Annotated in this window: 59 protein-coding genes (1 of these 59 only partly in view); 23 read left to right on the forward strand and 36 right to left on the reverse strand. The window is 64.9% G+C overall.

What is annotated here, in order from left to right; genetic code table 11:
- Window positions 1–241: 241 nt before the first annotated feature.
- The 14 genes from MB818_RS11475 to ruvC form a co-directional block, all read right to left on the reverse strand.
- A complete protein-coding gene (locus MB818_RS11475; protein ID WP_238905158.1) occupies window positions 242–817 on the reverse strand; it encodes an MOSC domain-containing protein in 576 nt (191 codons plus the stop codon).
- Between the two features lie 115 nt (window positions 818–932).
- Complete coding sequence (ftsH, locus tag MB818_RS11480; RefSeq protein WP_234139749.1) at window positions 933–2,846, reverse strand: ATP-dependent zinc metalloprotease FtsH; 1,914 nt, start codon at window positions 2,844–2,846, stop codon at window positions 933–935.
- A 78-nt stretch (window positions 2,847–2,924) separates the two neighbouring features.
- Window positions 2,925–4,184: a tRNA lysidine(34) synthetase TilS gene (gene tilS / locus MB818_RS11485; RefSeq protein WP_234162668.1), complete on the reverse strand. Its 1,260-nt coding sequence runs from the start codon at window positions 4,182–4,184 to the stop codon at window positions 2,925–2,927.
- Window positions 4,175–4,990, reverse strand: coding sequence for a tol-pal system protein YbgF (gene ybgF, locus MB818_RS11490; protein WP_234139751.1), 816 nt, complete (start codon window positions 4,988–4,990; stop codon window positions 4,175–4,177). Before ybgF ends, tilS begins: the two co-directional genes overlap by 10 nt.
- Window positions 4,991–4,994: 4 nt before the next feature.
- Complete coding sequence (gene pal / locus MB818_RS11495; protein ID WP_234139752.1) at window positions 4,995–5,507, reverse strand: peptidoglycan-associated lipoprotein Pal; 513 nt, start codon at window positions 5,505–5,507, stop codon at window positions 4,995–4,997.
- A gap of 90 nt (window positions 5,508–5,597) precedes the next feature.
- Window positions 5,598–6,917 carry a Tol-Pal system beta propeller repeat protein TolB gene (gene tolB, locus MB818_RS11500; protein WP_234237628.1) on the reverse strand — a complete coding sequence of 440 codons (1,320 nt, stop codon included), beginning with the start codon at window positions 6,915–6,917 and terminating at the stop codon, window positions 5,598–5,600.
- A complete protein-coding gene (gene tolA / locus MB818_RS11505; protein WP_234216898.1) occupies window positions 6,914–8,080 on the reverse strand; it encodes a cell envelope integrity protein TolA in 1,167 nt (388 codons plus the stop codon). The genes tolB and tolA overlap by 4 nt, the downstream gene beginning before the upstream one ends.
- A gap of 9 nt (window positions 8,081–8,089) precedes the next feature.
- A complete protein-coding gene (gene tolR / locus MB818_RS11510) occupies window positions 8,090–8,569 on the reverse strand; it encodes a protein TolR (RefSeq protein ID WP_234139755.1) in 480 nt (159 codons plus the stop codon).
- Window positions 8,570–8,572: 3 nt separating this feature from the next.
- On the reverse strand, window positions 8,573–9,268 hold the full coding sequence (gene tolQ, locus MB818_RS11515; protein WP_234139756.1) for a protein TolQ: 696 nt from the start codon (window positions 9,266–9,268) through the stop codon (window positions 8,573–8,575).
- Window positions 9,269–9,375: 107 nt separating this feature from the next.
- Window positions 9,376–9,759, reverse strand: coding sequence for a tol-pal system-associated acyl-CoA thioesterase (ybgC, locus tag MB818_RS11520; RefSeq protein WP_234139757.1), 384 nt, complete (start codon window positions 9,757–9,759; stop codon window positions 9,376–9,378).
- Window positions 9,756–10,382 carry a hypothetical protein gene (locus MB818_RS11525; protein ID WP_234139758.1) on the reverse strand — a complete coding sequence of 209 codons (627 nt, stop codon included), beginning with the start codon at window positions 10,380–10,382 and terminating at the stop codon, window positions 9,756–9,758. The genes ybgC and MB818_RS11525 overlap by 4 nt, the downstream gene beginning before the upstream one ends.
- Before the next feature lie 180 nt (window positions 10,383–10,562).
- Complete coding sequence (gene ruvB, locus MB818_RS11530; protein WP_234139759.1) at window positions 10,563–11,588, reverse strand: Holliday junction branch migration DNA helicase RuvB; 1,026 nt, start codon at window positions 11,586–11,588, stop codon at window positions 10,563–10,565.
- A 46-nt stretch (window positions 11,589–11,634) separates the two neighbouring features.
- Complete coding sequence (gene ruvA / locus MB818_RS11535; protein WP_234139760.1) at window positions 11,635–12,309, reverse strand: Holliday junction branch migration protein RuvA; 675 nt, start codon at window positions 12,307–12,309, stop codon at window positions 11,635–11,637.
- Window positions 12,306–12,803, reverse strand: a complete 498-nt coding sequence (gene ruvC / locus MB818_RS11540) for a crossover junction endodeoxyribonuclease RuvC (RefSeq protein ID WP_234139761.1) — start codon at window positions 12,801–12,803, stop codon at window positions 12,306–12,308. The genes ruvA and ruvC overlap by 4 nt, the downstream gene beginning before the upstream one ends.
- 331 nt (window positions 12,804–13,134) lie before the next feature.
- Between ruvC and MB818_RS11545 the strand changes: the two genes are divergently transcribed.
- Window positions 13,135–13,353, forward strand: a complete 219-nt coding sequence (locus MB818_RS11545; RefSeq protein ID WP_234139762.1) for a DUF1127 domain-containing protein — start codon at window positions 13,135–13,137, stop codon at window positions 13,351–13,353.
- 81 nt (window positions 13,354–13,434) lie between these two features.
- Here MB818_RS11545 and MB818_RS11550 read toward each other — a convergent pair whose 3' ends face one another.
- From MB818_RS11550 to MB818_RS11565, 4 genes are all read right to left on the reverse strand, one after another.
- The gene (locus MB818_RS11550; RefSeq protein WP_234162670.1) at window positions 13,435–13,779 is read right to left on the reverse strand and encodes a hypothetical protein; all 345 of its coding nucleotides are present in this window, start codon (window positions 13,777–13,779) and stop codon (window positions 13,435–13,437) included.
- A 99-nt stretch (window positions 13,780–13,878) separates the two neighbouring features.
- Window positions 13,879–14,757, reverse strand: coding sequence for a 50S ribosomal protein L11 methyltransferase (locus MB818_RS11555; protein ID WP_234176637.1), 879 nt, complete (start codon window positions 14,755–14,757; stop codon window positions 13,879–13,881).
- On the reverse strand, window positions 14,757–16,151 hold the full coding sequence (locus MB818_RS11560) for an MATE family efflux transporter (protein ID WP_234142997.1): 1,395 nt from the start codon (window positions 16,149–16,151) through the stop codon (window positions 14,757–14,759). Before MB818_RS11560 ends, MB818_RS11555 begins: the two co-directional genes overlap by 1 nt.
- A gap of 4 nt (window positions 16,152–16,155) precedes the next feature.
- Window positions 16,156–17,391: an MFS transporter gene (locus MB818_RS11565; protein ID WP_234139766.1), complete on the reverse strand. Its 1,236-nt coding sequence runs from the start codon at window positions 17,389–17,391 to the stop codon at window positions 16,156–16,158.
- Window positions 17,392–17,560: 169 nt separating this feature from the next.
- Between MB818_RS11565 and MB818_RS11570 the strand changes: the two genes are divergently transcribed.
- From MB818_RS11570 to MB818_RS11585, 4 genes are all read left to right on the forward strand, one after another.
- The gene (locus tag MB818_RS11570; RefSeq protein WP_234139767.1) at window positions 17,561–18,625 is read left to right on the forward strand and encodes a YeeE/YedE family protein; all 1,065 of its coding nucleotides are present in this window, start codon (window positions 17,561–17,563) and stop codon (window positions 18,623–18,625) included.
- 102 nt (window positions 18,626–18,727) lie between these two features.
- Window positions 18,728–19,108 carry a COG4315 family predicted lipoprotein gene (locus MB818_RS11575; protein ID WP_234216904.1) on the forward strand — a complete coding sequence of 127 codons (381 nt, stop codon included), beginning with the start codon at window positions 18,728–18,730 and terminating at the stop codon, window positions 19,106–19,108.
- A 15-nt stretch (window positions 19,109–19,123) separates the two neighbouring features.
- Window positions 19,124–19,642: a sigma-70 family RNA polymerase sigma factor gene (locus MB818_RS11580; protein WP_238905159.1), complete on the forward strand. Its 519-nt coding sequence runs from the start codon at window positions 19,124–19,126 to the stop codon at window positions 19,640–19,642.
- Window positions 19,639–20,394: an anti-sigma factor family protein gene (locus tag MB818_RS11585; protein WP_238905161.1), complete on the forward strand. Its 756-nt coding sequence runs from the start codon at window positions 19,639–19,641 to the stop codon at window positions 20,392–20,394. The genes MB818_RS11580 and MB818_RS11585 overlap by 4 nt, the downstream gene beginning before the upstream one ends.
- A gap of 150 nt (window positions 20,395–20,544) precedes the next feature.
- On the opposite strand, the gene MB818_RS11590 is transcribed toward MB818_RS11585, so the two are convergent.
- A complete protein-coding gene (locus tag MB818_RS11590) occupies window positions 20,545–22,755 on the reverse strand; it encodes a primosomal protein N' (RefSeq protein WP_439653286.1) in 2,211 nt (736 codons plus the stop codon).
- 118 nt (window positions 22,756–22,873) lie between these two features.
- On the opposite strand from MB818_RS11590, the gene fsa reads away from it, so the two are divergent.
- The 4 genes from fsa (at window position 22,874) to MB818_RS11610 (ending at window position 26,144) form a co-directional block, all read left to right on the forward strand.
- On the forward strand, window positions 22,874–23,527 hold the full coding sequence (gene fsa, locus MB818_RS11595; RefSeq protein ID WP_234139771.1) for a fructose-6-phosphate aldolase: 654 nt from the start codon (window positions 22,874–22,876) through the stop codon (window positions 23,525–23,527).
- A gap of 215 nt (window positions 23,528–23,742) precedes the next feature.
- Complete coding sequence (locus MB818_RS11600) at window positions 23,743–24,450, forward strand: DUF484 family protein (RefSeq protein WP_234139772.1); 708 nt, start codon at window positions 23,743–23,745, stop codon at window positions 24,448–24,450.
- Entirely contained in the window at window positions 24,447–25,367 is a 921-nt protein-coding gene (locus tag MB818_RS11605) for a tyrosine recombinase XerC (protein WP_234142991.1), read from the forward strand. Before MB818_RS11600 ends, MB818_RS11605 begins: the two co-directional genes overlap by 4 nt.
- Window positions 25,368–25,436: 69 nt before the next feature.
- Window positions 25,437–26,144, forward strand: a complete 708-nt coding sequence (locus MB818_RS11610) for a CDP-alcohol phosphatidyltransferase family protein (RefSeq protein WP_234139774.1) — start codon at window positions 25,437–25,439, stop codon at window positions 26,142–26,144.
- On the opposite strand, the gene MB818_RS11615 is transcribed toward MB818_RS11610, so the two are convergent.
- The 4 genes from MB818_RS11615 to ileS form a co-directional block, all read right to left on the reverse strand.
- The gene (locus MB818_RS11615) at window positions 26,110–26,733 is read right to left on the reverse strand and encodes a class I SAM-dependent methyltransferase (protein ID WP_234139775.1); all 624 of its coding nucleotides are present in this window, start codon (window positions 26,731–26,733) and stop codon (window positions 26,110–26,112) included. The genes MB818_RS11610 and MB818_RS11615 overlap by 35 nt on opposite strands.
- Window positions 26,730–27,188, reverse strand: coding sequence for a hypothetical protein (locus MB818_RS11620; RefSeq protein ID WP_234176631.1), 459 nt, complete (start codon window positions 27,186–27,188; stop codon window positions 26,730–26,732). The genes MB818_RS11615 and MB818_RS11620 overlap by 4 nt, the downstream gene beginning before the upstream one ends.
- A 67-nt stretch (window positions 27,189–27,255) precedes the next feature.
- Window positions 27,256–27,708, reverse strand: coding sequence for a methylated-DNA--[protein]-cysteine S-methyltransferase (locus MB818_RS11625; RefSeq protein ID WP_234142988.1), 453 nt, complete (start codon window positions 27,706–27,708; stop codon window positions 27,256–27,258).
- 135 nt (window positions 27,709–27,843) lie between these two features.
- Window positions 27,844–30,756, reverse strand: a complete 2,913-nt coding sequence (ileS, locus tag MB818_RS11630) for an isoleucine--tRNA ligase (protein WP_238905163.1) — start codon at window positions 30,754–30,756, stop codon at window positions 27,844–27,846.
- Window positions 30,757–31,044: 288 nt separating this feature from the next.
- Here ileS and MB818_RS11635 point away from each other — a divergent pair, with 288 nt between their 5' ends.
- Window positions 31,045–31,569 (forward strand): hypothetical protein, encoded by a 525-nt coding sequence (locus tag MB818_RS11635; protein ID WP_238905165.1) that lies wholly within the window; start codon window positions 31,045–31,047, stop codon window positions 31,567–31,569.
- A 17-nt stretch (window positions 31,570–31,586) separates the two neighbouring features.
- Here MB818_RS11635 and MB818_RS11640 read toward each other — a convergent pair whose 3' ends face one another.
- Complete coding sequence (locus MB818_RS11640) at window positions 31,587–32,297, reverse strand: VIT1/CCC1 transporter family protein (protein ID WP_234139780.1); 711 nt, start codon at window positions 32,295–32,297, stop codon at window positions 31,587–31,589.
- 125 nt (window positions 32,298–32,422) lie between these two features.
- On the opposite strand from MB818_RS11640, the gene MB818_RS11645 reads away from it, so the two are divergent.
- Complete coding sequence (locus MB818_RS11645; RefSeq protein WP_238905167.1) at window positions 32,423–32,830, forward strand: group III truncated hemoglobin; 408 nt, start codon at window positions 32,423–32,425, stop codon at window positions 32,828–32,830.
- Between the two features lie 92 nt (window positions 32,831–32,922).
- Here the strand turns inward: MB818_RS11645 and MB818_RS11650 are convergent, their stop codons facing one another.
- The 3 genes from MB818_RS11650 to MB818_RS11660 are packed head-to-tail and all read right to left on the reverse strand — an operon-like array spanning window position 32,923 to window position 35,770.
- Entirely contained in the window at window positions 32,923–33,921 is a 999-nt protein-coding gene (locus MB818_RS11650) for a YcjF family protein (RefSeq protein ID WP_238905169.1), read from the reverse strand.
- Window positions 33,918–34,358 (reverse strand): GNAT family N-acetyltransferase, encoded by a 441-nt coding sequence (locus MB818_RS11655; protein WP_238905170.1) that lies wholly within the window; start codon window positions 34,356–34,358, stop codon window positions 33,918–33,920. The genes MB818_RS11650 and MB818_RS11655 overlap by 4 nt, the downstream gene beginning before the upstream one ends.
- Window positions 34,355–35,770: a YcjX family GTP-binding protein gene (locus MB818_RS11660; RefSeq protein ID WP_238905172.1), complete on the reverse strand. Its 1,416-nt coding sequence runs from the start codon at window positions 35,768–35,770 to the stop codon at window positions 34,355–34,357. The genes MB818_RS11655 and MB818_RS11660 overlap by 4 nt, the downstream gene beginning before the upstream one ends.
- A gap of 233 nt (window positions 35,771–36,003) precedes the next feature.
- Here MB818_RS11660 and truA point away from each other — a divergent pair, with 233 nt between their 5' ends.
- Window positions 36,004–36,795 (forward strand): tRNA pseudouridine(38-40) synthase TruA, encoded by a 792-nt coding sequence (truA, locus tag MB818_RS11665; protein ID WP_238905174.1) that lies wholly within the window; start codon window positions 36,004–36,006, stop codon window positions 36,793–36,795.
- On the opposite strand, the gene MB818_RS11670 is transcribed toward truA, so the two are convergent.
- The gene (locus MB818_RS11670) at window positions 36,747–37,457 is read right to left on the reverse strand and encodes a DUF2161 domain-containing phosphodiesterase (protein ID WP_234162677.1); all 711 of its coding nucleotides are present in this window, start codon (window positions 37,455–37,457) and stop codon (window positions 36,747–36,749) included. The genes truA and MB818_RS11670 overlap by 49 nt on opposite strands.
- 115 nt (window positions 37,458–37,572) lie before the next feature.
- Between MB818_RS11670 and MB818_RS11675 the strand changes: the two genes are divergently transcribed.
- From MB818_RS11675 to MB818_RS11690, 4 genes are all read left to right on the forward strand, one after another.
- A complete protein-coding gene (locus tag MB818_RS11675) occupies window positions 37,573–38,556 on the forward strand; it encodes a TraB/GumN family protein (protein WP_234216916.1) in 984 nt (327 codons plus the stop codon).
- A gap of 18 nt (window positions 38,557–38,574) precedes the next feature.
- Window positions 38,575–39,555: a TraB/GumN family protein gene (locus MB818_RS11680; RefSeq protein WP_234176623.1), complete on the forward strand. Its 981-nt coding sequence runs from the start codon at window positions 38,575–38,577 to the stop codon at window positions 39,553–39,555.
- Between the two features lie 102 nt (window positions 39,556–39,657).
- Window positions 39,658–40,578 carry a manganese-dependent inorganic pyrophosphatase gene (locus tag MB818_RS11685; protein WP_238905175.1) on the forward strand — a complete coding sequence of 307 codons (921 nt, stop codon included), beginning with the start codon at window positions 39,658–39,660 and terminating at the stop codon, window positions 40,576–40,578.
- Window positions 40,579–40,770: 192 nt separating this feature from the next.
- On the forward strand, window positions 40,771–42,729 hold the full coding sequence (locus tag MB818_RS11690; RefSeq protein ID WP_234139790.1) for a bifunctional 2',3'-cyclic-nucleotide 2'-phosphodiesterase/3'-nucleotidase: 1,959 nt from the start codon (window positions 40,771–40,773) through the stop codon (window positions 42,727–42,729).
- A 25-nt stretch (window positions 42,730–42,754) separates the two neighbouring features.
- Here the strand turns inward: MB818_RS11690 and MB818_RS11695 are convergent, their stop codons facing one another.
- Window positions 42,755–43,162, reverse strand: coding sequence for a GFA family protein (locus tag MB818_RS11695; RefSeq protein WP_238905177.1), 408 nt, complete (start codon window positions 43,160–43,162; stop codon window positions 42,755–42,757).
- Between the two features lie 102 nt (window positions 43,163–43,264).
- Between MB818_RS11695 and MB818_RS11700 the strand changes: the two genes are divergently transcribed.
- The 3 genes from MB818_RS11700 (at window position 43,265) to MB818_RS11710 (ending at window position 45,683) form a co-directional block, all read left to right on the forward strand.
- Entirely contained in the window at window positions 43,265–44,182 is a 918-nt protein-coding gene (locus tag MB818_RS11700; RefSeq protein ID WP_234216919.1) for a GlxA family transcriptional regulator, read from the forward strand.
- 79 nt (window positions 44,183–44,261) lie between these two features.
- On the forward strand, window positions 44,262–45,137 hold the full coding sequence (locus MB818_RS11705) for a TIGR01459 family HAD-type hydrolase (protein WP_234216920.1): 876 nt from the start codon (window positions 44,262–44,264) through the stop codon (window positions 45,135–45,137).
- 102 nt (window positions 45,138–45,239) lie between these two features.
- Window positions 45,240–45,683, forward strand: coding sequence for a MaoC family dehydratase (locus MB818_RS11710; RefSeq protein ID WP_044028673.1), 444 nt, complete (start codon window positions 45,240–45,242; stop codon window positions 45,681–45,683).
- Between the two features lie 70 nt (window positions 45,684–45,753).
- Here the strand turns inward: MB818_RS11710 and MB818_RS11715 are convergent, their stop codons facing one another.
- Complete coding sequence (locus tag MB818_RS11715; protein WP_234172656.1) at window positions 45,754–46,536, reverse strand: bestrophin-like domain; 783 nt, start codon at window positions 46,534–46,536, stop codon at window positions 45,754–45,756.
- Between the two features lie 122 nt (window positions 46,537–46,658).
- Between MB818_RS11715 and MB818_RS11720 the strand changes: the two genes are divergently transcribed.
- Genes MB818_RS11720 through MB818_RS11730 form a run of 3 tightly spaced genes read left to right on the forward strand, consistent with a single transcriptional unit; the run spans window position 46,659 to window position 49,095 of the window.
- Window positions 46,659–47,591 (forward strand): bifunctional riboflavin kinase/FAD synthetase, encoded by a 933-nt coding sequence (locus MB818_RS11720; RefSeq protein WP_234142971.1) that lies wholly within the window; start codon window positions 46,659–46,661, stop codon window positions 47,589–47,591.
- Entirely contained in the window at window positions 47,588–48,058 is a 471-nt protein-coding gene (locus MB818_RS11725; protein ID WP_238905179.1) for a YcgN family cysteine cluster protein, read from the forward strand. Before MB818_RS11720 ends, MB818_RS11725 begins: the two co-directional genes overlap by 4 nt.
- Window positions 48,058–49,095 carry a threonine aldolase family protein gene (locus tag MB818_RS11730; RefSeq protein ID WP_238905181.1) on the forward strand — a complete coding sequence of 346 codons (1,038 nt, stop codon included), beginning with the start codon at window positions 48,058–48,060 and terminating at the stop codon, window positions 49,093–49,095. Before MB818_RS11725 ends, MB818_RS11730 begins: the two co-directional genes overlap by 1 nt.
- 90 nt (window positions 49,096–49,185) lie before the next feature.
- On the opposite strand, the gene MB818_RS11735 is transcribed toward MB818_RS11730, so the two are convergent.
- Entirely contained in the window at window positions 49,186–50,004 is an 819-nt protein-coding gene (locus tag MB818_RS11735) for an alpha/beta fold hydrolase (protein WP_234142969.1), read from the reverse strand.
- Entirely contained in the window at window positions 50,001–50,603 is a 603-nt protein-coding gene (locus MB818_RS11740) for a 2-hydroxychromene-2-carboxylate isomerase (RefSeq protein WP_234139799.1), read from the reverse strand. The genes MB818_RS11735 and MB818_RS11740 overlap by 4 nt, the downstream gene beginning before the upstream one ends.
- A gap of 107 nt (window positions 50,604–50,710) precedes the next feature.
- Here MB818_RS11740 and MB818_RS11745 point away from each other — a divergent pair, with 107 nt between their 5' ends.
- A complete protein-coding gene (locus tag MB818_RS11745) occupies window positions 50,711–51,730 on the forward strand; it encodes a ribose-phosphate pyrophosphokinase (RefSeq protein ID WP_234139800.1) in 1,020 nt (339 codons plus the stop codon).
- Window positions 51,731–51,812: 82 nt separating this feature from the next.
- On the opposite strand, the gene MB818_RS11750 is transcribed toward MB818_RS11745, so the two are convergent.
- From MB818_RS11750 to MB818_RS11765, 4 genes are all read right to left on the reverse strand, one after another.
- On the reverse strand, window positions 51,813–52,163 hold the full coding sequence (locus tag MB818_RS11750) for an H-type lectin domain-containing protein (RefSeq protein ID WP_234139801.1): 351 nt from the start codon (window positions 52,161–52,163) through the stop codon (window positions 51,813–51,815).
- Window positions 52,164–52,289: 126 nt separating this feature from the next.
- The gene (locus tag MB818_RS11755) at window positions 52,290–52,700 is read right to left on the reverse strand and encodes a F0F1 ATP synthase subunit epsilon (RefSeq protein ID WP_234139802.1); all 411 of its coding nucleotides are present in this window, start codon (window positions 52,698–52,700) and stop codon (window positions 52,290–52,292) included.
- Window positions 52,701–52,712: 12 nt separating this feature from the next.
- Window positions 52,713–54,137: a F0F1 ATP synthase subunit beta gene (gene atpD, locus MB818_RS11760; RefSeq protein WP_234139803.1), complete on the reverse strand. Its 1,425-nt coding sequence runs from the start codon at window positions 54,135–54,137 to the stop codon at window positions 52,713–52,715.
- 19 nt (window positions 54,138–54,156) lie between these two features.
- A protein-coding gene (locus MB818_RS11765; RefSeq protein WP_234139804.1) for a F0F1 ATP synthase subunit gamma crosses the window boundary here: on the reverse strand, window positions 54,157–54,876 show its 3' portion. 156 nt of this gene lie beyond the right edge of the window; the window shows 720 of its 876 coding nt (coding positions 157–876); its start codon lies off the right edge, out of view; its stop codon occupies window positions 54,157–54,159.

Below are 54,876 nucleotides of genomic sequence, written 5' to 3' on the forward strand. Positions count from 1 at the left end.
CCAGCTTCGCACCAATCTCCAAGATCGGCAACTTCCGCGCCTCGCGCGCTATCTCAATGTCACTCTTATACGCCATGGGTGCGATCCCCCGCTTGATGTCCTGGTATACCGGCGCACACGCGCCGGGCTGGTGACAGCAGTAACGTCGCATTTGCACCGGCAGGATGTGGATTCCGACATATTCGCGACGCGAAACGTCGCGGGCCGATTTCGCGGGTGACGTTTCGGAAACCTGTGCCGCTTATGGCATCCATGGACGCTGATCGGGGATGAACAGGGTCAGTTCATCGCCCAGCCGCAGAGTACCGGGGCGTTCGACCCAGGCGGTGACGCCGCGCCGATCCTGTGCCGCGGGCTTGAAGGCAGCGCCATGACCGGGCTTGTCGGCCTCGACTTCGCCTCCCGGCAAGACACAGGGGCGGTTTTCCATGTCGATGGTAAGCGTGGTTCCGTCCCCGTTCTGCAAGCGCGAGGAGGGCGGTACATGGGTGAAATCGGGAATGCCGCTGACCACGATCGAGGCGCCGAGCCAGGCCGGGTCGAGACGGTCCAACCCCATTTCAGTGGCGATGGCAGCCAGTTCCTCGGTCGACAGAATGGTCAGCTGGCGCACATTGCGGATCTCGGTATCGCGGTCATAGAGGTTGCGCACCCGTACACAGGAGGGACGCGTGGCGCCCTCGTGCCGCTCGCCTGTGACCCCGGAAAAGCTCAGCTCCAGCATATCGACTGGTTCTGCCCGCAGCACCCCGCCCGCAGGCACCCAGCCCAGCCATTCGACCCGGCCCACATAACCGCTTTTCTCAAGAACCGGCATTCGTACACTCTCCCATTGGTGACGGCCGCAACCTTAGCCGCCTCTCCGTCAGAGGCCAGCCAAAACAAAAAGGCCCGGGCGCATGCCGGGCCTTTTGATGTTGCTCTGTTCGAAATCAAGCGGTGGGTTCGGGCTCCATCCCGCCTGCCGGTGGCGCCTTGGGCTTGGTCTTGGGAATCGCGGTCACGCTGGCGGCGTTGCCCTGATCCTTGCCCGGATCCTCGTCATCGCTTTCATGCGGAGGTTCGCCGTTCATGACCCGCTTGATCTCGTCGCCGGTCAGGGTCTCGTACTCCAACAGACCCTGGGCCAGACGTTCCCAGTCGTCGCGGCGTTCGGTCAGGATGGCATGGGCCTGATCATAGCCTTGCTGGATGAAGCGTTTGACCTCTTCCTCGATCAGCTCCTTGGTATGGGCCGAGACCGAGAAACCGGCGGTATTGCCGGAATAGCCCTCATGCGCCTCGGCATAGTCGATATTGCCGACCTTGTCGGACATGCCCCAGCGCATCACCATCGCACGGGCCAGTTGGCTGGCCTGCTGGATGTCGCCCGCCGGACCGTTGGACACGTGATCCTCGCCGTATTTGAGAATCTCGGCAGCCTTGCCCGCCATGGTCATCGCCAGTTTCTGCTGGCATTCGTCACGATGCCAGTTCAGCCGGTCCATTTCCGGCAGGCTTACCACCATGCCCAGCGCGCCGCCGCGCGGGATGATCGTGGCCTTGTAGACCGGGTCGCACATCGGCAGGGCAAGCCCCACCACCGCGTGGCCCGCCTCGTGATAGGCAGTCTTTTCCTTCTGGTCCTGGGTCAGCACCATCGAGCGGCGCTCGGCCCCCATCATGACCTTGTCCTTGGCGTTCTCGAAATCCTCCATGGTCACGAAACGCCGGCCCACGCGGGCGGCCATCAGCGCCGCTTCGTTCACGAGGTTGGCCAGATCGGCCCCCGAGAAGCCGGGCGTGCCGCGCGCGATGATGCGCAAATCGACATCAGGGCCCAGCGGGGTCTTGCGCGCGTGTACGCCCAGGATTTTCTCGCGGCCCTTGATGTCGGGGTTGCCGACGGTGACCTGACGGTCGAACCGGCCCGGACGCAGCAGCGCGGGGTCCAGCACGTCCTTGCGGTTGGTGGCGGCCAGGATGATGACGCCTTCGTTGGCCTCGAACCCGTCCATTTCCACCAGCAGCTGGTTCAGCGTCTGTTCGCGCTCGTCATTGCCGCCGCCATAACCGGCGCCACGATGACGGCCGACGGCGTCGATCTCGTCGATGAAGACGATGCAGGGCGCGTTTTTCTTGGCTTGCTCGAACATGTCGCGCACGCGGCTGGCGCCGACACCCACGAACATTTCCACGAAGTCCGAGCCGGAAATGGTGAAGAAGGGCACGCCCGCCTCGCCCGCGATGGCGCGCGCCAAGAGCGTCTTACCGGTGCCCGGAGGGCCCACCAGCAGCGCGCCTTTGGGAATCTTGCCGCCAAGACGGCTGAATTTCTGCGGGTTGCGCAGGAATTCGACGATCTCTTCCAGCTCTTCCTTGGCCTCGTCGATACCCGCGACATCGTCAAAGGTGACGCGGCCATGTTTCTCGGTCAGCATCTTGGCCTTGGACTTGCCAAAGCCCATGGCGCCACCGCGCCCACCGCCCTGCATCCGGTTCATGAAATAGACCCAGACCCCGATCAGCAGCAGGAACGGCAACAGCGTGATGAGGAAGGACTGGAACCCCGATTGCTGCTGCTTTTCGGCGCGCACCGGGATGTTCTTGTCGATCAAGAGGGTCGTCACCTCGGCATCGCCAGGCTTGATCGTGACGAAATCGCGACCGTCAGTGGTGCGGTAGCGGATCTGCTCACCGTCTAGGATCACCTTTGTCACATTGCCTTCATCGACGGCACTGACAAATTCGGAATAGGTCTTTTCCTGGCTCTGCAAGGTTCCGCCCGACCCGCTGAACAGGTTGAACAGAGCGAGAATCAACAGGAAAAGGACGACCCAGAAGGCGATGTTACGTGCGTTGCCCAAGGACATTCTCCCAATACTTTCCGGCCGCGGAACTCCGCAGCCAGCTTGTTTCTTAAAATAGAGAGGATCGAGCGAGGTTCAATGCGATAAAAGGGACGCGTAGAAGTCTTCTTCGCCGCTTTCCAATTCGGCGGTCCAACCATTGGGCAATCCGGCCAGCGGCGCGGCGATCAGAGTGTCCCCGCTCCAGACCGACGGGCTGGCGATCAGTGCCGCATGGGGGCGCCCGGTCAGGCGCCAGTCCGGGCAGAGTTTCAACCCCGCCGGGCCAAGCGCGCGCAGCTCTCCGTTCTTGACCACCGGGCCGCGCAGCACCCAGCGCCCATCCCACAGTTCGCCCTGCGGGGTGGTGAGGGTTTCGACCGCCTTGTGTTCACGACAAAACCGGATACGGCGCCCCTGCCCCAGGATCAGGCACCCCCCCAACTGGCCCGAACGCTCGTGGCGCAGCGCGGCCAGCGCCTCTGCCACCGCGGCGCGGCGCGGCGGATATTCGCCGCCTCCGATCCAGCTGACGATATGCAACAGCATCCGTCGCGCGATCTCATCGGGCAGGGTTCGAAAACCGCGCGGCTCCAGCAGGACATCGCCGCCGTCGATCCGGGTCAGGTCGCGCGCCGCCAGAAAGGTGTACCAATCCAGTGCCTCGCGCGCGCGGGCCATGTTGGCGGCCACCTCTGCCAGACCCTGCGCATCGATGCCCAAGGGCGCCAGATCCGCCAGCGCCCGGCGCGCCTTGATGCGGTCATAACGGGCATCCTCGTTCGACGGGTCGTCGGCCCAACCGATGCCTTCGCTAAGCAAAAAGTTGCGCAGCGTGTCGCGGGTGATACCCAACAGGGGCCGCACCAGCACCACCCCGTTCTGCATGCGTCGCGGCGCCATGGCGGCAAGCCCGGATACACCGGCGGACCGGCTCAGCCGCATCAGCAGCGTTTCCGCCTGATCGTCGGCGGTGTGAGCCAGCGCCAGCGTGGTCACACGGTTGCGCAGCGCCCATTCGGTCAGCAGCGTATAGCGGGCGCGGCGGGCCTGGTCCTGAAGATTGCCCTCGCCGGTCCATCCGGTCCAAAGCAGGGTTTCATGTGACAAGCCCAGGCCAGCGGCCTGGCGGGCGACCAGCGCCGCCTCGGAGGCTGCCTCGGGCCGCAAGCCATGGTCGACCGTCGCGACCAGCAGTGTGACGTCACGACCCGGGAAGCTGCGGGCCAGCAGATGCATCAGAGCAACCGAGTCCCCACCCCCGGAAACGGCAACGCCCAGCCGCCGAGGCGGCTGGGCGGAGAACTGCGCCCTGAGATGATCGACGAGGTTCTGGCCGCCAGCCGTCAAGAGCACCCCAGCGAGGACATTTCCCGATTTGCGTCGGCAACGGCAGCCGCCGACGGGAACCGGACAGATACTTCGCCCAGCGTAACGCAGGCCTGGCTAGTCTGTCCCAACCGGCCCAGCGCTGCCCCCAGTTGGAAAAGCGCCTCGGCGGCAAGCGGCCCGGTACTGTCACCGGTAAAACTGGCCAGATAGGCGCGGGCCGCCTCGCGGGTGTCGCCCGTTCCATCCAGTGCCTTACCGCGTTTCAGATGCGCCTCGGCGGCCAGCGGACTGCCGGGATAGGAGGCCTCGAACTGGGCAAAGAGGTCGGCAGCCTTGGCATAGTCGCCCGCCGCGAGTGCCTCGCTGGCGCTGTCGAATTCGGCCTGTTCGCCCACCGCCAGTTCAGTCTGCGACTGGCTGGGCTGGGGCGAGGCCGCGGGCGTTACCTGCACGTCTCCGCCCAGGGTGGTACCTTGGGACAGTTTCGCGATATCGCAATCCGCCTCCAACTCGCACAGGCGGAACTCCAGATCGCCCACCCGGTTGCTGCCATCGGCAACCACGCGGTCGATTCTAGCATTGAGCTGCTCTGTCAGCCGCGTCAACCGCTGCAATTCTGCCTCAATCGCATCGACCCGCTCAAGAACTGTGCCCCCTGCCACCGAAGGCGAAGGCGAGCCAGTGGTCGAGAATTCGCGCTTGAGCCGCTGCACCTCGACATGCAGAACCGTCAACTCCTGCCTGATGTCGGCGAGCGTTTGCTGATCCTGAGCCGGTGCCTGCCCCGCAAATGCCAGAGAAACGGCAAAAACCGCGCCAGCAACTCTCATCCGCTTACCCCGTCAGATCCGTCGTCAGAACCGTCACCGCACGGCGGTTCTTGGAATAGCAGGCCTCGTCGCTGCAAATCTCGATCGGGCGTTCCTTGCCATAGCTGACAGTCTTGAGCCGGCTGCCGGCCACCCCGCGCGAGATCAGATACTCGCGCGCAGCATTGGCGCGGCGGGCGCCCAGCGCGAGGTTGTATTCGCGGGTGCCCTGCTCGTCTGCGTGACCCTCGATAGTCGCGTTGTAGTCAGTGTTGGTTAGCAACCACTGTGCCTGCGCCCCGAGGGTCGCCTGCGCCTCGGCGCTGAGCGTTGACTGGTCTACCGAGAACAGAACGCGGTCGCCGATCGCCTGGTTGAAATAGGCCGGCGAGGTGGGATCACTCACCAAGCCACTGCCAGCGCCCGCGCCAGCTCCGTTCAGATCGACAGCATTGCCATCGCCCAGATCCGCGGGATTTGTACAGGCTGTCAGCGCGAGCAACACGCCGATTACTGTTAGCTTGCTCAATACGTTCATTCCAGGTGCCTCACCTAAGATTTTCTTGTCTCTTTGATATCACATCGACTCGTCCATGTGAACGCGCGCCGAAGTGGGGGAATCCGCGGTTTACTTTTGCAACGGCGACCACGAAGGATCGCTGCCGCCATCGGGGGTGCGGACCGGGCGCAGATTGCGGCCCGAGATGTCGACGGAATAGAGCGCGGCGCGCCCGCTGGCGCCCTGCGTCTCGCGGGTGAACATGATGACGCGCCCATTGGGCGACCAGGTCGGCCCCTCGTCCAGGAACGAGGCGGTCAAGAGACGTTCCTCGCTGCCATCGGTGCGCATCACGCCGATATGAAACCGGCCCTTGCTCTGCTTGGTGAATGCGATCAGGTCGCCACGCGGCGACCAGACCGGCGTGCCATAACGGCCCTGACCGAAACTGATCCGGGTCGCCTCGCCGCCCGAGGCGGACATGACATAGAGCTGCGGCGTGCCGGATCGGTCGCTTTCGAACACGATACGGCTGCCATCCGGGGAATAGCTGGGCGCGGTCTCGATCGAGGGGGCGCTCGTCAGCCGGGTGCTTTGCCCTGAGGCGATATTCATCGCATAGAGGTCGGTATTGCCGCCCTGCGCCAGCGAGAACAGCACCGTCTGACCATCGGGCGAAAAGCGCGGCGCAAAGCTCATGGTGCCGTCCTGGCTTTGCAAGACGCGCTGTTGCACCTGGCCGACGTCCAGGATGTGGATGCGCGGAAAGCCACCCTGATAGCTGGTATAAAGCACGCGGTCGCCCGAGGGAGAGAAACGTGGCGCCAGCACGATCGACGAGCTGTCGGTCAGATACTGCACGTTGGCGCCATCGTAATCCATGATCGCCAAACGCTTGCGGCGCTGGTCCTTGGGTCCGCTTTCCGAAACGAAGGCGACGCGACTGTCAAAATAGCCGCCTTCGCCGGTGATCCGGCTATAGACCGCATCGGCCACCTTGTGCGCCATGCGGCGCCAGCCGTCGGTCGTGCCTGCAAATTGCAGGCCGCTGCCCAGTTCGGCCCCGGCGAACACGTCCCACAGGCGGAACCGCACCGTCAGCCGGTTGCCCGACACGCTGACCGCGCCGGTGATCAGTGCCTGCGCGTTGATCGCCTTCCAGTCGGCGAATTGCACCGGCGCGTCGAACGAGGTGACCTGACTGATATAGGCGGTCGACGGGATTTCACGGAACAGACCGCTGCCGGTCAAATCGTCGGCCAGAACGCGCGCGATCTCGGCCGCGTATTCGGCAGCGGCGGGACTGTCGGGCACGAAATTCGGCGCCGCATAGGGCAAGGGTTCGATGATCCCCTCATCGATGGTGATCCTGAGCGGTTGGTTCTGCGCCTGGGCCGCTCCGGCCAGCAGCGCTGCACCCAGAACAAGGCTGGTCAGAATTCTCATCATTTGATCCGCATCCTCTCGGGATTGAATGTCATTTCGATATCACGCCAGTGATCATATTTTTCACTGGGAAGTTTATAGCCCTTGGCCCCGCAACGGATGATAGCACGGCGCGCGGCCTCGTAGGCCTGTTTCGCGGCCCCCGACGATCCGCCAGAGCTTTCGATCATGCGGATCGAGCCGGTATCGGGCGTGCCGTCGGCATTCATCCGCACCGAAACCACCACTGTCGTCCTCAGCGCCTCGCTGGAAAGCGAGCCCACGTTCCAGCATTGCGACACCGCCACGCGCAGCGCGTCCTTCTCGCCGCTGGTCAACGGCGGGCCGGTGGGAGCTGGTGCGGCGGCCGGTTCCTCGGTCGCGGCCAGCGCTTCGGCCAGGGCATCGTTCACCGCGCTGCGGGTCTCGGCGGCCTGGCTGGCAGGTGCCGGACTCGCCTCGGGTTTTGCTGCGGGTTTTGCCTCTGGTGTGGCCGCGGGCTTGGTCTCGGCGGTCTGCGTGGGCTGCTGCGGGCGCGTCTTCGGGCGGGGCGAGCGCGACGGCGCCACCTCGGCCGTCGGATCGGCCTCGGGTTCAATCCGGTCGGTCGCCTCCTCGGGTGCGGTGGCGGGCTGCTCGGGCTGCGGCGTTTCGGCCCCTTGCTCGGCACTCACGGGCGGGGTTTCGACTGGATCCGGGCGTGCATCGGGCGGCGGTGCTGCCACCGGTTCCGGGGCGACGCGCTCAACCGGGCGCGGTTTGGGGCGCTTTCCCGGCGGTTCCGGCAACAGCACCGTTTCAGGCTCTGGCCGTTCCAGGCTGGGCGCCTCGCTGGGCACCTGCGGTTCCGGAGTGGGCTCGACCGGCTGCGGCGCAGGTTCGGGCTCGGGTTCGGGCCGGGCCACCGGCTGCGGCTCGGGGCGCACCGGTTCCGGCTCGGGCTCGGGCGCTGGTTCCACCGGCGCCGGCTGTTCGATGGGCGCGGTAGGCTGTTCCGGTTCGACGGGCTGAGGAATGATCTCGGGCGCCTCGCGCGGCGCGCTCAGCGCCGCGAACTCCTCGGCCGAAATGACCGAAACCTCCTGCACCTCGAAAGGCAAAGGATCCGAGCGGAAGGCACCGCCCAGAAAGGCCCATGCAACCAACGTGACATGGGCGAGCGCGGAAATCTTGGTGCCGGTCTGCAAACCGCTGCCTCACTCTCCGCCACTGTCGAGCCGTGGTCCGCCGGTATCGGTGACCAGCCCGACATTGGAAAATCCGCCCGCGTTCAGCGCCCCCATCACCTGCATCACCTGGGCATAGGGAATACCGCCATCGGCACGCAGATAGACCCGGTCGCTGCTGCGTTCGGCGGCAATGGCGCGCAGGCGCGCGACCAGCTCGTCGCGCGGCACGGCGGTTGTCTGGATCTGCACCTCACCCTCTGCCGTGATGGTCACGGTCAGCGGTTCCTCGTCATCCGAGGGCAGCGCGCCGGCGGCGGTCTTGGGCAGTTCGACCGGCACCCCCACCGTCATCAGCGGCGCCGCCACCATGAAAATGATGAGCAGCACCAGCATCACGTCCACAAACGGGGTGACGTTGATCTCGGACATCGGCCGGGCGCGTCCGCGACGGCGCCCGCGCCGACGCCCGCCTGACCCGCCTTCGGATTGCTGAACCGCGGCCCCCATGGCTCAGCTGTCCAGCTGACGCGAGAGGATGGTGGCGAACTCGTCGGCAAACGCCTCGTAGCCCGCAACGATCCGGTCGCTGTCGGCGCTGAGCTTGTTGTAGAAAATGACCGCCGGGATCGCGGCCAATAGGCCCAGACCGGTGGCCAGCAGCGCCTCGGCGATGCCCGGCGCCACAACGGCCAGGTTGGTGTTCTGCTGCTCGGCAATCTCGATGAAGGCGGTCATGATGCCCCAGACGGTGCCGAAAAGACCCACGAAGGGTGCGGTCGACCCGACCGTCGCCAGCACTGGCAGGCCGCGTTGCAGCCCTTCGGCCTCCTTGGCGATGGCCACGTCCATCGACCGGTCAATGCGCGCCTGCGCCCCGGCGATCAGGCCGCCGTCGTTGCGATGCGAGCGACGCCATTCGATCATGCCAGCGGCGAATATCTTCTCGGAACTGCCCTCCGGATCCGTCCCGATCTGTTCAAACAACTCGTCCAGCGGCTCGCCCGACCAGAAAGACCGATCAAACCGGTCCGCCTCGCGCCGGGTCGCGCGATACAGGATGTGTTTCTGAATGATAATGGCCCAGGCCCAGAACGATGCCAGAAGCAGCAACAGCATGACCAGTTTGACCGTCAGCGTCGCGCGGGCGAAAAGCCCCCACATCGAGAAATCGATTTCCTGCGCCAATGCCAGGGCTTCTGTTTCCATGAACCTGCTCTTTATTGCCCTATGACCGGTTTTCCGGCCTTGTTTCGCACGACGCTATAGCAGATTCCCGGCGATTTCCAACAGAACAGCAGAGGCGCCGAAAATTGTTACAGCAATGCGCGAATCTCCGCCGGGAGACGCACCGGGCGTCCCTCGCCGTTCATGCAGACGGCGGTGACGGTGGCCCGAAAGATCTCGGTCTCGCCGCGCCGGACGCTCTGCGCCATGGTCAATCGCACCCCTGACAGCGCGACCACCTCGGTCAGCACCGTCAAGTCGTCCTCGAACCGCGCGGGCGCCAGGTATTCGGCCTCGATCTTGCGCACCACCCAGACCAGCCCGGCCTCGCGCATCGCGTTCTGGTCGTTGCCCAGGTTGCGCACCCAGTCCGAGCGCGCCCGCTCGATGTACCGCAAATAGTTGGCATGATAGACGATGCCGCCCATGTCGGTGTCTTCGTAATAGACCCGAACGGGAAAGACATGCGTCATTGCGGGCGCTCCATGCGGGCAAAAAGTCTGAGCGCATGAGAGGCGTCCCGCGCCGCCCCTGGCAGGATCGGATCATAGGCCGCACGGATCAACCCGGCAATCTCGGGCCGCAGAATCGTTGCGTCACCCGCTAGCCCAAGCGGCGATTGTTCGCGGAAAGCGGCCTCGGACCACAACAGCATGACTTGCACCACCTGGGCCAGCGCCAGCGTCTGGGCGGGCTGTGCCGCCATCTGCGCATCCATCCGCAAAAAGACGAATGCCGCGCGGATCGCCCCTCCTTCGTCAAAGCGAAAGGCGCGATACTGGTTCGCACCTGCTGCCGTCAGCCGTTCGACCAGCGGCGCCAGATCCGGAATCAGCCTGTCGAGGTCTGGGACTGCCAGAAGTTCCTCCCAGTCACGAAAGAAGAAAACCATGCAGTTGGCCCCCAATTCGGGATCTGTCTCGGCCATCTTGTGACCCGCCAGCGCCATCACCGCCTCGAACGCGCCCTTTACCACCGACAGCGTTTCATCCTCGACCCCGAACACGATCGGCACCACAGGTCGCCCCCAGCGGGCGAACTGAAAGCTGCCGTCGTCGCGGGTGAACATGGCTTCGATTGTCTCAGGTGTCAGCATGGTGGACCGGCTCCGCAAAAAGGCGCCCCGTTTCTTGTCGAAACGCGGGCCAAGGTCCACCCCCGCCATTGCAAGATCGCAACCCGCGCCCCTTCACTTTGCCCAAAATACTCCGGGGGAGCCTACAAAATTCGGCGAATTTTGTAGGTGGGGGCAGCGCCCCCTTGCACATCCCCATCCCTAGCCGAACAGGTCGCTCTGCCCCGGCGGGCGCGGCGCGTCCAGGCCCAGATGCGTCCAGGCCTTCTGCGCCAGCATGCGCCCGCGCGGGGTGCGCTGGATCAATCCCTGCTGCAAAAGATAGGGCTCGATCACCTCTTCCAGCGAGTCCCGGCTCTCGCTCAAAGCCGCCGACAGGGTCTCGATCCCCACCGGCCCGCCGCCGTAATTTTCGGCGATGAGCCGCAGATAACGGCGGTCGGCGCCATCAAGGCCCAACTGGTCGACCCCCAGCCGGGTCAGCGCGTGATCAGCCAGTTCGCGGGTGATGCGGCCGTCGCCCTCGACCACGGCAAAATCGACCACCCGGCGCAGCAGGCGCCCGGCAATTCGCGGGGTGCCGCGGGCGCGCCGCGCGATCTCACGCGCGCCGGCCTCGTCGGCAGGGGCGCCCAGCTTGCGCGCATTGCGGCTGACGATTTCGAACAACTCGTCAACGGTGTAGAACAGCAGCCGGGTCGGTATGCCGAACCGGTCGCGCAGCGGCGTGGTCAACAGGCCCATCCGCGTGGTCGCCCCGACCAGCGTAAAGGGCTGCAACTCGATCCGCACGGTCCGCGCGGCGGGCCCGTCTCCGATCACAAGGTCCAGCTCGAAATCCTCCATCGCCGGATAGAGCACCTCTTCGACCGCCGGGTTCAGCCGGTGGATCTCGTCGATGAACAGCACATCGCGCGCCTCGAGGTTGGTCAGGATCGCCGCCAGATCCCCCGCCTTGGCCAGAACCGGCCCCGAGGTCATGCGGAAATTCACCCCCAGCTCGCGCGCCATGATCTGTGCCAGCGTGGTCTTGCCCAGGCCGGGCGGGCCATGGAACAGCGTGTGATCCATCGCTTCACCCCGCTGGCGGGCCGATTGCACGAAGATGCGCAGATTGGCCCGCGCCTCGGCCTGACCGATGAATTCGTCCAGCGCCTGCGGACGCAAGGCGCGGTCATTGTCCTCGGGCAACGGATCTGGCCGCAGGGTCGGATCGGCGTCGGTCATCTGTCATCTCCCGCAAGGACGCCCGCCAGGGCGGATCGAGCGCACCTCATGTCTTGGGCGCGAGCAGGCGCAGCGCCGCGCGGATCAGCTCTGCCTCTCCCGCCTCCGGCGCCTCAGCGGCGGCCTGTGCCACGGCGGCGGCGGCATCCGAGGGGCCATAACCCAGATTCGAGAGCGCCGACAGGGCACCTGCGGTCGCGGCACCGGCGCCGCTGGGCGGCGCGGTCTTGCGCGGCGCCGGCGCGGCGGGTTCGATCACCTCGACCACCTCTGCCGCGCCCTCCATTGCCTGGGCCACCGTGCCGCCCATCGCCATAACCCCCGGCGCCTTGTCCTTGAGGTCGAGCACGATGCGTTGCGCCGTTTTCGGCCCCACGCCCTTGGCCGACTTGACCGAGGCCCAGTCGCCCAGCGCAATCGCCCGGCTGACCCCGTCCGGCCCCAATGCGCCCAGAATGGCAAGCGACACCTTGGCCCCGACCCCCTGGACCGAACACAACAGCCGGTGCCATTCCTTCTCGGCCAGCGACATGAAGCCATAAAGCTGCATCAGATCCTCGCGCACCACCATATCGGTATACAGCGCGACCGCCTCGCCCACACCCGGCAGCGCCGCCAGCGTCCGATCCGAGCAATAGACAATATAGCCGACCCCGCGCACGTCGATCAGTACATGGTCGGTCGCGCGATAGTCGAGCCGCCCCGTCAGCTTGCCGATCATGCCCGCACCTCTCTCTGGCTCAGCGCCTTCGCGCCTCCGTAATAGGCGTGGCAGATGGCGATGGCCAGCGCGTCCGCCGCATCCGCCCCCTTGGGAAGGCAGCCGGGCAATTGCAGCTTGACCATGTGAATGACCTGTTCCTTTTCCGCGTGGCCTACACCCACCACCGTCTTCTTGACCCGGTTCGGAGCGTATTCGCCAACAGGCAAGCCGGCCTGCGCCAGCGTCAGCAGCGCCACACCGCGGGCCTGACCCAGTTTCAGCGTGCCCGCCCCGTCCTTGTTGACGAAAGTCTGTTCGATCGCCGCCTGATCAGGCCGGTGCGCGGCGATCACCTCGACGATCTGATTGTGCAGCGACAACAACCGCTCGCCCAGATCGTCGCCATCGGAATGACACAGCCCGTTGGCCACATGCGACAGCCGACTGCCCCGCGACTCGATCACGCCCCAGCCCAGCGTTCTCAAGCCTGGATCAATGCCAAGTATACGCATGTGTCCGCCCTGCCCGCCCGTTGTTGTAACTTTTTTCACGAATTAGCACGAAAGGGGAACATTTTCCAAGCGCTTTACGCTCACGCATGATTCCGACGCCTCGGATCCCGTTTTCGACTTCCTGCACAAAACCGACATGCTGCGACGCAGAAAGCGACAGGTTTTCACAGTCGATTTACCCAATATTTCATAAGGGTTTCGACGAATTTGACCTATGCAATCAGCGCATGCCGAACATGCAATTTGCGCGCTTGCTTTGTCGATTTTCGGCGCCTAGATGCCCGGCTGAAACAACGACCACTACTCACAACCCTATAGAGGACGCACGGATATGGCCGCACTGGACACCACCCGCTTCGCTCAAGGCTCCTTCGGCCTCGTTGGCCGTTTCGCTGCTCTTGGCACCACCATCGCAAACGCGTTTGCCGCCTGGAACGACGCCCGCGCAACCCGGAATGCGCTGACCGCGCTGAGCGACCGCGAGCTGGAAGATATCGGCCTGAGCCGCGCCGACATCGACACCGTCGCCGCAGGCAAGACCGTTTACTAAGTTCATCCCGCTCCCTCGGGACAACAGCAAACGCCGCATGCAAGAAATAGCATGCGGCGTTTTTTCTTCGCCGAGGGAAAATCAGCGCAGAATGGGCCCGATCTGTTCGGCAAGGAACAGGCTTGCCGGATCGACCTGCATCACCCAGGCTCCGGCTTGTTCGACCGGCGTGCCCTCAGCCAAGCTCGACAGGCGGGCGTCATAGCTGTCAGGGCCGAGACTGGCCAACAAAAATGCCTTGAAAGCGAGGATCGCCAAGCACAGTAGAAGCAGCGCCCGAAACGGCATTTGCACGCTCGCGCGGCGGGGCTTCAATTCGATCAGCCCATCTTTGCGCATGCGAGCGGTATAGCCGCGCGACAGAGCCTCGTGCTTCTTATTCAATCGACGAATGCGTTGGTCGAAGTCGACATTGTTATCGACCATGGCAACCTCCATACACCGGCCCCCACCAGCGTTGGAACTATGCTACGGTCGAAATTGGGCGAAACCAAGGCGGATGTATAAAATGCCTGTAAAACTGGCCTAAATTGCGTCGATTTTGCGAAGCAGCAGCGTAGTCCAGTCACCAATCACCCCGCGATCGACAAGATTGGTTCCAGCCTGCGCATAAACCGCGATCACATCATCGGCTTGTTCGTTCAGGATGCCGGACAGAATCGCATAACCGCCGGGTCGCAGATGGGCCACAAGATCGGGGGCCAACGCCACCAGCGGCCCTTTCAGGATGTTGGCAAAGATCAGGTCATAGGGCGCATGCGCCGCCAGTTCCGCATGGTCGAAGCCCGCCGCCTCCAGGCAGGTGACCGCGCCCTCCATGCCGTTGGCCTTGAGGTTGGCTTCGGCCACCTCGACCGCGACCGCGTCGATATCCGAGGCCAGGAAATCGCCCTGCCAGACCCGCGCCGCCGCCATCGCCAGCACCGCGGTGCCGCAGCCGATATCGGCCACCTTGGCGGCAGTGAACCCCTGCTCGATCAGCCCGTCCAGCGCGCGCAGACAGCCCAGCGTAGTGCCGTGGTGGCCGGTGCCAAAAGCCATCGACGCCTCGATCAGCAGCGGGATGCGATCCGCTGGCACCTTGTCGGCATCATGGCTGCCATAGACAAAGAAGCGCCCCGCCTCGACCGGCGACAACTCGCGCCTGACATGAGCGACCCAATCGGTTTCGGGCAGCTCCGACACCACGAAGGGCTGGGCGCCATGCACCGCCGCCAACAGCGCCAGCGCGGTATCGTCGGGGGTCTCGGTGAAATAGCCGCCGACTTCCCACAGGCCCGAGCCGTCCTCCAGCTCGAACACGCCGATACCGGTGGGTTCGGGGGTCAGGCTCTCCATCGCCTCGCCCAGCGCCTCGGCCTGGGATTTGCCGGTCAGGGTGGTCAGCGCGGTAAAGGTGGGCATCAGCGTCTCCTGTATCTGTCAGGATGCGCGTAGGGCCGTGGCGGCGCGAGGTCAAGCCGTGGCAGGTGACGGCGGCCCAGGCCAACGACGAACCGCCAGCCCCAGAACGACGCCCCCAGCCCCACCAGAAAGCTGCACAGCGCCTGCGCATAGATCACGCCGGTTGCCCCGTAGGCTCCCGCCAGCCAGAGCGCGGCGGGCAGCGTCAGCGCCCCGTCGCGCAGCCAGTTGGTCAGCGTCGCCCGCCGCGCCTTGCCCAGCGCGTTGAAGGCGGCGTTCGACACGAACAGCAGCGCGGCAAAAACAAATCCGCCCGCGCCCACATGGGTAAAGGCGCGCAGCACCTCGAGCGCGGGGCCTTGCAGGTCGAACACCGAGCCGATACCGGGGGCAGCAAGGCTCAGCACCGCCCACATCACCAGCGTATAGCCAAGGCCGAACAGCACCGCGTCGCGATAGGTGCTGCGCAGGCGCGCATGTTCTCCGGCGCCGAAATTCTGCCCAAAGATACCGCCGATGGCCCCCGCCAACGAGAAGATGCCGCCAAAGGCCACCACCGTCAGCCGCCCCACCACGGCCCAGCCCGCCATCGCCTGATCGCCGAACTGCGCCATGACCGAGGTCAGGATGTAATTGCCAACCGGGGCGGCCAGCTGGGTCAGGATGGCGGGCACCGCGATCACCATGAACGGGCGCCAGGTGGCCAGCAGGTCGCGCCGCCGAGGCCGGGCCAGCAGGTCATGCGGCCCCGTGGCAAAGCGGAACGCCATCGCCAGCATGACGAACCGCGACAGCACCACGCCCAGCGCGGCGCCATCCAGCCCCATTTCCAGCCCGTAGATCAGGAACGGGTCGATCACCATCGCCACCCCGCCCGATGTCAGCGTCACCGACATCGAGCGCATGCCGTCCCCCTCGGCCCTGAGCGCGCCATTGGCGACCATACCCGCCGCCATTACCCCCAGCGAGGGCACCGACAGCGCCAGATAGCGCGCCGCCAGTTCCGCCGTCTCGCCACTGGCGCCCGATAGCTGAACGATCTGATGACGAAAGACAAAGATGACGAGGCCGACAAGGCTCTGGATGGCAAAGGCCAGCAGCATCGCCGCCGTGGCATGCCGCCGTGCCAGCCCGCGCCGCCCCTGCCCGATCCCGCGAGAAATGAGCGCCACCGCGCCGATCATCAGCCCGATACCGACGCTGACCGACAGGAACTGGATGGCAAAGGAAAAGCCGATCGCCGCCATCAGGCGCGGATCCCCCAGCCGGGAAATCCAGTAGAGATTGGCCGCATCGACCAGAAAGACAAAGGTGATCCCCATCGCGCCGGTCAGGGTCATGCGGATCACATGCCCCATGGTCGAGCCGCTCAGGAACCGCCCGCGCCGCTCCATCCGGCTATTCCGCCGGGGCGGCGGGCATGTATTTCGACAGCACCGTCTCGTTGCCCGGTTCGGGGTGGCGCGGGATGAGCAGCGACAGGCCAAGCGAGATCAGCGCCATGCAGGCCGCCAGCCCGAACACCGCCGCAGGAGACACCACCCAGAGCAGACCCAGCAGAACCGGCAGGAACACCGCCGCGATATGATTGATGGTAAAGGCAACGGCAGCGGTCGGCGCGATATCGGCCGGGTCGGCGATCTTCTGGAAATAGGTCTTCAGCGCCAGCGCCAAGGCGAACAGGATATGGTCGATCACGTAAAGGATCGCCGCCAGCATTACGCCCCAGCCGAACCAGTAGATGCCACCATAGGCGGCAAAGACCATCGCCAGGCCGGCATACTCGAATATCAATGTGCGCCGTTCCCCGAACCGGGCCACCGCCCGTCCCAAAAGCGGTGCGACCCCCATATTGATCACCAGGTTGATCAGATAGAGACCGGTCAACTCGTGCACGTCGAACCCGAACTTCTCGACCATCATAAAGCCTGCGAAGACCACAAAGATCTGCCGCCTTGCGCCCGCCATGAATTGCAGCGCGTAGTAAAGCCAGTAGCGCCGGCGCAGGATCAGTTTCTTGGTCTGCGGCGTCGGCGCATCGAACTGCGGATAGGCCAGCAGGCAAAAGAGGGCGATCACCACGGTCAACCCGCCCGCCGCCATGAACACCGTGTTATAGCTCAGCTCGAACCGGTCCCAGGTCAGCACAATCAGCCCATAGATCACCAGCGTCGAGGCCGATCCGGTGGCCACCAGCCAGCCCAGCATCTGCGGCGCGCGGTCCTTTGACAGCCATTGCAGTTGCAGCGACTGATTCACCGTCTCGTAATAGTGAAACCCGATCGAGCTGAAGAGGGTCACCATCAAGAGGCCACCCAGGCTGGGAAACCAGGCGGTGACCGCCGTGGCCACCCCCAGCAACATCAGCGAGATCAACCCCAGCACCTGCTCGCGCATCACCAGGATCACCGCGATCACGCCGACGGCCAGAAAACCGGGTATTTCGCGCACCGTGTGCAGCAGACCGATATCGGCACCGTCGAAATTCGCCACCTCGATGACAAAGTTGTTGAGCAGCGCGCTCCACGCGTTGAAGGCGATGGGCATGGCAATGGCCATCGCGAACAACAGCGTGACGGGACGGCGCCAGAACGGCAGGCCGGCGGCCTGAGACAGGGGAACGGGTCGGAACATGGCAAATGCCTTACGCCCATTCCCTCGCCTTGGCGAGAGCAAAGCCCGCACTGCACAATCGCTCTGCATCAGCGCGCAGCCCGGTCCGGCGTCACCGCATGACCTAAATCAAATCACATATCGGAATGTGTCGCTATAACGGCGCAACTTTTGCAGCCCGGAGAGCGTCATGGATCTTGTCAGCCTTGTCGAACGCATCGGCGAAGCCCCCACCGCCGCCCTGTTCGGGTTGATCACCGGCATCACCTTTGGTGTCGCGGCACAGCGGTCGCGATTCTGCCTGCGCGCGGCCACGGTCGAATTTGCCCGTGGCCGGATGGAGGACAAGGTGGCGGTCTGGCTGCTGACCTTTTCCACGGCGCTGGTCTGGGTGCAGGCGGCGCAGTTGATGGGGCTGATGAACGGTGCCGATGCCCGTATGATGGCGGTGCCCGGCAGCTGGTCGGGGGCGATCATCGGCGGGCTGATGTTCGGCGCCGGTATGGTTCTGGCGCGCGGATGTTCCGGGCGCTTGCTGGTGCTGGCGGCCACCGGCAACCTGCGCTCGGTGGTATCCGGGCTGATCTTTGCAGTTGTCGCACAGATGAGCCTGTCGGGCCTGCTATCGCCGCTGCGCGACAAGCTGGCGGCGCTGTGGATTACCGAAGGCGGACGCAACATGAACCTGCTTACCACCTTTGGCTTGCCGGAATACGGCGGGTTGGTGCTGGGCCTGATCTGCGCCGTTTTCGCGCTGGTGCTGGCGCGGCGCCACCGGATCGGCGCGGCGCGGCTGGTCTTTGCCTCGGGCGTGGGCTTTGCCGTCGCGCTGGGCTGGGTGCTGACCTATGCGCTGAGTCAGGTGGCCTTTGAGCCGGTGCAGATCGAAAGCGCCACCTTTACCGGGCCCTCGGCGCATACGCTCATGTTCTTTCTCGACCGCAACGCGGTTCTGGAATTCGATGTCGGGCTGGTACCGGGCGTGTTCATCGGCGCGATGATCGCCGCGGCGCTGGCGGGCGAGATGAAGATCCAGGCCTTTGACGGACCGGTCACCATGCGCAAGGCGATGATCGGCGCGGCGCTGATGGGGTTCGGCGGCATGCTGGCGGGCGGCTGCGCCATCGGTGCGGGCGTGACCGGCGGCTCGATCTTTGTCGGCACCGCCTGGGCGGCGTTGTTCTTCATGTGGGTGGGGGCCATGGCCACCGATTTCCTGATCGACCAGCGCGCCACCAGCGCCCGGGTCGCCTGATCACGAAAACGCGAGGCTAGGGATTATTTGCGGCGCGGTGGCGTCCTTTGTTCTGCCGGTTGCATGAGGCACCGGTTGAGTGAGATCAGAAGGACACCCGACATGACCCTGAAACCCAGCCTTGCCCTGGCCGCCCTGTCGCTGGCCATTGCCACATCCGCCCTGGCGGGCACCGCGATCCAGACCGGCGACACCGCCAAGGGCGCAGTACTGACCGATGGCAATGGCCTGTCGCTTTATACCTTTGACAAGGACATGCCCGCCGTGTCGAACTGCTATGACGATTGCGCGGCAAAATGGCCGCCGCTCGAGGCCACCAATACCGCCCGCCCGCAGGGCGAATTCGGCATCGTGCTGCGCGCCGACGGCTCGCGCCAGTGGACCCACAAGGGCATGCCGCTTTACACTTGGGTCAAGGACAGCAAGGCCGGTGACATCACTGGTGACGGGGTCAAGGGCGTCTGGCATCTGGCCCGTCCCTGACGGCGGAGCGGTTGAATGGCGATCCTCGACCAGATCGAAGCCCTGATCCCCGACTTGCGCCGCTATGCCCATGCGCTGATGCGGGACCGCGAGGCAGGCGACGACCTGGTTCAGGATTGCCTGGAACGGGCGGTGGCAGGCCTTGCTGGCCGCCGCCCGGACGGCTCCCTCCGGGCCTGGCTGTTTCGCATCCTGATCAACCGGCATCGCGACCTGCGCCGCCGCGCGGCGCGCGCGGGCCATCTGATGGCGGTCGAGGATCTGGTGGTGGAACCGGCCCATCCCGCCGGTCAGGACAGCCATATGGCCCTGCGCGAGACCGAGGCCGCGATTGCCCGCCTGCCCGAGGATCAGCGCCGCGCGCTCTTGCTCGTGGCGCTGGAAGGGGCCAGTTTCGACGAGGCAGCGGCGGCGCTCGACATCCCCAAGGGCACTCTGATGTCGCGGCTGGCGCGCGCGCGGACCAATCTGAGAACCATGACCGGGCGCGGGGAGCCCTCCGCCGGCCTGGCCCAAAGGGGTAAAGGCGTATGACCCAGGACCCGCTGAACGACGAAGAACTGATCGCCTATTTCGAGGATGCGCTGCCGGTGGACGAACGCGCCGCGCTGGAGGCGCGGCTGGCGCAGGATCCGCGCGCGCAGGCACTGCTGGAGGACTGGACGCGGCAGAATGCCGAGATCCGCGCGCTTTATGGCGAGTCCGATGCCGAACCGGTGCCCGCGCGGCTGCATGAGGCCCTGCGCCCGCCCCCGGCGCCGCGCCCGCCGCTGTTGCGGCAAGCGCTGGCGGCGATAGCCCTGTTGGCGCTGGGTCTTGTTGGAGGCTGGGCCGGGCACGCCCGACTGGGCGCCCCCTCACCCGCTCCGGCGCTGGCCGATGCGGCGCTGACCGCGCATAACACCTATGTGGTCGAGGTTGTGCATCCGGTCGAGGTGCCCGCCAGCCAGCGCGACCATATGGACAGCTGGATGTCCAAGCGCATCGGCGCGCCGGTCAGCCCGCCGGACCTGTCGACCTCGGGCTTTACCCTGATGGGCGGGCGTGTCCTGCCCGCAGGCGACCGGGTGGCCGGGCTCTACATGTACGAGAACGCCCAGGGTCTGCGGATCACCCTCTATGTGGCGCAGCAAGAGGCAGGCGACAGCGCCTTTCGCTTTGCTGGAGACCGGCAGACCGAAATCCTGCACTGGGCCGATGGCGGGCTCGGATTCGCCCTGACCGGCGCCCTGCCCCGCGACGCTCTGCGCCAGATGGCCACCAGCGCCTATGAGCAGTTGCTGTAGCAGCGGAGGGGCTGGTCAGGGGGCGCTGCCCCCTCGGCCTTTGGCCTCACCCCGGAGTATTTCTGACCAGAAAGAAGCCGGAATGCGGGCACTGCTTCTTTCTGGTTTAGAAATACTCCGGAGCGCGAGGCGGAGCCTCGCAAAATAAGATCAAAGAAAGCTTTGCGGATCGATATCGACGGTGAGGCGCAGGTCGCCCTTAAGCCGCAGCGGCGCGATCCAGCGGGCGATGGCCTCTTGCAGCGGTGCGCCCTTGGGCGCCTTGACCAGGAGCCGCACCCGGTGACGGCCCCGGATGCGGGCGATGGGCGCGGGCGCGGGGCCGAAGACCTGCGCCCCGATCTGGCGCAGGGGCGCGTCGTTGCGCGCCATGGCGGTGCCGAGATCGAAGACCGGTCCGGCCTCGGGGCCCGACAGGATGATCCCGGCCATCCTCCCATAGGGCGGCACTCCGGCGGCTTGACGCTCTGCCGCCTCGGCCCGCCAGAACCGTTCCTCGTCGCCGGCAAGAATGGCGCGGATCACCGGGTGTTCCGGCTGATAGGTCTGCAACAGCGCCTGTCCCGGCTTCTCGGCCCGCCCCGCCCGGCCCGCCACCTGCCGCATCAGCTGAAAGGTGCGCTCGGCGGCGCGCAGGTCCGAGCCTTGCAAACCGAGATCCGCATCGATCACCCCCACCAGCGTCAGCAAGGGAAAATTGTGCCCCTTGGCCACGAGTTGGGTGCCGATGACGATATCCGCCTCGCCTGCCGCGATCGCCTCGATCCGCTGTTTCAACGCGCGGGCGGTGCCGAACATGTCCGAACTGAGCACCGCGATGCGGGCCTCGGGAAAGCTGGCGGCGGCCTCTTCGGCCAGCCGCTCGATGCCAGGTCCCACCGGGGCGAGCCGCCCTTCGGCGCCGCAATGGGGGCAGGTGTCGGGGATCGGTTTGGTCTCGCCGCATTGATGGCACATCAGCCGTTTCAGGAACCGGTGTTCGACCATGCGCGCGTCGCAATGGTCACAGCCGATCTGCTGGCCGCAGGCCCGACAGAGCGTGACCGGGGCATAGCCGCGCCGGTTCAGGAAAAGCAGCGATTGTTCGCCTTTGCCCAATCGGTCAATCACCGCGCGACGCAAGCTGGGCGAAATCCAACTGGAAGGCTGCATCGTCTCGGCCCGCATGTCGATGGCCTGCATCTGCGGCAGCACCGCCGCACCGAAACGCGAAGTCAGCTCCAGCCGCTCGTATTTACCCGCATCCGCATTGGCCCAGCTTTCCAGCGAGGGCGTGGCACTGGCAAGCACCACCCGCGCGCCGCAGATCGCCGCCCGCAGCACCGCCATGTCACGCGCATTATAGAGGACGCCATCCTCCTGCTTGTAAGAGGTGTCGTGTTCCTCATCGACGATGATCAGGCCAAGATCCCGAAACGGCAGGAACAGCGCCGAGCGCGCACCCACCACCAGCTGTGCCTCGCCCTGCCCCACCATGCGCCAGACGCGGCGGCGTTCGGTCATTGTGGCACCCGAATGCCATTCGGCGGGCCGCGCGCCGAACCGCGCCTCGACCCGGGTCAGGAACTCGGCCGTGAGCGCAATCTCCGGCAGCAGCACCAGCGCCTGTCGCCCCATGCGCAGCGCCTCGGCCACCGCCTCCAGATAGACCTCGGTCTTGCCGGCACCGGTCACCCCCTTGAGCAGCGTGGTGCCGTAGCGCCCGCTGCGCAGCCCGGCCCGCAGGCTGTCGGCAGCGCGGGACTGATCCTCGGTCAGCGCCTTGCCGGGCAGGTCGGGATCGAGATGCGGATAAGGCAGATCGCGCGGGCTGTCCTCTTCCCGCACGGCCCCCTGTTTGACCAGCCCCTTGACCACCGACGCGGTCACCCCCGCCATTTCGGCCAGTTCCTTGAGGGTGAAGGCGAGCCCACCATAGTCGCGCAACACCTCAAGAACACGGGCGCGCGCATCGGTCATGCGGTCGGGGTCCCCCGCGCCCAGCCGATAGATCTTGCGCATAGAAGGCGGGTCACCCAGACCCGGCGCGCGGGTGGCCAGGCGCAGCATCGCGGGCATCGGGGTCAGCGTATAATCGGCGGTCCGGCCCAGAAAGGCGCGCATTTCCGCGCGCATTGGCGCCACGTCGAGCACCCTCAGCACCGAGCGTACCTTGGACCGGTCAAAGTCACCCCGCCCCGGCCCCCAGACCACGCCCAGCACCTTGCGCGGGCCCAGCGGCACCTCGACAAAGGCACCCGAAAAACAGCCGCCCTCGGGCGCCTTGTAGTCGAGCGTCCGGTCGAGCGGCTGCGTGGTCAGGACCGAGACAAGCGCCCCCTCTTCGAAAAACCCGCCGCTGTCCAAGCCGCCCGTGTCCAAGCTGATGGCTCCCGTCAAACCTCATGTGCCGGCACAGCCCGGCATTCGGGGTTTGCGCCGCCTGTCTCATGAGGTAAAGGCAAGCCAGACCGAGGCCAACCCATCAAAGGACTGCCCCATGAAATTCTTCGTTGATACCGCCGAAATCGACGCCATCGCCGAGTTGAACGACCTGGGCATGGTGGACGGCGTCACCACCAACCCCTCGCTGATCAAGAAATCGGGCCGCGACATCATCGAGGTCACCCGTGAGATCTGCGCCATGGTCGACGGGCCAGTGTCCGCCGAGGTGACCGCCACCGATGCCGAGACCATGATCGCCGAAGGCCGCAAGCTGGTCGAGATCGCCGGCAATATCGCGGTCAAGGTGCCGCTGACCTGGGACGGGCTGAAGGCCTGCAAGGTGCTGTCGGACGATGGTCACATGGTGAACGTGACGCTGTGCTTCTCGGCCAACCAGGCGCTTCTGGCGGCCAAGGCGGGCGCGACCTTCATCTCGCCCTTCATCGGTCGGCTCGACGATATCAACCTGGATGGCATGGACCTGATCCAGGACATCCGCACCATCTATGACAACTACGGGTTCGAAACGCAGATCCTGGCGGCCTCGATCCGCTCTGTGAACCATATCCTCGACAGCGCGCGGATCGGCGCCGACGTGATCACCGCCCCGCCTGCGGTGATCAAGGCGATGGTGAACCACCCGCTGACCGACAAGGGGCTCGATGCGTTCCTGTCCGATATCAAGGCCGCCGGGATCAAGATCCTCTGAGGCATCGCCCTCGCGGCGCGCTCACGCACCGCGAACAACCGGGGAAAAGCCCAAGGAAATTCGACGAATTTTCTTGGGCGCCCCGCACCGGCAGCGTTCTTGCCCAAACCGTGTCGCAGCACATCCGGTGGTAGAATTCCGCCCGAGTGTTGATTTTTCGGCAGAAAAATCGCATTCCCGTGTTATAAAACGTCGCAACATAAAACGAGGCGTGAATGAGCAGCAGCCCGAAGCTGGACGAAACCTTGCGCGAGGCGATCATCGCCAAACCGCAGGTGGTATTGGATGACAAGGACATCATGCATGCGCTTGTCGCCGCGAACGAGCGGGCGATGGGCGGCAATGTCGTCGATCTGCGTGGCATCGCGATGGAGCGGCTCGAGGCCCGGCTGGACCGGCTCGAGGACACCCATCGCTCGGTCATCGCGGCCGCTTATGAGAACCTTGCCGGCACCAATCAGGTGCAGCGTGCGGTCCTGCGGCTGCTCGACCCGGTGGATTTCGAAACCTTCCTGCGCGATCTCGGCACCGAAGTGGCCGAGGTTCTGCGCGTCGATGCGATCCGGCTGGTGCTGGAAAGCAGCCAAGCCGAGCGCGGTGCCTCGCTGGAACGGCTCGACGATGTTCTGACCGTAGCACAGCCCGGATTTGTCGACAGTTATCTGACCGCCGGGCGCAACGCGGTGGCGCGTCAGGTCACGCTGCGCCAACTTCAACAGGCCACCCCGCAGGTCTATGGCCGCCGCGCCGACTGGATCCGGTCCGAGGCTTGCCTGAAACTCGACTTGGGCCCCGGTCGCCTGCCCGGCATGCTGGCAATGGGAGCCGAGGACCCGCATCAGTTCACCCCGCAATTGGGTACCGACCTGCTTTCTTTCTTTGCCGGCGTGTTCGAACGCACGATGCGCCGCTGGCTGTCGTGAGCCTGATCTCGCCGGCCTGCCGCGATGCATTGCAGCATTGGCTGGACACGCAGCGGGCACTGGCCGGTCGGGCCGACAACACCATTACCGCCTATCGCACCGATGTGGTCGAGTTCATGTCCTTCATGACCGTGCATTTTGGTGCGACGCAAGGGCTGGCACCGCTGGCCCGTATCGGGGTTCCCGACATGCGGGCCTGGATGGCCCAGATGCGCGCCGACGGGATCGGACCCCGCTCGCTGGCGCGCAAGCTTTCGGCGGTCAAGAACTTCTATCGCTGGCTGGCCGAACGCGAGGGGTTCGAGCCCACCGCCGTGCTGTCGACCCGGGCGCCCAAGTTCCAGAGGAAACTGCCCCGCCCACTGGCCGAGGATGCGGCGCGCGCGATGATCGACACGGTCGAGCTGCAATCGACCAAACCCTGGATCGCCGCCCGCGACATGGCGGTGGTGACCCTGCTTTATGGCTGCGGGCTGCGCATCTCCGAGGCGCTGTCGCTGACCGGGCGCGCGGCACCGCTGCCCGCCACGCTGCGCATTCGCGGCAAGGGCGGCAAGGAACGTCTGGTGCCGGTGATCCCCGTAGCCCGCGCATCGGTCGATGCCTATCTGCGGCTCTGCCCCTGGCCGTTGGAGCCTGACGCACCGCTGTTTCGCGGTGCCCGGGGCGGTCCGCTGAACGCCCGCAGCATCCAGGCGGTGATGGCCAAGGCACGGATGCAGCTGGGCCTGCCCGCCACCGCCACGCCGCATGCAATGCGCCACAGCTTTGCCACCCACCTGCTCGAAGCCGGCGGCGACCTGCGCGCGATTCAAGAGCTGCTGGGCCATGCCTCTTTGTCGACCACACAGGCCTATACCGCCGTCGACACCGCCCACCTGATGGAAGTCTACAACCGTAGCCACCCCAAGGCCTGACGCCCGCGCCCCGGAACCGATTGCAGCAGACGAATTGCAACCCTGTCATTTTTCCGTCATGAGGGGCGGATGACACCTCAGTTCCGCGCTCTCTTCGTCCATCTCTTTACCGCCACCGGCGCTGTCTTTGCCATGCTGGCGATGCTGGCGGCGGTAGATGCCAAATGGGACCTGATGTTCCTGTGGCTGGTTGTGGCCTTCTTTGTCGACGGGCTCGACGGGCCGATGGCGCGCCGCTACCACGTCAAGACCTATGCCCCCGAATTCGACGGGGTGCTGCTGGACCTGATCATCGACTATCTGACCTATGTGTTCATACCCGCCTTTGCCCTGTTCAAATCGGGGTTGATGGATGGCTGGACCGGCTGGTTTGCGATCATCATCATCACCTTTGCCAGCGCCATGTATTTCGCCGACACAAGGATGAAGACCAAGGACAATTCGTTCTCGGGCTTTCCGGGTTGCTGGAACATGGTGGTGCTGGTGATATTCGCGCTCGAGCCAAATTTCTGGGTCAGCCTGGTGCTGGTCACCGTGCTGGCGGTGTCGATGTTCCTGCCGCTCAAATTCGTTCATCCGGTCAGAACGCAACGCTGGCGCGCGGTAACTCTGCCGATGGCGCTGGCCTGGACCTTCTTCGCGGGCTGGGCCGCCTGGGTCGGGTTTCACCCCGAGAGCTGGGCGCATTGGGGCCTGGTGGTGACCAGCCTCTACCTGATCTTCGCGGGGATCGCCCAGATGGTCATTCCCGAGAAAGACATAGCCAGTCCCTTCTGACCCCAGCCGCCCGGTTGCCGGGCTGAATCGAGGGCGCTCCCCGGATCAGGCGCCGGATCCGCATCCCCTGCGCCGTGGCGCTCGCGACCAATGCGTCGGTATCGACCGGATGACCCGGCCGCGCTGCCGGGGCTGGCCCATGGCGCAATGACAGGATCATCCGGCCCTGCGGCGACAACCGTGCCAAAGCGGTGGTCAACCCCTCTTGCTGCGCTTGCGGCGACAGGTGATGAAACACCCCGATCGTCAGGATCAGGTCAAAGCGCAGTCCCACCCCGCGAAGCCGGGTCAGGTTGGGCAATCGGTCATCGACCCAGGTGATCGGGTGGCCGCGATGACGCTGCCGCCCCGCGGCGCGAAAGGCGGCCACCGGCTCTACCGCCCAGACCCGATGTCCGCGCGCTGCCAGCCAAGCCGCATCCCGCCCACTGCCGGCCCCGAGATCCAGACAAAGACCGGGGTTTTCAGGCAGATCATCAATGACCGGAGCCAGCACATCTGCACTGTCCAGCGCCTCGAAAGCGGCAATCAGCGCTTCGGCCTCGGCCGCATAGCCACATCGCACCGGCCGGCCACGCAAGCCGCTCACATGATATCTTCGATCTCGAAGTCCTGGCCGTTATGGGCAAAGCTCTCTCCCACCCGCAGGTCCTTCATCGCCAGATAGATCGGGCTTTGCATCGAGATACCCATATAGGTTTTGCCATCCACGTCGAACCGGGTGGTCGAGACACAGACCACGAAGTTGCGCCCACCAAAGGACACCACCGCGCCCGGCCCAACCGTGTCGGTCAGCGCGAAATCGGTATTCTCGATGACATCGATCTTGGCGTGATGCGCCTGAACCGGGGCATCAAAGGCGGCGGCCAGATCGCGGTTCTCGCGCGCGGCGACCAGATCGTCCTTGTCATGCACCTCACGGTCGCCCAGTTGCGCCTCCTTCAGGAAGGCTTCGTAATGCGCCTTGGCCGCGGCCAGTTCGGCCGCCTCCAGCGACATCAGCTTGTCATGCACGGCCTGTTTCTGCGCGGCACGGTCGGTCATCTGAGTCTCCTGTCCATGTTCCAGACGATATCTGAATGGGTTGACGCCCAGCTTGCCTTGATCTGGGTCAGATGAGCAAGCCCGCAGCCCCTTCCAGTCGCAAAAGAGCCACCTTGGTCTCCACGCCACCCTCTCCGGAAAACCCGGTCAGGCCACGGGCGCCCATCACCCGGTGACAGGGGATGATTACCGGGATCGGATTGCCGCCACAGCACTGGCCCACTGCCTGGGCCGAGGAGCCGAGATCGCGCGCGATCTCGCCATAGGTGCGGGTATAGCCATAAGGGATCGCGGCGATCGCATCGCAGACGGCGCGTTGCAAGGCCGACCCGCGCACCTTCAAGGGCAGTTCGAACTGTTCCAGCTCGCCCCTGAAATAGGCCCTGACCTGCGCCGCCGCCCGTTCCAGCAGAGGCGTGTGGTCCGATCCGCCAAGTCCCCAGGTGGCGCGGATGATCGCACCATCCTCCTCGGTCAGGACAAAGGTGCCGGTCGGCGTATCAACGGTCAGGCTCGGCATGCCCCGACCATGGCGCCGCAGCGGATCATACACAAGATGTCGCGCCCTGTTCCAACTTCATTTCGCCACAAATACTCCGGGGAGCGCGAGGGGCAGCGCCCCTCGCCCGGTCGCTGCCGCCCGGCAGCGATCCCCTCAGCCCAGCGCCGCGTCGCAGCGGCCGCAGACGCCCGCATGGGCATGGCGACCGACATCGGGCAGGATCTTCCAGCAGCGCTGGCATTTCTCGCCCTCGGCGGTTTCGAACACCACGCCGACTCCTTCGACCTCGGGCAGGCGGAAGGCCTCAGAGGGTGCCGGATCACCGGTCACCGTCAGGCCCGAGGTGATGCAGAGATCGTCCATGTCGATGCCGGCAAGCAATTCGCGCAGGCCCGCGTCTTCGACATGCACCACCGGCGCCGCCTCAAGGCTCGACCCGATCACCTTGTCGCGACGCTGGATTTCCAGCGCCGAGGTCACCACCCGGCGCACCCGGCGGATGCGGGCAACGCGCGCCTCCAACTCGGCGTCGCGCCAGCTGGCGGGTGTATCAGGGAAATCGACCAGGTGGACCGAGCTGTCCTCGCCCGGATAACGCTCCAGCCAGACCTCTTCCATGGTGAACACCAGCACCGGTGCCAGCCAGGTGGTCAGGCGGTGGAACAGCAGGTCGAGCACGGTGCGCGCCGCCCGGCGCCGCGTCGTGTCGCCGTCGCAATAAAGCACGTCCTTGCGGATATCGAAGTAGAAGGCCGAAAGATCCACGGTGGCAAAGTTGAACACCGCGCTATAGACGCCCTGGAAGTCGAAGGCGGCATAGCCCTTGCGCACCTGCTCATCCAGTTCCGCCATGCGGCTCAGCACCCAGCGTTCAAGCGGCGGCATCTCGGCGGCATCCTCGATCCGGTCGGCCTCGGTGAAATCCGAGAGCGAGCCCAGCATGAAACGCATCGTGTTGCGCAGCCGGCGATAGCTGTCGGCCACGCCTTTCAGGATCTCGGGCCCGATGCGCTGGTCGGCGGTATAGTCTGTCTGCGCCACCCAGAGCCGCAGGATATCGGCGCCGTATTGCTTGACCACCTCGTCGGGCACGATGGTGTTGCCCAGCGACTTGGACATCTTCATGCCCTTCTCGTCGAGGGTGAAGCCATGCGTGACCACGTTGCGATAGGGCGCGCGTCCGAGCGTGCCGCAAGCCTGCAACAGCGAGGAGTGGAACCAGCCGCGATGCTGGTCGGTGCCCTCCATATAGACATCGGCGATGCCGTCCGCGGTGCCGTCTTCACGGTCGCGCAGCACAAAGGCATGGGTCGAGCCAGAGTCGAACCAGACGTCGAGCACGTCGAACACCTGATCCCATTCCTCGGCCTTGTAGTCATTGCCGAGGAAGCGCTCCTTGGCCCCTTCCGCGTACCAGCAATCGGCGCCCTCGGCCTCAAACGCGGCAAAGATGCGGGCGTTGACCGCCGGATCGCGCAGCAGGAAGTCCGGGTCGGTCGGCAGCGCGCCCTTGCGGGTAAAGCAGGTGAGCGGCACGCCCCAGGCGCGCTGGCGCGACAGCACCCAGTCGGGCCGCGCCTCGATCATCGAATAGAGCCGGTTGCGCCCGGTTTGCGGGGTGAACTTCACCAGCTGGTCGATCGAGGTGAGCGCGCGTTCGCGGATGGTCTTGCCATAGGTATCCTGCCCGTCATTGACGGGACGGTCGACGCTGGCGAACCATTGCGGCGTGTTGCGATAGATGATCGGCGCCTTCGACCGCCAGCTATGCGGATAGCTGTGCTTGATCTTGCCACGCGCCAGCAAGCCTCCCACTTCGGCCAGCTTGTCGATCACCGTCTTGTTGGCATCGCCCTCGCCGCCCTTGCGGGACAGGATGTACTTGCCGCCGAAAAACGGCAGGTCGGCCCGGAACGAGCCATCGTCCATCACGTTATAGGTGATGACCTGCTCGAGCATCCCCAGATCGCGGTAAAGTTCGAATTCCTCCATCCCGTGGGAGGGGGCACAATGGACAAAGCCGGTGCCCTCGGTATCGGTCACGAACTCGGCGGCGCGGAAATCGCGGATATCGTCCCATTCGCCGTTGGAGCCTTCGGCGCCGTGCAGCGGGTGGGTCAGGCCGCCGATCTGCGACGGGTCCACGTCGCCCACGCGGCGATACATGCCCGGGTCCAGACGGGCGCGGCGCATCACGTCATCGGCCAGCTTGTCGGCAAGGATGTACCTGTCACCCACCGACGCCCAGCACTCGTCCGGGGTGCCGGTGACCTCGTAGAGGCCGTAGGCAATATCCTTGCCAAACACCACCGCCTTGTTCGACGGGATGGTCCAGGGCGTGGTGGTCCAGATCACCACCTGCGCGCCGTCCAGATCGCCACTGTTCACCACCCGGAATTTCACCCAGATGGTGAAGCTTTCCTTGTCGTGATACTCGACCTCGGCCTCGGCCAGCGCCGTCTGTTCGATGGGCGACCACATCACGGGTTTGGAGCCCTGATACAAAGTGCCGTTCATCAGGAACTTCATGAACTCGTCGGCGATCACCGCCTCGGCGTGATAGTCCATGGTGACATAAGGATCGGCCCAGTTGCCGGTAATGCCCAGGCGCTTGAACTCTTCGCGCTGGATGTCGATCCAGCCCTCGGCAAAGCGGCGGCATTCCTGACGGAACTCGACGACATTGACGTCATCCTTGCTCTTGCCCTTCTTGCGGTACTGTTCCTCGATCTTCCATTCGATCGGCAGGCCGTGACAGTCCCAGCCGGGCACATAGCGCGCGTCGAACCCCATCATCTGGTGGCTGCGCACGATCATGTCCTTGATCGTCTTGTTCAGCGCGTGGCCGATATGCAGGTGGCCGTTGGCGTAAGGAGGGCCGTCATGCAGGGTGAACGGTGCGCGGCCCTGTTTTTCGCGCAGGCGGTCATAGACGCCGATCTTCTCCCAGCGCTCCAGCCACTGCGGCTCGCGCGCCGGCAGTCCGGCGCGCATCGGGAATTCGGTTTTCGGCAGGTTCAGCGTGTCTTTGTATTCGGGCGTTTCAGCGGTCGTGTCGGCGCACATCTCGGGCGTCCTCTGGCAAACATGTCGGTTGGGGGATATTCGGTTCGGTGCGATGGCTCAAGCACCTTTGCCCGGCGTCTCGATCTGGTCAGAGCGCCGGGGAGGTAATTCGAATAATGATGGCCGCACGGTGGGTCATGCGCGCCTTATAGGCAATTCCCGCACGGGGGGAAAGCGCCGTTATGACACAGCCCTGTTGCCTTACGCGCATTAGCGTCAAATGGGCTTGCAAACGTGTGCCCGGTTGCGCATTCCAAGGGCGAACAGCAATCCAAGACAAAGACCAAAATGAACAAACCCCTCCTGCCCCTATTCGCCCTTGCACTGACAAGCACGCTTGCAGGCTGTACCGAACCGGTCTCTCCCGGTGCGCAAGCCGCACTGACACTGTCCAACAGCGTGCAACTGAGCGCTGCCGGCAAGGCCACCACCCCGGAAAAGATCACCCCGGTGCGGATCACCTTTCCCGACAGCCGATCCTATTCTGCCGTGCCGCCGGCCTTTCACCCCAAGACCTGCCAGCTGAGCAGCAGTCATTTCGCCGCCGAGGTGAAAATCCCGGGCGAGGTCAATCTGCCCTCTTATGGCACCAAGACACCGCCGATGCGGGTGCGCTGCATTTCGGAGCAGTTTGAATTCGACGAAACCATCAAGCCGGTGAATCTGACGCAGCAGGCCTATTCAGCAGCGGCAGCCGCACATGTCCTGGTGGGGTACGGTCTGGTCGGCGCCGCGGTCACCGCCAGCCAGGCCAGCCAGCGCGACAAATCGCAAGACATCTATGGCTATCCGCTGAAGATCGAACTGCAATAACGCGCCTGACCCGAGTTTCAGGCGTGAAACAGCGTTCCCACCCCATAGGCGATGGCCGCCGCGGCCCCGCCTATGGCCAGCGTCTCGAATCCCGACCGCCACCAGGGCGCCAGCGACCAGCGGCTTTTCAACGCGCCGATGGCAAAGAATACCGCAGCAGTCATCCAGGCTGAAACGGTGAACGCGCCGTCCACCCCGAACAGGAACGGCAAAAGCGGGATCATGCCCGCCAGCAGAAAAGCCGCGAATGTTGCCAGCGCCGCCCGCATCGGGTGGGGATCGACGCTGCCGAGGCCGTATTCACCGTCGATCATCAGCGCGACCCAGTTGTCACGATCGGCGGTGATGGCGTCGGTGGCCTGTTCCAGAACCTCGCCCGACAGCCCCTTCTGCGCCAGGATCTCGCGCACCTCCAGCCGCTCTCCCTCGGGGTAGCGGGCGATATGGCGCTCCTCGACCACGCGCAGGCGCCGAACGTTGTCCAGATCGGCCTTGGTCCCCGAGTAGTTGCCCGCCGCCATGGAAAACCCGTCAGCCAGAACATTCGCCAGCCCCAGCGCCACGATGACAAAGGGCGAAAGGCCCGCCCCCGCCACGCCCGCCACGATGGCGAAGGTGGTCACCGACCCGTCGATGCCGCCATACACAACGTCGCGCAACACGCCGCGCCCGGGCGGGGCGCCGATCCGCTGCGAGACCTCGTTGGGGCTATGTCCATGTTCTTTCATTCCAGCAGCCTTCCCGTTTGCCCGGTGGGCTGTCCTTGTCCCAGATCAAGCCCCCGCCTGTGACAGTATGGCGCTTGCGGATCGGAACCCTATATCCGACTTTAACAGTCAGAAAAGAGACGCCAATGCCCAGCCCCCTGCCCCTGTTCCAGATCACCGACCACCAGATCGACCGCGTCGTGAAGGTCTTCTATGCCCGCATCCGCGCCCATGGCGAACTGGGCCCGGTCTTCGCCGCCCATGTGCGCGACTGGCCCGCGCACGAGGCGCGCATCGCCGCTTTCTGGCGCAATGCCATCCTGAAAGAGCGCTGCTATGACGGCAACCCGATGCGGGTGCATGTCGCGCGCCCCGATATCCGGCCCGATCATTTCCCGCTCTGGCTTTCACTCTTTCACGAGGTTCTGACCCAAGAGCTTGCCGCAGACACCGCCACCCGCTGGGGGGCGCTGGCCGACCGGATCGGCCACGGGCTGAAAATGGGTCTGACCTCGATGCGCCAGAAACCGGACGACGTGCCCTCGCTCCTCTGAGCCTGTCTTCATTTCGCACCAAATACTCCGGGGGGGCCTACAAAATTCGACGAATTTTGTAGGCGGGGGCAGCGCCCCCTTACCACCTGAAGTCAGCCATTGGCCTTGCTGACAATTCCCGTCAGGGCGCGGCGCACCACGCCCCGGACCGAAGGCCGGCGCCGCGCCGAAAACGGCAGGGGTCGGCAAACCTCCATCGCCGCGACGCCCACCCGCGCGGTGAGCGCTCCGTTCACCAGACCCTCGCCGAACCGGCGCGACAGTTTACTCAGGACCGAACCGCCCAGCACCGGTTCCAACAGGTCATCGCCCACCGCAACCGCGCCGGTTGCCACCAGATGCGCCATCACTGCGCGGGTCAGTCGCCAGCTGCCCAGCACGCCGGACCGACCTCCATAAATCTCGGCCACCCGCCGGATCATCCTGAGCGAAGAGGCCAGCGCGGCGACCACATCGGCCAGCGCCAGCGGCACCAGTGCGGTGACGGTGGCCACCCGGCGCGCCGCCGCCTCGACCTCGCGCTGCGCCTCGGCGTCCAGCGGGGCCAGCAGGCTGTCCTCGGCCAGCGCCAGCAGGTCACGCGCCTCGAACTGCTCCTCCGCGCGTTCGGCCAACCGTTCGCGGCCCCAACGGGTCTCTTCACGCCCGCGATAGAACCGATCCAGCCGCTGACAGACCGCGCGCGCCTGCGCCAGATCGTTCTCGGCCAGCGCCGCATCGGCGGCGCGGCGCAGCCCGTCGACCCGGCCCAGCCGTCCGATCGCCGCCAGCTCCCGCAGCGCGATCAGCAACGCCACCAGCACAAAACCTGCCAGCAGCGCGGTCACCGCCCAACCCAGAACCGGGACACGGTCCATTAGCCCGGTAACGAAATCCCAGGCCGCGACCGAGATCACCGCCCCCAGAAGCGCAGCGGCCAGACCCCAGAACCAACGCGCCAGCCGCGAAGGACGCCGCGCCGCCACGCGGGCGGCGGCCTGCATGGCCGCACCCTGCGGGCGATCCGTATCGGGCACCGGCAGCGCCTCGGCCACCGGGGGCGGCGGCGTTTTCTCGTCCTTCAGGTCGAACAGGACCGGGCCCTGGGTCATGACCGCCTCCATTCATAACGGATATCGGGCAGGCGCTCTTCGTTGCCCGCGCCATCGGTACGGGCGGCCTCGACAAAGCCGTGCCGCGCATAGAAACGCTGCGCCCTGGTATTTTGCTGGAATGTCCAGAGTTCCAACCGGTCGCTCCGCTCCATCGCATTCCCCAACAGCGCCGCGCCCAGCCCCTGTCCCTGCGCCGCTTTTGCAAGGTAGAGCGAACAGATCTCCTGCCCGTCACGGGCGATGAACCCCGCGACCTGCCCTCCGAGGACCGCAACACTCACCCAGCCACGCCCGATCATGATACCGCAAAAACCCACGGTCTCGGCCCGTTCATAGAGCTTGGGCATCCAGGGCGTGTCCTGCGCAAACCGATAGAGGATGTCTCCGGTCGCCTCGGCGTCGCCGGGCCGGGCCGGGCGCAGCACCGCGCTCATAGCCGGTCCCCGAACAGGAACTGCGCCGCCCGGTCCAGCCGGATATGCGGCGGCCCGTCGCCCGGTTTCAGTTGCAGCGGCGCGGGGGCAAAGCTCATTGCCTGGAACCCAGCGCCCAGCCAGGCCTCGGCCCCGGCGCGGGCCGGGCTCAGCAACTGGCCCGGATCCTCGGGCAAGGCACCGGGATAGAAAGCGGCCTGCCGTCCATCCTCCAGCAGGGTGCCCCGCACGCAAGGCAAGTCGCGCCCGTCATGCGCGCGCATCTCCTCGGTGGTGACGCGCAGAGAAGCAAGCGCCAGTGCGGCGGTCTCGGCTCCGGCGAACTGCGCCCGATCGCGCGCCTCACGGGTCAGCGCCTCGATGATCGCGGTCAGCTGCGGGTGCTGCTTGTGGTGCAGGTGATCCGCCTTGGTGGCGGCAAACAGGATCCGGTCCACCCGGCGACCCAGCAGCAGCCGGTTCAGCCAGGCATTGCGGCCAGGCCGGAAGGCACCCAGGATATCGGCCATCGCAAGGCGCATGTCCTCGACCGCCTGCGGACCCTTGTGAATGGCGCCCAGCGCATCGACCAGCACCACCTGCCGGTCGATACGAGCGAAATGATCGCGAAAGAACGGGCGCACCACCCGCGCCTTGTAGGCCTCGAACCGGCGCGCCATTTCCCGGTGCAGCGACCGGCGCGGCGCGGCGCCCGTCACCGGCAACGGCGCAAAGGTCAGCACCGGCGAACCGGCCAGATCGCCGGGCAGCAGGAAGCGCCCCGGTGTGCAGTCGGAAAACCCCGCGCCGCGTGCCGCCTCCAGATAGGCAGTAAAGCTCCGTGCGAGCTCCTGCGCCAGGGGCTCGTCATGGCGCGCGGTCGGGTCCACGGGACCCAGCGCCGCCAGATAGGCCTTTGCCTGGGAACGGCTCCCGATCCGCGCCAGCACGTCGGCCGACCAGTCTTCATAGCTCTTGTCCATCAGACCCAGATCGAGCAGCCATTCACCTGGATAATCCACGATATCCAGATGCACCGTGCGCGGCCCCTGCAAGCCGCCCAGCAAACCTCCGGGCCGCACCCTGAGCGACAAGCGCAGCTCGCTTACCGCGCGGGTGCTGTCGGGCCAGTGCGGCGCGGGGCCGGTCAATGCCGCCAGATGCGTCTCGTAGTCAAAGCGCGGCACGGTGTCGTCAGGCTGGGGTTGCAGGAAGGCGGCCTCGATCCGCCCCTCCTGCGCCGCGACAAGGCCGGGCATCCGGCCCCGGTCGAGCAGGTTGGCGACCAGCGAGGTGATGAACACGGTCTTGCCCGAGCGCGCAAGTCCGGTCACGCCCAGCCGGATCACCGGCTCGAACAGCGCCTCGCTCAGCGTATCCGAAACGGTCTCGACGCCGCGCATCACGCGGTCTGCGAAGGAGGTGATGACCAAGTTCTGCCCCTGCCTGTTTCCCCGCCAAGATAAAGAGAGCGCCGCCCGGTTGCTAGGGTCGCGATGTTTTTTGCGAGGCTCCGCCTCGCGCTCCGGAGTATTTCCGACCAGAAAGAAGCCCAAACACCCCTTGCTTCATTCCGCCCTAAATACTCCGGGAGAGTCGCCGCTTGCGGCGACGGGGGCAGCGCCCCCACTGGACAGGACGGCGGGCGCGGGGTACCAGCGCGGCCATGCCACGCTATGCATTGAAAGTCGAATATCTGGGCGCCCCGTTTGCTGGTTGGCAGCGGCAAAAGGACCTGCCCTCGGTGCAGGGCGCCATCGAGGCGGCACTGGCGCGGCTCGAACCCGGCCCCCATACCATCGCTGCCGCCGGGCGCACCGATGCCGGCGTGCACGGGTTGGGCCAGGTGGCCCATTGTGACCTGACCCGCGACTGGGATCCCTTTCGCCTGTCCGAGGCGCTGAACTGGCACCTGAAACCGCAACCGGTGGCGATCACCGCCGCCGCACGGGTGGCCGAGGACTGGCATGCCCGCTTTTCGGCCACCGAGCGGCAATATCTGTTCCGCCTGCTGATGCGGCGGGCGCCGGCGACCCATGATGCCGGGCTGGTCTGGCAGATCGGGCACCGGCTGGACGCGCGCGCCATGCAGGCCGCCGCCGACCTGTTGCTGGGGCGGCACGATTTCACCACCTTCCGCTCGTCGATCTGCCAGGCCGCCAGCCCGGTCAAGACGCTGGACGAATTGCGTGTCGAGGAGGTGGAGAGTTTCTCCGGCCCCGAGATCCGGTTCCACGTGCGCGCGCGCTCGTTCCTGCACAACCAGGTGCGCAGTTTCGTGGGCACGCTGGAGCGCGTGGGCGCCGGGGCCTGGGCGCCCGAGGATGTGCGCCGCGCGCTGGAGGCGCGCGATCGCGCCGCCTGTGGGCCGGTCTGCCCGCCGCAGGGCCTTTATCTGGCGCGGGTGGGTTATCCCGAGCCGGTCTTTGCCTCGGACATGCCCGCCGCGTCCTCCTGATCCCAGCTATAGGCCCAGTGGACCAGCCCGGCGCGGCCGGCCTCGGTCAGGGCATAGACCCCCTTTTCGAGCCGCGCGAACCAGCCATAGTGATTGTCCCGCATCAGCCGCGTCGCGGCGGAAACACCGGTTGCGCGCGCCACATCGGCGCCGCGTGACGCGCCCTGTTCCGCCAGCCAGGCCGCGCAACGCAGCGCGTCCTGGCGATAGGCGGTGACAATGCCGTGGCGGGTGGCGCCGCCCGCGTTCGGGTCTCCCTCCAGCCTTTCGAACTCGCGCAGCAGCCGTCCCTCGCGCGCCTTCGACTTGCGCGGACGATAGGGACCGGGATCGCAATGCACCTCGACCCGGCCATCTGCACGCAGGGTGATCAGGCCAAGACCCAGCCGCCGGCACAGCGCCAGATTGTCCCGCAATGCCCGCCGGGCCGTGCGCCCGGTCGGGCGCGGCACGGCGACATAGACACTGTCGCTGAGCGCGAGCCGTGAGACAGCCTGATGAAACAGCGACAGCGAGAACCGCAGCTTCATCTCGACAATAACCGGCGGTTCGTCCCCCCGGCGCGCGACCAGGTCGGCCGCGCCCACCTCGCCCTTGACGACATATCCCTGCCGCTCGAACACCGCCTTGAGCGGAGGATAGAGATCTTGTTCGCGTTGCATGGTTGCACGCTAGGCACATCGCAGCGGCAATACAATCGCCCCCCTGCCCCGGGGTTGTCCCCCCGACCCGGGCGGCCTAGCTGTGGAGACAGCCGGAAATTGCAGGAGCCTTGTCATGTTTCGCGTGTTTTTGATCTGCCTCTGCCTGTTGGCCGCAGGTGGGGCAGCAGCCCGCTGCACCGGCACTGACATGCGCGACCGGCTGACGCCCGAGGCAGAGGCACGGCTGGCGCGCGAGATCAAGCAGGTTCCCTTTGCCTACGGCAATCATTGGGTCGCAACCAAAGGCAACCGCCGCATCCATGTCATCGGCACTCAGCACACAGGGGACAGCCGGATGCGGGCGGCGATGCGCAGCCTGACACCGGTGATCCGGTCGGCCGATGCGGTACTGCTGGAGGTGACGCAGCAGAAACTGGCCACGCTCGACAGCGTGTTGCGCAGCACGCCGGGTCTTCTCACAATTCCCAAGGGTCCCGGCCTGAACGAGATGATGCGCGCCGAGGACTGGCGCCTGCTCAGCGTCAAGATGGCCATGCACGGGGTCGACGAGCGGATGCTGGCGCGGATGCAGCCCTGGTTCATCTCGATGAGCCTGTCTACTTCGGGCTGCGGCGGGCGCGGGTTGTTCGCCTATCAGGGCCTGGATGACCGCATCGAAAAGACCGCGATCCGGGCCAAGGTGCCGATCGGTTCTCTCGAGAATGTGGGCGACGGAATGCGGGCACTGTCGGCGATCCCGATCCGTGACCAGATCCAGCTGCTGCTGCTCGATCTCAAGAGCGAGTTGAACTACGACGACCAGGTCGTCACCATGGCCAATGCCTATTTCGAACAGCGCCTGGCCGAGGCTATGCTGATCGAAAGCTGGACACTCTACCGCGACCTCAAGGTGTCGCGCAGCGAGGTCGCGCGTCTGCTGCGCCAGTTCGACGCCCATATCCTGGACCGACGCAACCGGGCCTGGATGCCCGTGATCCTGCGCGCGGACGTTCCGGTTCTGGTGGTCGCGGTGGGGGCTGCCCATCTGCCGGGCAAGACCGGTATTCTGAACCTGCTGAAACGACAGGGCTACAGCCTCAGCCGGGCCGATTTCTGACCTTTGCGGGGGCTTGGGATGCGTTTTCTCTCTGTGCTGCTGCTTCTCCTGATGCCATTGGCAGCGCAGGCCGCTTGCGATGGCCACGATCTGCGTGACGATCTGCCGGGCGAGATCCGCGCCGAGATGGAGCAGGCCGCAGCCGCGATCCCCTATCCCGAGGGCAATCATTGGGTCGCGACCCGGGGCGATACCGTGCTGCACCTGATCGGCACCCTGCATGTCAACGACCCGCGCATGGGGCCTGCCATCGAAAGGCTGAAACCGGTGATTGCAGGCGCCGATGCGGCCTGGTTCGAACTGAACAGCTCCGATCTGGCCGCGTTCGAGCGCGAGGTGATGGGCAACCCCAAGGTGGCGCTGATCACCGAAGGCCCCACCCTGATCGAGTTGATGAGCGAGGAGGGATGGAACCGGATCTCCCGCGCCCTCGCCGAACGGAATGTGCCCGGCTGGATGGGGGCCAAGATGCAACCCTGGGTGCTGGGCTCGATTCTTTCGCTGCCGCCCTGCCTGCTGCGCGACCCCGAAGCGCGGCAAGGCATGGATCGCCGGCTTGCGGCCCTGGCCGACAGCCATGGCCTGCCGCAGCACTCGCTGGAGACCGGTGCCGAGCTATTGGCGCTGTTCACCGCCACCCCGATCGAACAGCAGGCCCGCGAACTGGACATGTTCTCGGCCATGCTGGGCGCCGATGCCGACCAACTGGCAACACTGAGCGCGATCTATTTCGAAGAGCGCCATGCCGAGTTCATGGAGTTCTCGCGACGCGATGCGATGGCGCGCAGCGGTTTGACGCCCGAGGAATTCGCCCCGCTCTGGGACAGTTTCATGCTGGAACTGGTCGAGGGGCGCAACCGCAACTGGATGCGTCATGTTCTGGACATCCGCGACCAGACCGCCGTGATCGCGGTGGGGGCCGCGCATCTGCATGGACAACAGGGTCTGCTGAACCTGTTGGCCGAGGCGGGTTACAGCCTGAACCGGGTGGCGTTCTGATACGGGGATAGACCAAGGGTCGCAGGCCGCACAGCGCCCCGTGACAAGCCCGGCCCGCGCCCCTATAAGGCGCGCAAATTCGACCATGCGCAGGATAGAGACATGACCATTCAGGTATTCGGCCACAAATCCCCCGACACCGATTCCACCGGCTCGCCCATCGTCTGGGCCTGGTATCTGACCGAGGTGAAGGGCCAGGCCGCCAAACCGGTGCTGCTGGGCGAACCCAACACCGAAGCGGCCTTCATGCTGAGCCGCTGGGGCTTCGACAAGCCCGAGATCATCTCGGACGTGGACGCAGGTGCCCCGGTGGTGATCGTTGACACCAACAACCCCGCCGAACTGCCGGCCAGCGTCAACGACGCCGATATCCGCCAGATCATCGACCATCACGCGCTGATCGGCGGGCTGAAGACCAAAGGCCCGATCGACATCACGCTGCGCCCGCTGGCCTGCACCGCCACCATCATGGTCGACCTGATGGGCGACGATGCCGCGCGCATGCCCGACGCGGTCAAGGGCGCGGCGCTGACCTGTATCCTCAGCGACACGCTGGAGTTCCGCTCGCCCACCACCACCGAGCACGACCGCGCCGTGGCCGAGAAGCTGGCCGCCGATCTGGGCATCGACATCCCCTCTTATGCCGCCGAGATGTTCGCGGCCAAGTCGGACGTGTCGTCCTTCTCGGATGCCGAACTGCTGCGGATGGACTCGAAAGAATACAACGTCGACGGCAAGGAATTCCGGGTCTCGGTTCTGGAGACCACCGCGCCCAAGGTTCTGCTGGACCGCAAGGACAGCCTGATGGCCTCGATGATCGACGTGGCCAAGGAAGACGGCGCCGACCAGGTGCTGCTGTTCGTGATCGACATCCTGAACGAGGAAGCCACGCTGCTGGTGCCCAACGATCTGGTCAAGACGGTTGCCGAAAAGAGCTTTGGCGCCTCGGTCTCGGGCGACACGGTTGTCCTGCCCGGCATCATGAGCCGCAAGAAGCAGATCATTCCGAACCTCAAGGTCTGACGGCCACTTCTGTCGAACCGGTTCAAACCGGGGAAAGGGCGCGGATACGCGCCCTTTTTTTGTGGCCGCTATAATGAGACACTTTGTTCAGCACCATCGGGAATCAGGCTGTCCGATCTCTGCGTGCTGGCGGGGTTCAATGCTCCGACCTTTAGAATTCATGATTCATTTTCAATAACCGGAGGTACTGAAATGCCGCTTCTCCTTGACCGCCGTTCCTTTATCGGCGCAACCGCCGGCTTTATCGCGCTGCATCCGTTCTCGGCGCGGGCCTCCGGCATGCAGGCCCATTTGCGGATCATGGAGACGACGGACCTTCATGTGCATGTCTATCCCTATGACTATTACGCCGACAAACCGATCGACACCGTGGGCCTGTCGCGCACAGCCGCGCTGATCCAGTCGATCCGGGACGAAAGCACCAATTCGCTGCTGATCGACAACGGCGATTTCCTGCAAGGCAACCCGATGGGCGATTACATCGCCTATGAACGCGGCATGGCCGAGGGCGACAGCCATCCGATCATCACCGCGATGAATACGCTGGGGTTCGACGGATCGACGCTGGGCAATCACGAGTTCAACTATGGTCTGGATTTCCTGACAAAATCTCTGGCGGGCGCGAATTTCCCGGTTGTCTGCGCCAATATCGCCCGCGAGGCGGGCAGCTCCCCGCGCGAGGACAAGACGCTGTTGCCGCCCTATGTCATCCTGGATCGCGAGGTCATCGACGGCGACGGGACACCCCATCCTATCCGGATCGGTCTGATCGGTTTTGTGCCGCCACAGGTGATGAACTGGGACCGGCGGCATCTGGAGAACAATGTCGTCGCGCGTGACATCGTGGACACCGCCCGGGCCTATGTGCCGCAAATGAAGGAAGAGGGCGCGGATATCGTCATCGCGCTGTGCCATTCGGGCATCGGCGAGGCCAATCATGTGGACGGACAGGAAAACGCCGCCGTTCCGCTGGCCGCCGTCGACGGGATCGACGCGATCCTGACCGGCCATCATCACCGCGTCTTCCCCGGCCCGCAATATGAAGGGACCGCGGGCGTCGACTCGGCTGCCGGAACCATCATGGGCAAACCTGCGACCATGGGCGGCTTCTGGGGCTCTCACATGGGGCTGATCGATCTGATGCTGGAACGTGACGGCGGGGCATGGCGCATCGTGGCCCATACCGCCGAGGCGCGCCCGATCTCGAAGCGCAACGAGGACCGGTCGATCACGCCGCTGGTCGAAAGTGTTGCCAAGGTCGAAGAGGCTGCCAGCGCCGAGCATGAGGCGACACTAGCCTATGTCCGCCGCCCGGTGGGCAAGACCGACGCAGCGCTGCACAGCTATTTCGCTTTGGTGGCCGATGACCCCTCGGTGCAGATCGTGTCGATTGCCCAGACCTGGTACATTGGCGAGATGATGAAGGGGACCGAGCACGAGGGCCTGCCCATTCTGTCGGCCGCAGCGCCGTTCAAGGCGGGCGGGCGCGGCGGGCCGCAGTATTACACTGATGTCCCGGTGGGCGACGTGGCGATCCGCAACGTGGCGGACCTCTACCTTTACCCCAACACGGTGCGCGCCGTGCGGGTGAACGGGGTGCAGCTGCGGGGCTGGCTGGAACGGTCTGCCGGGATCTTCAACCAGATCACTCCGGGCGCGGCCGACCAGGTTCTGCTGAACCCCGATTTCCCGTCCTACAATTTCGACGTGATCGACGGTGTGACCTATCAGATCGACCTCAGCCAGCCGTCGCGCTTTACCGCCAAGGGCGACATGGTCAATCCCGAGGCGCAACGCATCGTCAACCTGTCCTTCAATGGCAAGCCGGTGACGGATGACATGGAATTCGTGGTCGCAACAAACAACTACCGTGCCAGCGGCGGCGGAAGCTTCCCGGGCGCCTCGCCGGATACTGTGATTTTCGAGGGACCGGACACCAACCGGGACGTGATCGTGCGCTATATTGTCGAACAAGGCACGATCAATCCCAGCGCCGATGCGAACTGGTCGTTTGCGCCCCTGCCCGGCACCTCGGTCCTGTTCGACACCGGGCCGGCCGCCGCGCAATATGCCGACGGGATAAAAGGTGTGAAGATCGAGGCCGCGGGCGATGGGCCGGACGGGTTCGCCCGGTTCCGCATCGCGCTGTGATCTGACCCGGCGGGATAGCTCCCTGCTAAGCGGGGGGTAGCCCGTCAAAGGCGTGTACGCCCTCGGGAATGATGTGAAACGCCTGTTTCTCGGCGGCGAATACCGCTGCCTTGGGCCCCTTGAACACCGCGGGGTCGTCCAGCGTGCCGATCTTGAGGATCACCGCTGGCAGGCCGGGCCGGTGCGAGGCGACCCCGGTGCCGCAGGTGGCGCAGAAATCGCGGGTCACGCGGTCGGGCCGGTCCTCCAGCCGAAAACTCTTGGGCGTGCCTTTGACATAACGAAAGCCAGCGGCGGGCATCACCATGAACAGGTTGGGCGCGCCGCCCGAATAGGTCTGGCAGGCGCGGCAATGGCATTGTGCCTTGAGCATTGGCGCGCCCTCGGCCTCGTAGCGCAGCGCGCCGCAATAACATCCGCCTGTAAGTGTCATTCTGGTCTCCTTGTGTCGGTGTCACGGCACAGGATGGACGCGTGGCTCACAGGTCGCTAGTGTCACAAATGACATTAATCAAGCCAAAATGGACAACTCGCCATGGACGTCCTTCTGCTGCATCCAACCCCCTGCCAGCGGTCGAGCCTGGCTATCGCCGAGGACATGCTGGACAGCGCCAACCGCGTGGCCGCGTTGCGCGGCGAGCCGGCGCCATTTCGCTGGCGCACCCTGCGACCCGAGGCGGTCAGCCCTGAAACACCCAGGCCCGAGTTGGTGCTGCTGCCGGGCATGGGGCTTGCCTCGGCGCAAGAGTTGCGCACCGCGATGAACGGGTCGGGCTTTGCCATACTGACGGATGCGTTGCACCACCTTGCCCGGCCCGGCACCCGCATCGCCAGCGCCTGTTCTGGCGTTTTTGCACTGGCGGCGGCGGGACTTCTGGATGGGCGACGTGTCACCACCACCTGGTGGCTGGCGCCACTTTTGCGCTCATGGTTCCCCAAGGTCCGGGTCGAGATGGGCGAGGTGCTGTGCAGCGATGGGGCGCTGGTGACGGCGGGGGCCTCCTTTGCCCAGATCGACCTGATGCTGCACCTGATCGAGACACAGGCCGGTTATGCCCTGGCCGAGGATTGCCGCCGCTTTCTGCTGGCTGACAGCCGACCCAGCCAACTGCCCTATCTGTCGGTGGCGACGCTGGTGGCGGGTGATCCGGCGCTGCAACGGGTCGAGTTGTACCTGCGCCGCCATATTGCCCGGCAGGTGCCGCTGGCCGAACTGGCCGAGGCCGCCGGGCTGGGCGCGCGCACCTTTGCCCGCCGCCTGTCGCGGGTCGCGGGCATGACCCCGAGCGAGTTTGCCCAGACCCTGCGGGTGACCGAAGCGATCCGCCTATATCGTGCGGGCGGGCTGAGCCTGGAACAGGTCGCGCATCGGGTCGGGTATGGCGATGCCACCGCGCTCCGCCGTGTGATGACGCGCCGCACCGGGCGGCGGCTGGAAAGCTTTCGCACCTGATGCTCAGCGCTTGCCCATGGTCATCGTCCGGCACATGCGGCATACACGGCCTGCGACAGTTACAAAGCCGGACCTCGACATGACCCAGATCATCAACGCCCTCTCCGACATCTCCGACCGATATCGCGCGCTGTTCGTCGATCTGTGGGGCTGTGTCCATAACGGGGTGACTGCCTATCCCGAGGCGGTCGCCGCGTTGCAGACCTATCGCGCGGCGGGCGGCATCGTGGTGCTGGTCACCAACTCGCCCAAGCCGCGCGCGGGCGTGGCGACGCAGCTGACCCAGTTTGGCGTGCCGCAGGACGCCTATGACACCATCGCCACCAGCGGCGACAGTGCCCGATCCGCCATGTTCCGGGGCGCGGTTGGGCAAAAGGTCTATTTCATGGGCGAATGGGACCGCGATGCAGGATTCTTCGAGCCGCTCAAGCTGCTCGACAACCCGGTCGAGATCACCCGCGTGCCCCTGCAAGAGGCCGAGGGCATCGTCTGCTGCGGCCCCTTCGATCCGATGGCCGACCCCGAGGTGAACCGACCCGATTTCCTCTATGCCAAGACCAAGGGGATGAAGCTGCTCTGCGCCAATCCCGATATCGTGGTCGACCGCGGCGAAATCCGCGAATGGTGCGCCGGGGCGCTGGCGCGGCTTTACACCGAGATGGGGGGCGAGAGCCTCTATTTCGGTAAACCGCACCCGCCGATCTATGATCTGGCCCGCCGTCGGCTGACCGCGCTGGGCCAGGATGTGGGCGATGGAGAGATCCTGGCAATCGGTGATGGTATCCAGACCGATGTCGCCGGGGCGATGGGCGAAGGGATTGATTCCCTCTTCATCTCGGGCGGCCTGGCCGCATCGGAAACCAAAACTGGCCTCAGCCCCGACCCCAAAGCGCTAACAGCCTATCTGAACAGGGAAAACCGGACCCCAACCTATACTATTGGACAACTGCGCTGAGCAGAAAGGACTTGATTTTCTGCACCTGCAAAGTAATAAAGTTGCCAAACTCAGGTGGAGACTTGCTCAAAGTTGCTCCATCGCCTGGATAGAGAGGGTGACATGTTGGACAATCTGCCGCGCGGAACGATCTGTATCGAAGATATCGAGATGGGCATGACCCGGTACCTGCGCAAGCAGGTCACCGACGAGGATATCGAGATGTTCGCCCAGGTCTCGACCGACCGCAATCCGGTGCATCTGGACGACGAATACGCCCGCGACACCATCTTTGAGGGGCGTATCGCCCATGGCATGCTGACCGCCGGGCTGATCTCGGCGGTGATCGGCGAGCAATTGCCGGGACATGGCACGGTCTACATGGGCCAGTCGCTGAAGTTCCTCGCGCCCGTGCGCCCCGGCGACACCGTCTATGCCGAGGTCAAGGTGATCGACATCGACTTTGCCAAGCGCCGGGTCAAGCTGGACTGCCATTGCGCCGTCGATGGCAAAAAGGTGCTGGTGGGCGAGGCGATGGTGCTGGCCCCCTCGCGCAAGTTCGACTGAACCCGACTGCTGTCGATTAAAACCGCAGCACCTCTGGTGCTGCGGTGTTTTCTTGTGCGTCTCGGCGACGTCATCGGCCAAGCTCGGCCAGCTCTCCCATGAACAGATTTTCAAATCCCGTTGGCATCACCATGCCCGGCGCGTGATAGGGATTGGCAAAGGCGACCACAAAGAACACGATCAAGCCGGTATAGGCCGCGAAGATCGACAACAGAAAGATGTTGTGCGTGTTCGGCGCATGGGTGAACAGGCCCGCAGATGTCAGGACCAGCCCGGCAACCGCAGCCATCATGAACAGGTCCTGTACATTGGCGATCGCCGCGTTCTCGCGCAATCGCCGCAAACCGGACACCTCGCGCAGGTGGTCGACGACGATACCCTTCAGCACGTTCTGCCGATCCGTCGCGGGTTCCAGTTCCAAGGCCCCGACATAGGCCCTTTCCCAGGCCGCCCAGGCCTCGGGAGAGAGGATATCCGCCTCTGCAAGGCTGTCCCATTCCTGCTCAAGGACAAGACGCACATAACCCGCCAGGTCCTTGCGGATCGGCAGCGTTTCCTCCGGATCATAGCGCTTGAGATCATAGAACGCGTCCCCCACCAGAACCGCCTCACGCGCGCTGGCGGTGCTGATGTCGCGCACATTGATCAGTTCCTGTGCGAAAACCAGCGCCAGGATCAGTGCATGCAACGCCCCGACACGGGTAAAGATAGGGCCGGCCAGGTCGGACTTTGCCTCACCCGAGCGGCACAGTATCGCCCGGGTCAGCCCATAGGCCGATAATGCCAGCACCAGCGTTGCCGCAACGAACACGAACGCCGCAACCGGGACCGGCAGTTGGAACAGAGTTTGCATCCGATTGTAACTCCTGTCGGGTGGGACGAAAACACCCCCGCCGGTCCCGGAGTATGCGTTGCCGATCCGGTTCCGGCAAGCAGCGCTTGATCCCGCCGTCGCGGGACGCTAGGCCTGCTGCCATGCGGATCATTCGGGATTACAAATTCGTCGAACCTGCCGACCGGGGCGCCAGTGTCGCCATCGGCAATTTCGATGGTGTGCATATCGGGCATCGCTCGGTGATCGAGCTGGCGCGGCAGGCCGCGCCCGACGTACCGCTTGGCGTGATGACCTTCGAGCCACATCCGCGCGAGTATTTCGCCCCCGACAGTCCGCCCTTTCGCCTGATGCGTGGCCCGGCACGCGCGCATCGGCTGCAAAAACTGGGTGTCGAACGGTTGTACGAGTTGCCTTTCAACGCCGCGCTGGCCGGGCTGACACCTGAAGAGTTCGCGCGCAGCGTCATCTGCGACGGGCTGGGCCTGGCTCATGTCGTGATCGGTGCCGATTTCTGTTTCGGCAAGGCCCGCAGCGGCAACGCCGCCGACATGGTCCGGTTTGGTCAGGAAATGGGCTTCGGCGTCACCGTCGCGCCGCTCCTGGAACAGACCGAGCGCGTGATCTCGTCGACCGCGATCCGCACCGCCCTGAGCGAGGGCCGCCCGCGCGACGCCGCTGCCATGCTGGGCCATTGGCACCGGATCGAGGGCGAAGTGATCGGTGGCGAGCAGCGCGGTCGCGAGTTGGGCTTTCCCACCGCAAACATGTCCATCGACGGCCTGCATCCGCCCCGGTTCGGCGTCTATGCGGTGCTGGTCGACGTGCTGGACGGACCGCACAAGGGCAGCTATCGCGGTGCTGCTTCGGTCGGGGTACGGCCGATGTTCAACGGCGAGCAACCCAATATCGAAACTTTCCTGTTCGATTTCTCCGGCGATCTTTATGGCGCCACCCTGAGCGTTGGGCTGGTCGACTACCTGCGCCCCGAAATGACCTTTGACGGGCTCGACGCCCTTATCGCGCAGATGGACGCCGATTGCGGCCGCGCCCGCGACATCCTGGCCGACCTATGAAGGATCCGATCGACCGCAACGGGCTGCGCCCGCGTTTCTGGGAGCGCAAGCCGCTGGCGCGGCTGAACAAGACCGAATGGGAGGCGCTGTGCGACGGTTGCGGCAAATGCTGCCTCAACAAGCTTGAGGACGAGGAAACCGGCGAGGTCGAGCTGACCCGGGTCGCCTGCCGGCTGCTGGATGACGAGAGCTGCCATTGCACGCAATACCCGATCCGTCACCAGTTCGTACCCGATTGCATCGTGCTGACTCCCGACAATCTGGACAGCCACGCCTATTGGATGCCCCGCACCTGCGCCTATCGGTTGCTGTGGGAGGGCAAGCCGCTTTACGACTGGCACCCGCTGATCTCGGGCGATCCCGAGAGCGTGCATCGCGCGGGCGTATCGGTGCGCGGCATCACCGTATCCGAGTTTGAAACACCAGAAGAAGACTGGGAAGACCATATCATCGAGGAGCCGATCTGATGTTCTTTGCCTCTGACAATTCCGGTCCCGTCCATCCCGAGATCCTGGCGGCCCTGACCGAGGCCAATCAGGGCTATGCCATGGCCTATGGGGCCGACGCACAGATGCAGGCGGTGCAGGAGAAAATTCGTCGAATTTTCGAGGCGCCAGACGCGGCGGTCTATCTGGTGGCAACCGGGACGGCGGCCAACTCGCTGGCACTCGCCACCCTGTCACAGCCCTGGCAGACGATTTTCTGCTCGCCCGTGGCCCATATCCACGAGGATGAGTGCAACGCGCCTGAATTCTACTCGGGCGGCGCCAAGCTGACCCTGGTGCCCGACGGCGACCGTATGACACCCGAAGCGCTGCGCGCCTCGATCAGGGGCGAAGAGACCCGTGGCGTGCACGGGCCGCAGCGCGGCCCGGTCTCGATCACCCAGGTGACCGAACGCGGCGGCGTCTATTCCATCGCCGAGTTGCAGGCGCTTTGCGGTGTGGCCAAGGAGTACGGTCTGCCGGTGCATCTGGATGGCGCCCGCTTTGCCAATGCGCTGGTCGCGCTCAACGCCTCGCCCGCTGAAATGACCTGGAAAGCAGGCGTGGACGCGGTCAGCTTTGGCGGCACCAAGAACGGCTGCATGGGGGTTGAGGCGGTGATCTTCTTCGACCCGAAACATGCCTGGGAATTCGAGCTGCGCCGCAAGCGCGGCGCGCATCTCTTTTCGAAACACCGCTATCTGTCGGCACAGATGGAGGCCTATCTGACCAACGATCTCTGGCTGCGCTCGGCGCGGCGGGCCAATGACAATTGCGCCCGCCTGGTCGAGGGGCTGCGGGCGTCGGGGGCAACGTTCCTGCACGAGCCGCAGGCCAATATCGTCTTTGCCAGCTTCCCACGCGCGACCCATCGGCGCCTGATGGGTGCGGGCGCGTCCTATCACCTGTGGGGTGCGGAACTGGAGGGCGCGGACGAGAGCGAGATGCTGGCCTGTCGCATGGTCTGCGACTGGTCTATCGGAACGGATCAGATCGACCAGTTCCTTTCCTTGCTCTGAAGGGGTGCAGGGGGCGCTGCCCCCGGTGCAAAATTCGGAGAATTTTGTCACCTCCCCCGGAGTTTTTTTTGGCGAAATGAAGAGGCGTGCTCAGCCTGCCCGCGACCAGAGCGCGCGGATATGGGTCGCCGTCTCCTCTGGATGGGTGATCGGCAGCATGTGACCGGCGCCCTCGATCACCTCTTCGCGGGCATCGGGCAAACGGCGCTGGAGGCCCTTCGAGATCGCTTCCATCACCGGATGTGTCAAGGCGCCCCGCAGCAGCAGAACCGGCATGGCCGCGCGGTCGAGCCGCCCCGGCGCCAGCAACCCGGCGGTATCGTCGAACAGCGCGGCATCCATCGTCGGCACCACATGGATTCCCCGGATCATGGCAGCGCGGGTCGCTTCGGGCAGATCGGGCCAGCGCGGGCTTGAGGCGGTGCTCCACATCCGGTTGAAAAGCCGCGCGGCAAGCGCACGGTCTCCGGCCGATAGCGCATCGAGATAGGGCTGCGCGTCGCTCGCATGGCTGTCGATCAACTCGGGCGCGTCCTGGCCGGCCACGGCAAAGAAGACCGGTTCAATCAGGGTCAGGCTGCGCACCCGCTCGGGATGTTCCACCGCCAGGCGCAGCGCCACCGTGGCGCCAAAGGAGTGGCCGATCACATCCATCGGTGCCTCGGTCAGGCAGGTCTCGGCAATACGCAGGATACGGTCCTGAAAACAGCCCTGCCCGTCCCAGTCCGGGCTGCGCCCGTGACTGAGCATGTCGGGGGCGGTAAAGCGCGCCTCTTCCCCCAGGATGCGTGTCAGCCCCTTCCAGGCGCCGGAATGGGCGATGGTGCAATGCAGAGCCAACACCGGGCGTGGACCATGGCCGAAATGACTGACATGGGCGGCTTGCGGCAGGATCTGCGCCGTCCTCACCCTTTCATCTCCGCCAGATGGGCGTCGAGATCGTCGAGCCTGTCCTGTCCCCAGAACCGCTGCCCGTCGGCGGTGATGTAGAAAGGCGCGCCAAAGACACCACGCTCGACCGCCTCCTCCAGATTGGCGGCATAGGTTTCAGCGCCCGCCAGCAGGCCACTGTCGGCCAGTCCCGGATCGAACCCGGCGCTGGACAGGCAGTCACGGATCACTTCATCCTGAGCGATATCGCGTTCCTCTGCCCAGCAGGCGCGCAGGATGCCATGACACAGCGCGCCCAGATCACCGCCCCCGGCCCGCCCCGCCGCGATGATCGCATAGGAAGACGGGGCGGCATTGGTTGGCCAGAAAGCCGGCTTCATGTTCAGGGGCAATCCGGTCTTGCGCATCTGGCGCTGCAACTCTTGCGCGCGATATTCGATGCGCGAAGGATGGCGATCCTTGGGCGGCACGCCACCGGTGCGGGCAAACAGCGCCATGATGTCGATCGGCTTGTAGGCGATTTTCGCCCCGTGACGGGCGGCGATTTCCTCCAGACGCTGCCCGGCGAGATAGGAGAAGGGGGAAAGTGTCGCAAAAAAGTAGTCGATATCAGCCATATTCGTTTTCTCCGCTGCCTGCGCTTTGCGGGACCGTACGCCCATGCTAAGCGGTGTCAACATCACGAATCTGTCACAACAGACAGTGCTGCCTGGGGATAATCGTCATGCCGTCACTCACCGAGCCCAAGCTGATCGCTGGGAACGCCAATCTTCCGCTTGCCCGCTCCATTGCCCGCCGGATGAGCCTCTATCGCGGGGTCGACCAAGGGCTGGTCGATGCCCGGGTCGAGCGGTTCAACGACGGCGAGATATTCGTCGAAGTGTTCGAGAATGTCCGCGGCGAGGACATGTTCATCATCCAGCCGACCTCGAACCCGGCCAATGACAACTTGATGGAACTGCTGATCATCGCCGATGCGCTGCGCCGGTCCTCGGCCAGCCGGATTACCGCTGTGATCCCCTATTTCGGCTATGCTCGCCAGGATCGTCGCACCAAGGCGCGCACCCCGATCAGTGCCAAGCTGGTCGCCAATATGCTGACCGGCGCCGGGATCGAGCGGATCCTGACCATGGATCTGCATGCGGCCCAGATTCAGGGCTTTTTCGACATTCCGGTCGATAACCTCTATGCCTCGCCGATCTTTGCACTGGATGTACAGACCCAGTTCAAACAGCAGATGGCAGACCTGATGGTGGTTTCGCCCGATGTGGGGGGCGTTGCCCGGGCGCGGGAGCTGGCCAAGCGGATCAACGCGCCGCTGTCGATCGTGGACAAGCGCCGGGAAAAGCCGGGCGAAGTGGCCGAGATGACGGTGATCGGAGATGTGACCGACAAGATCTGCCTGATCGTCGACGACATTTGTGACACAGCCGGAACCCTGTGCAAGGCAGCGCAGGTGCTGCTCGACAATGGCGCGCGCGAGGTCCACTCCTATATCTCGCACGGGGTGATGAGCGGGCCGGCTGTCGAACGGGTCAGCAATTCGGTGATGAAGTCGCTGGTGATCACTGATTCCATACAGCCGACACCCGAGATCCTGGCCACCCCGAATATCCGCGTGGTACCGACCGCACCGATCTTTACCCAGGCGATCCTAAATATCTGGAACGGAACGTCGGTCTCGTCCCTGTTCGAGGACAAGACCCTGCGGCCTATCTACGAATCTCTCTATCACATGGACTAATGCCGCTTGCCGGTTCAACTGAACCGGCAAGCGGCGAGCGCCCCAAAACATTCGACGAATTTACTGGGGCCACCGCAAGTGATCAGATCACGTCCCAATCATCTTCGTTGCGCATGTCGCCGATCGCGGTCCAGCCGAGCCGCAGGCGGGCGACGCGGGTATCCGCCCAAGTGCGAAACACCAGATCGAAGCCTTCGGGCGTTGCATTCTCGGCCTTGACCTCGGCCCGCACCGCTGCGCCGGTATCCACATCCCATAGCGAAATCGTGACCATTACCACCGGGGTAGAGCGGAACGGCTGTTCAAACAGGACGGGCTTTCGCCTCTCACGACTGCCCGAACCGGTCCACATGTCGCCGTCATTCTCGAAATCCGAGAACATCGCCTCGTCGCCCTGCTGAATGGCGACTGGATGGGAAGTAAACAGCTTCATGGCTCAAAACCCACACAAATTCCTACTTTTCTTGCGTCTCTATCAGACCAGTCCGGCCAAAACATGACGCAAAAAGGGCCAGCCCGTTGCCCGGCTGGCCCCTGTTCTGGACTGCGCTCGCGAGGCTCAGAGCCCCATATGCGTGCCCAAGGCCTCCATATCGGCCAAGAGCTTGGCTGCGTCGTCAACGACGCTGGTATGCTCTTGCCCCTTGGCAGCCTCGTGCGAGCTGCGCGCCTCGGAGATCAGTTCGTCCAGATGCGCCCGCGTCACCTCGGTCACCGGAATGGCTTTCTCGGCCAGCACCGACAGCGTGTCGGCGCCGATCTGGGCAAAGCCGCCCGTGACCAGGTATTCGCTGGTGCCTTCGGGTCCTTCGACCTTCAGCACCCCGGGGCGCAGCGTGGTGATGGTGGGGGCATGATCGGGCATCGCCGTCATGTCCCCGTCCGCGCCGGGAATCTGGACCGCGCTGACCTGAAGCGACGCGAGGCGGCGCTCCGGGCTGACGAGGTCGAATTGCATCGTGTTTGCCATCAGGGATACTCCTTAGGCGGCTTCTGCGGCCATCCGCTCGGCTTTGGCGATCACTTCGTCGATGCCGCCAACCATGTAGAAGGCGCCCTCGGGCAGGTGGTCGTATTCACCGGCCACAACCGCCTTGAACGACGAGATGGTGTCTTCCAGCGGAACCTGCACACCGTCCGAGCCGGTGAACACTTTTGCCACGTCGAAGGGCTGGCTGAGGAAACGCTGGATTTTCCGGGCGCGGGCCACGGTCAGCTTGTCTTCTTCGCTCAGTTCGTCCATGCCGAGAATGGCGATGATGTCCTGCAGCGACTTGTAGCGCTGGAGGATACCCTGAACGTCACGGGCAACCTGATAGTGCTCTTCACCGACAACCTGCGGGTCGAGGATACGCGACGACGAGTCGAGCGGGTCCACGGCCGGGTAGATACCCAGTTCCGAGATCGCACGCGACAGAACGGTGGTTGCGTCGAGGTGCGCAAAGGTGGTTGCCGGTGCCGGGTCGGTAAGGTCGTCCGCGGGAACATAGACGGCCTGGATCGAGGTGATCGAGCCTGCCTTGGTCGAGGTGATGCGTTCCTGCATCGCACCCATGTCGGTGGCCAGCGTCGGCTGGTAACCCACGGCCGAGGGGATACGGCCGAGCAGAGCGGACACTTCGGAACCGGCCTGGGTAAAGCGGAAGATGTTGTCGACGAAGAACAGAACGTCGGTGCCGGACTGATCGCGGAACTGCTCGGCCAGGGTCAGGCCGGTCAGTGCAACGCGCGCACGGGCTCCCGGAGGCTCGTTCATCTGGCCGTAGACCAGCGCCACCTGCGACTCTTCCAGGTTATCCGGTTTGATAACGTTGGATTCGATCATCTCGTGGTAGAGGTCGTTGCCCTCACGGGTCCGTTCACCCACACCCGCGAACACCGAGAAACCCGAGTGCACTTTTGCGATGTTGTTGATCAGTTCCATGATGAGAACGGTCTTGCCCACGCCGGCGCCGCCGAACAGGCCGATCTTGCCGCCCTTGGAGTAAGGGGCCAGCAGGTCGATGACCTTGATGCCGGTGACCAGGATGTCGGTCGCGGTCGACTGTTCTTCGAACTCGGGGGCAGGCTGGTGGATGGCGCGGGTCTCGGTCGCGTTGACCGGGCCCTTTTCGTCCACCGGCTCGCCGATCACGTTCAGGATGCGGCCCAGGGTGGCCGAGCCAACCGGCACCGAGATCGGGCCGCCGGTGTCGGTCACCACAGCGCCACGGACCAGACCTTCGGTCGCGTCCATCGCGATGGTGCGGACGGTGTTCTCGCCCAGGTGCTGAGCCACTTCGAGAACGAGGCGCTTGCCGTTGTTCTCGGTTTCCAGCGCGTTCAGAATTTCAGGCAGTGCGTCATCGAACTGGACGTCGACGACGGCCCCGATGATCTGCGTGACTTTGCCTTTTGCATTCGCCATGTTTCGTCTCCGGATTTTCTTACAGCGCCTCGGCGCCGGAAATGATTTCGATCAGCTCGTTGGTGATGACGGCCTGACGCGAGCGGTTGAATTCGATGGTCAGCTTGTCGATCATCTCGCCCGCGTTGCGGGTCGCGTTGTCCATCGCCGACATCCGGGCACCCTGTTCCGAGGCCCCGTTTTCAAGCAGCGCCGAGAAGATCTGCGTCGCCACACCACGCGGCAGCAGGTCGGCCAGGATCGCCTCTTCGCTGGGCTCGTAGTCAAACAGCGCAACCTCGTCGCCCTCGCCGTCGGTCTCGAAGGCCGCCGGGATGATCTGTTGCGCGGTCGGCACCTGGGTCACGACATTCTCGAACTTCGCGTAGAAGATCGTGGCAACGTCGAATTCACCGGCATCGAACCGAGCCAGAACATCACGCGCGATATCCTGAGCATTGGCATAGCCCATGCTCTTGATACCGCTGAGATCGACATGACCCACCGAATGCTTGGCGAAGTCACGCTTGAGCGCGTCGCGGCCCTTCTTGCCGACGGTCAGGATCTTGACCGTCTTGCCCTTGGCCAACAGCTCGTTTGCGCGGGTGCGGGCCAGTTTCGCGATGTTCGAGTTGAACCCGCCGCACAGACCGCGTTCGGCCGTCATGACGACCAGCAGATGCACCTGATCGCTGCCCGTACCACGGAGCAGCAGCGGCGCACTGTCACTGCCGCCGACCGAGGCCGCCAGCCCCGCCAT

This window comes from Ruegeria alba (assembly GCF_022321465.1).
GTDB lineage: Bacteria > Pseudomonadota > Alphaproteobacteria > Rhodobacterales > Rhodobacteraceae > Ruegeria_B > Ruegeria_B alba.

Coding starts and splice junctions, on each gene's coding strand:
- MB818_RS11475 (WP_238905158.1), bottom strand. CDS start 817: ATGCCGGTTCTTGAGAAAAGCGGTTATGTGGGCCGGGTCGAATGGCTG.
- ybgF (WP_234139751.1), bottom strand. CDS start 4,990: ATGAGAGTTGCTGGCGCGGTTTTTGCCGTTTCTCTGGCATTTGCGGGG.
- pal (WP_234139752.1), bottom strand. CDS start 5,507: ATGAACGTATTGAGCAAGCTAACAGTAATCGGCGTGTTGCTCGCGCTG.
- tolB (WP_234237628.1), bottom strand. CDS start 6,917: ATGATGAGAATTCTGACCAGCCTTGTTCTGGGTGCAGCGCTGCTGGCC.
- tolR (WP_234139755.1), bottom strand. CDS start 8,569: ATGGGGGCCGCGGTTCAGCAATCCGAAGGCGGGTCAGGCGGGCGTCGG.
- tolQ (WP_234139756.1), bottom strand. CDS start 9,268: ATGGAAACAGAAGCCCTGGCATTGGCGCAGGAAATCGATTTCTCGATG.
- ybgC (WP_234139757.1), bottom strand. CDS start 9,759: ATGACGCATGTCTTTCCCGTTCGGGTCTATTACGAAGACACCGACATG.
- MB818_RS11525 (WP_234139758.1), bottom strand. CDS start 10,382: ATGCTGACACCTGAGACAATCGAAGCCATGTTCACCCGCGACGACGGC.
- ruvB (WP_234139759.1), bottom strand. CDS start 11,588: ATGACCGACGCCGATCCGACCCTGCGGCCAGATCCGTTGCCCGAGGAC.
- ruvA (WP_234139760.1), bottom strand. CDS start 12,309: ATGATCGGCAAGCTGACGGGGCGGCTCGACTATCGCGCGACCGACCAT.
- ruvC (WP_234139761.1), bottom strand. CDS start 12,803: ATGCGTATACTTGGCATTGATCCAGGCTTGAGAACGCTGGGCTGGGGC.
- MB818_RS11545 (WP_234139762.1), top strand. CDS start 13,135: ATGGCCGCACTGGACACCACCCGCTTCGCTCAAGGCTCCTTCGGCCTC.
- MB818_RS11550 (WP_234162670.1), bottom strand. CDS start 13,779: ATGGTCGATAACAATGTCGACTTCGACCAACGCATTCGTCGATTGAAT.
- MB818_RS11555 (WP_234176637.1), bottom strand. CDS start 14,757: ATGCCCACCTTTACCGCGCTGACCACCCTGACCGGCAAATCCCAGGCC.
- MB818_RS11560 (WP_234142997.1), bottom strand. CDS start 16,151: ATGGAGCGGCGCGGGCGGTTCCTGAGCGGCTCGACCATGGGGCATGTG.
- MB818_RS11565 (WP_234139766.1), bottom strand. CDS start 17,391: ATGTTCCGACCCGTTCCCCTGTCTCAGGCCGCCGGCCTGCCGTTCTGG.
- MB818_RS11570 (WP_234139767.1), top strand. CDS start 17,561: ATGGATCTTGTCAGCCTTGTCGAACGCATCGGCGAAGCCCCCACCGCC.
- MB818_RS11575 (WP_234216904.1), top strand. CDS start 18,728: ATGACCCTGAAACCCAGCCTTGCCCTGGCCGCCCTGTCGCTGGCCATT.
- MB818_RS11580 (WP_238905159.1), top strand. CDS start 19,124: ATGGCGATCCTCGACCAGATCGAAGCCCTGATCCCCGACTTGCGCCGC.
- MB818_RS11585 (WP_238905161.1), top strand. CDS start 19,639: ATGACCCAGGACCCGCTGAACGACGAAGAACTGATCGCCTATTTCGAG.
- fsa (WP_234139771.1), top strand. CDS start 22,874: ATGAAATTCTTCGTTGATACCGCCGAAATCGACGCCATCGCCGAGTTG.
- MB818_RS11600 (WP_234139772.1), top strand. CDS start 23,743: ATGAGCAGCAGCCCGAAGCTGGACGAAACCTTGCGCGAGGCGATCATC.
- MB818_RS11610 (WP_234139774.1), top strand. CDS start 25,437: ATGACACCTCAGTTCCGCGCTCTCTTCGTCCATCTCTTTACCGCCACC.
- MB818_RS11620 (WP_234176631.1), bottom strand. CDS start 27,188: ATGACCGACCGTGCCGCGCAGAAACAGGCCGTGCATGACAAGCTGATG.
- MB818_RS11625 (WP_234142988.1), bottom strand. CDS start 27,708: ATGCCGAGCCTGACCGTTGATACGCCGACCGGCACCTTTGTCCTGACC.
- ileS (WP_238905163.1), bottom strand. CDS start 30,756: ATGTGCGCCGACACGACCGCTGAAACGCCCGAATACAAAGACACGCTG.
- MB818_RS11635 (WP_238905165.1), top strand. CDS start 31,045: ATGAACAAACCCCTCCTGCCCCTATTCGCCCTTGCACTGACAAGCACG.
- MB818_RS11640 (WP_234139780.1), bottom strand. CDS start 32,297: ATGAAAGAACATGGACATAGCCCCAACGAGGTCTCGCAGCGGATCGGC.
- MB818_RS11645 (WP_238905167.1), top strand. CDS start 32,423: ATGCCCAGCCCCCTGCCCCTGTTCCAGATCACCGACCACCAGATCGAC.
- MB818_RS11650 (WP_238905169.1), bottom strand. CDS start 33,921: ATGACCCAGGGCCCGGTCCTGTTCGACCTGAAGGACGAGAAAACGCCG.
- MB818_RS11655 (WP_238905170.1), bottom strand. CDS start 34,358: ATGAGCGCGGTGCTGCGCCCGGCCCGGCCCGGCGACGCCGAGGCGACC.
- truA (WP_238905174.1), top strand. CDS start 36,004: ATGCCACGCTATGCATTGAAAGTCGAATATCTGGGCGCCCCGTTTGCT.
- MB818_RS11670 (WP_234162677.1), bottom strand. CDS start 37,457: ATGCAACGCGAACAAGATCTCTATCCTCCGCTCAAGGCGGTGTTCGAG.
- MB818_RS11675 (WP_234216916.1), top strand. CDS start 37,573: ATGTTTCGCGTGTTTTTGATCTGCCTCTGCCTGTTGGCCGCAGGTGGG.
- MB818_RS11680 (WP_234176623.1), top strand. CDS start 38,575: ATGCGTTTTCTCTCTGTGCTGCTGCTTCTCCTGATGCCATTGGCAGCG.
- MB818_RS11685 (WP_238905175.1), top strand. CDS start 39,658: ATGACCATTCAGGTATTCGGCCACAAATCCCCCGACACCGATTCCACC.
- MB818_RS11690 (WP_234139790.1), top strand. CDS start 40,771: ATGCCGCTTCTCCTTGACCGCCGTTCCTTTATCGGCGCAACCGCCGGC.
- MB818_RS11695 (WP_238905177.1), bottom strand. CDS start 43,162: ATGACACTTACAGGCGGATGTTATTGCGGCGCGCTGCGCTACGAGGCC.
- MB818_RS11700 (WP_234216919.1), top strand. CDS start 43,265: ATGGACGTCCTTCTGCTGCATCCAACCCCCTGCCAGCGGTCGAGCCTG.
- MB818_RS11705 (WP_234216920.1), top strand. CDS start 44,262: ATGACCCAGATCATCAACGCCCTCTCCGACATCTCCGACCGATATCGC.
- MB818_RS11710 (WP_044028673.1), top strand. CDS start 45,240: ATGTTGGACAATCTGCCGCGCGGAACGATCTGTATCGAAGATATCGAG.
- MB818_RS11715 (WP_234172656.1), bottom strand. CDS start 46,536: ATGCAAACTCTGTTCCAACTGCCGGTCCCGGTTGCGGCGTTCGTGTTC.
- MB818_RS11720 (WP_234142971.1), top strand. CDS start 46,659: ATGCGGATCATTCGGGATTACAAATTCGTCGAACCTGCCGACCGGGGC.
- MB818_RS11725 (WP_238905179.1), top strand. CDS start 47,588: ATGAAGGATCCGATCGACCGCAACGGGCTGCGCCCGCGTTTCTGGGAG.
- MB818_RS11730 (WP_238905181.1), top strand. CDS start 48,058: ATGTTCTTTGCCTCTGACAATTCCGGTCCCGTCCATCCCGAGATCCTG.
- MB818_RS11740 (WP_234139799.1), bottom strand. CDS start 50,603: ATGGCTGATATCGACTACTTTTTTGCGACACTTTCCCCCTTCTCCTAT.
- MB818_RS11745 (WP_234139800.1), top strand. CDS start 50,711: ATGCCGTCACTCACCGAGCCCAAGCTGATCGCTGGGAACGCCAATCTT.
- MB818_RS11750 (WP_234139801.1), bottom strand. CDS start 52,163: ATGAAGCTGTTTACTTCCCATCCAGTCGCCATTCAGCAGGGCGACGAG.
- MB818_RS11755 (WP_234139802.1), bottom strand. CDS start 52,700: ATGGCAAACACGATGCAATTCGACCTCGTCAGCCCGGAGCGCCGCCTC.
- atpD (WP_234139803.1), bottom strand. CDS start 54,137: ATGGCGAATGCAAAAGGCAAAGTCACGCAGATCATCGGGGCCGTCGTC.